The sequence below is a fragment of the Listeria floridensis FSL S10-1187 genome, from assembly GCF_000525875.1.
GTDB classification, from domain to species: domain Bacteria; phylum Bacillota; class Bacilli; order Lactobacillales; family Listeriaceae; genus Listeria; species Listeria floridensis.
The window spans coordinates 57,672-115,342 of sequence record NZ_AODF01000014.1; the positions used below are offsets into that span (position 1 = coordinate 57,672).

The 57,671-nt window shown below is 40.9% G+C and carries 43 protein-coding genes, 13 pseudogenes and 1 other annotated feature (2 of these 57 cut by a window edge); of the genes and pseudogenes, 51 read left to right on the forward strand and 5 right to left on the reverse strand.

The genetic code is table 11. The features are described 5' to 3' along the window. From MFLO_RS06705 to glmS, 10 genes and pseudogenes are all read left to right on the forward strand, one after another. Nucleotides 1-935, forward strand: partial view of a carbohydrate ABC transporter permease gene (locus tag MFLO_RS06705; RefSeq protein ID WP_036097208.1) — the 3' portion only. Its footprint begins 373 nt before the window's first position; 935 of the gene's 1,308 nt are visible here — the last part of the coding sequence; its start codon lies off the left edge, out of view; it ends in the stop codon at nucleotides 933-935. Beyond that, complete coding sequence (locus MFLO_RS06710; RefSeq protein WP_036097210.1) at nucleotides 935-1,786, forward strand: sugar ABC transporter permease; 852 nt, start codon at nucleotides 935-937, stop codon at nucleotides 1,784-1,786. Before MFLO_RS06705 ends, MFLO_RS06710 begins: the two co-directional genes overlap by 1 nt. Before the next feature lie 18 nt (nucleotides 1,787-1,804). Next, nucleotides 1,805-2,440: a hypothetical protein gene (locus MFLO_RS06715; protein ID WP_051993542.1), complete on the forward strand. Its 636-nt coding sequence runs from the start codon at nucleotides 1,805-1,807 to the stop codon at nucleotides 2,438-2,440. 13 nt (nucleotides 2,441-2,453) lie between these two features. Continuing rightward, the gene (locus MFLO_RS15565) at nucleotides 2,454-2,621 is read left to right on the forward strand and encodes a hypothetical protein (protein ID WP_162148144.1); all 168 of its coding nucleotides are present in this window, start codon (nucleotides 2,454-2,456) and stop codon (nucleotides 2,619-2,621) included. Between the two features lie 11 nt (nucleotides 2,622-2,632). Continuing rightward, nucleotides 2,633-4,893, forward strand: a pseudogene (locus tag MFLO_RS06720) (glycoside hydrolase family 65 protein). Nucleotides 4,894-5,066: 173 nt separating this feature from the next. After that, complete coding sequence (gene cdaA / locus MFLO_RS06725) at nucleotides 5,067-5,888, forward strand: diadenylate cyclase CdaA (protein ID WP_036097211.1); 822 nt, start codon at nucleotides 5,067-5,069, stop codon at nucleotides 5,886-5,888. Continuing rightward, a complete protein-coding gene (locus MFLO_RS06730) occupies nucleotides 5,885-7,249 on the forward strand; it encodes a CdaR family protein (RefSeq protein ID WP_036097212.1) in 1,365 nt (454 codons plus the stop codon). Before cdaA ends, MFLO_RS06730 begins: the two co-directional genes overlap by 4 nt. Before the next feature lie 187 nt (nucleotides 7,250-7,436). After that, complete coding sequence (gene glmM / locus MFLO_RS06735; protein ID WP_036097213.1) at nucleotides 7,437-8,789, forward strand: phosphoglucosamine mutase; 1,353 nt, start codon at nucleotides 7,437-7,439, stop codon at nucleotides 8,787-8,789. A gap of 63 nt (nucleotides 8,790-8,852) precedes the next feature. Beyond that, nucleotides 8,853-9,737 (forward strand): hypothetical protein, encoded by an 885-nt coding sequence (locus tag MFLO_RS06740; protein WP_036097214.1) that lies wholly within the window; start codon nucleotides 8,853-8,855, stop codon nucleotides 9,735-9,737. Nucleotides 9,738-10,122: 385 nt separating this feature from the next. Beyond that, a complete protein-coding gene (gene glmS / locus MFLO_RS06745) occupies nucleotides 10,123-11,931 on the forward strand; it encodes a glutamine--fructose-6-phosphate transaminase (isomerizing) (protein ID WP_036097215.1) in 1,809 nt (602 codons plus the stop codon). Nucleotides 11,932-11,976: 45 nt separating this feature from the next. Here glmS and MFLO_RS06750 read toward each other — a convergent pair whose 3' ends face one another. Next, nucleotides 11,977-12,177, reverse strand: a complete 201-nt coding sequence (locus MFLO_RS06750; RefSeq protein ID WP_036097216.1) for a DUF4305 domain-containing protein — start codon at nucleotides 12,175-12,177, stop codon at nucleotides 11,977-11,979. Between the two features lie 4 nt (nucleotides 12,178-12,181). Next, a complete protein-coding gene (locus MFLO_RS06755; protein ID WP_036097217.1) occupies nucleotides 12,182-12,865 on the reverse strand; it encodes a CPBP family intramembrane glutamic endopeptidase in 684 nt (227 codons plus the stop codon). Nucleotides 12,866-13,082: 217 nt separating this feature from the next. Between MFLO_RS06755 and groES the strand changes: the two genes are divergently transcribed. The 3 genes from groES (at nucleotide 13,083) to MFLO_RS06770 (ending at nucleotide 15,749) form a co-directional block, all read left to right on the forward strand. Further along, nucleotides 13,083-13,367 carry a co-chaperone GroES gene (gene groES, locus MFLO_RS06760; RefSeq protein WP_036097218.1) on the forward strand — a complete coding sequence of 95 codons (285 nt, stop codon included), beginning with the start codon at nucleotides 13,083-13,085 and terminating at the stop codon, nucleotides 13,365-13,367. A 45-nt stretch (nucleotides 13,368-13,412) separates the two neighbouring features. Then, a complete protein-coding gene (groL, locus tag MFLO_RS06765) occupies nucleotides 13,413-15,041 on the forward strand; it encodes a chaperonin GroEL (RefSeq protein WP_036097219.1) in 1,629 nt (542 codons plus the stop codon). Between the two features lie 261 nt (nucleotides 15,042-15,302). Then, nucleotides 15,303-15,749, forward strand: a complete 447-nt coding sequence (locus tag MFLO_RS06770) for a hypothetical protein (protein WP_036097220.1) — start codon at nucleotides 15,303-15,305, stop codon at nucleotides 15,747-15,749. 114 nt (nucleotides 15,750-15,863) lie between these two features. Here the strand turns inward: MFLO_RS06770 and MFLO_RS15570 are convergent, their stop codons facing one another. Then, on the reverse strand, nucleotides 15,864-16,022 hold the full coding sequence (locus MFLO_RS15570; protein ID WP_156065841.1) for a hypothetical protein: 159 nt from the start codon (nucleotides 16,020-16,022) through the stop codon (nucleotides 15,864-15,866). 148 nt (nucleotides 16,023-16,170) lie between these two features. Between MFLO_RS15570 and MFLO_RS06775 the strand changes: the two genes are divergently transcribed. The 4 genes and pseudogenes from MFLO_RS06775 (at nucleotide 16,171) to MFLO_RS06790 (ending at nucleotide 26,875) form a co-directional block, all read left to right on the forward strand. Then, nucleotides 16,171-16,737, forward strand: a complete 567-nt coding sequence (locus MFLO_RS06775) for a LemA family protein (RefSeq protein ID WP_036097221.1) — start codon at nucleotides 16,171-16,173, stop codon at nucleotides 16,735-16,737. A gap of 25 nt (nucleotides 16,738-16,762) precedes the next feature. Then, entirely contained in the window at nucleotides 16,763-17,578 is an 816-nt protein-coding gene (locus MFLO_RS06780; protein WP_036097222.1) for a TPM domain-containing protein, read from the forward strand. Nucleotides 17,579-17,657: 79 nt separating this feature from the next. Continuing rightward, nucleotides 17,658-18,300, forward strand: a pseudogene (locus MFLO_RS06785) (MOSC domain-containing protein). A 172-nt stretch (nucleotides 18,301-18,472) separates the two neighbouring features. Continuing rightward, entirely contained in the window at nucleotides 18,473-26,875 is an 8,403-nt protein-coding gene (locus tag MFLO_RS06790; RefSeq protein ID WP_036097223.1) for an Ig-like domain-containing protein, read from the forward strand. A gap of 107 nt (nucleotides 26,876-26,982) precedes the next feature. On the opposite strand, the gene MFLO_RS06795 is transcribed toward MFLO_RS06790, so the two are convergent. Continuing rightward, entirely contained in the window at nucleotides 26,983-27,900 is a 918-nt protein-coding gene (locus MFLO_RS06795) for a COX15/CtaA family protein (protein WP_036097224.1), read from the reverse strand. Between the two features lie 344 nt (nucleotides 27,901-28,244). On the opposite strand from MFLO_RS06795, the gene cyoE reads away from it, so the two are divergent. The 10 genes and pseudogenes from cyoE (at nucleotide 28,245) to MFLO_RS06840 (ending at nucleotide 36,438) form a co-directional block, all read left to right on the forward strand. Next, nucleotides 28,245-29,120 carry a heme o synthase gene (gene cyoE, locus MFLO_RS06800; RefSeq protein ID WP_420912519.1) on the forward strand — a complete coding sequence of 292 codons (876 nt, stop codon included), beginning with the start codon at nucleotides 28,245-28,247 and terminating at the stop codon, nucleotides 29,118-29,120. Nucleotides 29,121-29,282: 162 nt separating this feature from the next. After that, nucleotides 29,283-30,419 carry a tetratricopeptide repeat protein gene (locus tag MFLO_RS06805; protein WP_149022989.1) on the forward strand — a complete coding sequence of 379 codons (1,137 nt, stop codon included), beginning with the start codon at nucleotides 29,283-29,285 and terminating at the stop codon, nucleotides 30,417-30,419. Then, on the forward strand, nucleotides 30,346-30,723 hold the full coding sequence (locus MFLO_RS15365) for a hypothetical protein (RefSeq protein ID WP_149022990.1): 378 nt from the start codon (nucleotides 30,346-30,348) through the stop codon (nucleotides 30,721-30,723). Before MFLO_RS06805 ends, MFLO_RS15365 begins: the two co-directional genes overlap by 74 nt. Nucleotides 30,724-30,814: 91 nt before the next feature. Beyond that, nucleotides 30,815-31,874: pseudogene (locus tag MFLO_RS06810) on the forward strand (CAP domain-containing protein). Nucleotides 31,875-31,937: 63 nt separating this feature from the next. Beyond that, entirely contained in the window at nucleotides 31,938-32,384 is a 447-nt protein-coding gene (locus MFLO_RS06815) for a YlbF/YmcA family competence regulator (protein WP_036097226.1), read from the forward strand. A gap of 42 nt (nucleotides 32,385-32,426) precedes the next feature. After that, nucleotides 32,427-32,708 carry a YlbG family protein gene (locus tag MFLO_RS06820; RefSeq protein ID WP_036097227.1) on the forward strand — a complete coding sequence of 94 codons (282 nt, stop codon included), beginning with the start codon at nucleotides 32,427-32,429 and terminating at the stop codon, nucleotides 32,706-32,708. 63 nt (nucleotides 32,709-32,771) lie between these two features. Next, the gene (rsmD, locus tag MFLO_RS06825; RefSeq protein ID WP_036097228.1) at nucleotides 32,772-33,326 is read left to right on the forward strand and encodes a 16S rRNA (guanine(966)-N(2))-methyltransferase RsmD; all 555 of its coding nucleotides are present in this window, start codon (nucleotides 32,772-32,774) and stop codon (nucleotides 33,324-33,326) included. Between the two features lie 4 nt (nucleotides 33,327-33,330). Then, entirely contained in the window at nucleotides 33,331-33,819 is a 489-nt protein-coding gene (gene coaD, locus MFLO_RS06830; protein ID WP_036097229.1) for a pantetheine-phosphate adenylyltransferase, read from the forward strand. Between the two features lie 25 nt (nucleotides 33,820-33,844). After that, the gene (locus MFLO_RS06835; protein ID WP_036097230.1) at nucleotides 33,845-34,897 is read left to right on the forward strand and encodes a SepM family pheromone-processing serine protease; all 1,053 of its coding nucleotides are present in this window, start codon (nucleotides 33,845-33,847) and stop codon (nucleotides 34,895-34,897) included. Between the two features lie 83 nt (nucleotides 34,898-34,980). After that, on the forward strand, nucleotides 34,981-36,438 hold the full coding sequence (locus tag MFLO_RS06840; protein WP_241433569.1) for a glycosyl hydrolase family 28-related protein: 1,458 nt from the start codon (nucleotides 34,981-34,983) through the stop codon (nucleotides 36,436-36,438). Here the strand turns inward: MFLO_RS06840 and MFLO_RS06845 are convergent. Continuing rightward, nucleotides 36,415-37,572: a nucleotidyltransferase gene (locus tag MFLO_RS06845; RefSeq protein ID WP_036097231.1), complete on the reverse strand. Its 1,158-nt coding sequence runs from the start codon at nucleotides 37,570-37,572 to the stop codon at nucleotides 36,415-36,417. The two genes, MFLO_RS06840 and MFLO_RS06845, sit on opposite strands and share 24 nt — an antisense overlap. Before the next feature lie 138 nt (nucleotides 37,573-37,710). On the opposite strand from MFLO_RS06845, the pseudogene MFLO_RS06850 reads away from it, so the two are divergent. The 24 genes and pseudogenes from MFLO_RS06850 to ileS all read left to right on the forward strand — a co-directional run. Then, a pseudogene (locus MFLO_RS06850) lies at nucleotides 37,711-38,249 on the forward strand (YceD family protein). A gap of 77 nt (nucleotides 38,250-38,326) precedes the next feature. Beyond that, nucleotides 38,327-38,500, forward strand: a complete 174-nt coding sequence (gene rpmF, locus MFLO_RS06855; protein ID WP_036097232.1) for a 50S ribosomal protein L32 — start codon at nucleotides 38,327-38,329, stop codon at nucleotides 38,498-38,500. A gap of 163 nt (nucleotides 38,501-38,663) precedes the next feature. Further along, nucleotides 38,664-39,314 carry a 2-dehydropantoate 2-reductase N-terminal domain-containing protein gene (locus tag MFLO_RS06860; protein WP_051993545.1) on the forward strand — a complete coding sequence of 217 codons (651 nt, stop codon included), beginning with the start codon at nucleotides 38,664-38,666 and terminating at the stop codon, nucleotides 39,312-39,314. Continuing rightward, entirely contained in the window at nucleotides 39,295-39,546 is a 252-nt protein-coding gene (locus tag MFLO_RS16795) for a ketopantoate reductase C-terminal domain-containing protein (protein WP_051993546.1), read from the forward strand. Before MFLO_RS06860 ends, MFLO_RS16795 begins: the two co-directional genes overlap by 20 nt. Beyond that, nucleotides 39,539-40,003: a DUF3397 domain-containing protein gene (locus MFLO_RS06865; RefSeq protein ID WP_241433570.1), complete on the forward strand. Its 465-nt coding sequence runs from the start codon at nucleotides 39,539-39,541 to the stop codon at nucleotides 40,001-40,003. Before MFLO_RS16795 ends, MFLO_RS06865 begins: the two co-directional genes overlap by 8 nt. Nucleotides 40,004-40,143: 140 nt before the next feature. After that, nucleotides 40,144-40,575 (forward strand): division/cell wall cluster transcriptional repressor MraZ, encoded by a 432-nt coding sequence (mraZ, locus tag MFLO_RS06870; protein WP_036097233.1) that lies wholly within the window; start codon nucleotides 40,144-40,146, stop codon nucleotides 40,573-40,575. A gap of 13 nt (nucleotides 40,576-40,588) precedes the next feature. Next, nucleotides 40,589-41,519, forward strand: a pseudogene (gene rsmH / locus MFLO_RS06875) (16S rRNA (cytosine(1402)-N(4))-methyltransferase RsmH). A gap of 17 nt (nucleotides 41,520-41,536) precedes the next feature. Continuing rightward, nucleotides 41,537-41,903, forward strand: a pseudogene (ftsL, locus tag MFLO_RS06880) (cell division protein FtsL). Further along, nucleotides 41,900-44,162: pseudogene (locus MFLO_RS06885) on the forward strand (penicillin-binding protein). Before ftsL ends, MFLO_RS06885 begins: the two co-directional pseudogenes overlap by 4 nt. A gap of 185 nt (nucleotides 44,163-44,347) precedes the next feature. Continuing rightward, a complete protein-coding gene (locus MFLO_RS06890; protein ID WP_036097258.1) occupies nucleotides 44,348-45,820 on the forward strand; it encodes a UDP-N-acetylmuramoyl-L-alanyl-D-glutamate--2,6-diaminopimelate ligase in 1,473 nt (490 codons plus the stop codon). 54 nt (nucleotides 45,821-45,874) lie between these two features. Continuing rightward, a pseudogene (gene mraY, locus MFLO_RS06895) lies at nucleotides 45,875-46,851 on the forward strand (phospho-N-acetylmuramoyl-pentapeptide-transferase). Nucleotides 46,852-46,955: 104 nt separating this feature from the next. Further along, nucleotides 46,956-48,329, forward strand: a complete 1,374-nt coding sequence (murD, locus tag MFLO_RS06900; RefSeq protein WP_036097234.1) for a UDP-N-acetylmuramoyl-L-alanine--D-glutamate ligase — start codon at nucleotides 46,956-46,958, stop codon at nucleotides 48,327-48,329. Further along, nucleotides 48,326-49,420: an undecaprenyldiphospho-muramoylpentapeptide beta-N-acetylglucosaminyltransferase gene (gene murG, locus MFLO_RS06905; protein ID WP_036097235.1), complete on the forward strand. Its 1,095-nt coding sequence runs from the start codon at nucleotides 48,326-48,328 to the stop codon at nucleotides 49,418-49,420. Before murD ends, murG begins: the two co-directional genes overlap by 4 nt. A gap of 37 nt (nucleotides 49,421-49,457) precedes the next feature. Beyond that, nucleotides 49,458-50,243 (forward strand): cell division protein FtsQ/DivIB, encoded by a 786-nt coding sequence (locus MFLO_RS06910; protein WP_036097236.1) that lies wholly within the window; start codon nucleotides 49,458-49,460, stop codon nucleotides 50,241-50,243. A gap of 268 nt (nucleotides 50,244-50,511) precedes the next feature. Continuing rightward, a pseudogene (ftsA, locus tag MFLO_RS06915) lies at nucleotides 50,512-51,790 on the forward strand (cell division protein FtsA). A 51-nt stretch (nucleotides 51,791-51,841) separates the two neighbouring features. Continuing rightward, a pseudogene (gene ftsZ / locus MFLO_RS06920) lies at nucleotides 51,842-53,009 on the forward strand (cell division protein FtsZ). 54 nt (nucleotides 53,010-53,063) lie between these two features. Then, nucleotides 53,064-53,738: a YggS family pyridoxal phosphate-dependent enzyme gene (locus MFLO_RS06925; protein WP_036097237.1), complete on the forward strand. Its 675-nt coding sequence runs from the start codon at nucleotides 53,064-53,066 to the stop codon at nucleotides 53,736-53,738. Nucleotides 53,739-53,756: 18 nt separating this feature from the next. Continuing rightward, nucleotides 53,757-54,219, forward strand: a pseudogene (locus tag MFLO_RS06930) (cell division protein SepF). Between the two features lie 23 nt (nucleotides 54,220-54,242). Further along, entirely contained in the window at nucleotides 54,243-54,539 is a 297-nt protein-coding gene (locus MFLO_RS06935) for a YggT family protein (RefSeq protein WP_036097238.1), read from the forward strand. 117 nt (nucleotides 54,540-54,656) lie between these two features. After that, nucleotides 54,657-55,433, forward strand: coding sequence for a YlmH family RNA-binding protein (locus MFLO_RS06940; RefSeq protein ID WP_036097259.1), 777 nt, complete (start codon nucleotides 54,657-54,659; stop codon nucleotides 55,431-55,433). 124 nt (nucleotides 55,434-55,557) lie between these two features. Beyond that, nucleotides 55,558-56,070: a transcription repressor NadR gene (locus tag MFLO_RS06945; protein WP_036097260.1), complete on the forward strand. Its 513-nt coding sequence runs from the start codon at nucleotides 55,558-55,560 to the stop codon at nucleotides 56,068-56,070. Between the two features lie 150 nt (nucleotides 56,071-56,220). Then, nucleotides 56,221-56,752, forward strand: a pseudogene (locus tag MFLO_RS06950) (DivIVA domain-containing protein). Nucleotide 56,753: 1 nt separating this feature from the next. Continuing rightward, nucleotides 56,754-56,971 (forward strand) — a binding site (T-box leader). 102 nt (nucleotides 56,972-57,073) lie between these two features. Further along, nucleotides 57,074-57,599, forward strand: a pseudogene (locus tag MFLO_RS16800) (class I tRNA ligase family protein). After that, nucleotides 57,505-57,671 carry the 5' portion of an isoleucine--tRNA ligase gene (gene ileS / locus MFLO_RS06955; RefSeq protein ID WP_277619767.1) on the forward strand. The gene runs 2,125 nt beyond the window's last position, so 167 of the gene's 2,292 nt are visible here — the first part of the coding sequence; the start codon lies at nucleotides 57,505-57,507; its stop codon lies off the right edge, out of view. The pseudogene MFLO_RS16800 and the gene ileS overlap by 95 nt, the downstream one beginning before the upstream one ends.

Genomic DNA, 57,671 nt, shown 5'->3' on the forward strand with positions numbered 1-57,671 from the left:
ATAAGGGTTTTCCTTATTTATTCACGATGCCGGCTTATATTGTTATGACTTTTGTCATTATTTTCCCCGTTTTAGTCACGCTATTTATGGCATTCACAAACTATGATTTTTACCACATTCCGCCAGCCAACTTAATTGACTGGGCCGGCTTTAAAAACTTTTTCAATATCTTTTTCTTAAGCGCGTATCGCGATACCTTTATGAGTGTATTTTCGTGGACAATCATTTGGACGCTTTGTGCGACAACACTGCAAATTGTGGTTGGGATTTTTACAGCAATTGTTGCCAACCAAAGTTTCATCAAAGGAAAACGTCTTTTTGGAGTTATTTTTCTCCTTCCTTGGGCGGTTCCAGCATTCATTACAATTATGAGTTTTTCAAACATGTTTAATGACAGTATCGGTGCTATCAATTCGCAGGTGATTCCGCTGTTAAATCATTTGCCGTTTATAGATATCAGTGCAATTTCCTGGAAGACAGATCCATTTTGGACAAAAGTGGCTTTGATTTCAATTCAAGGTTGGCTTGGATTCCCGTATATTTATGTGATGGTTACAGGGGTTCTGCAAGCCATTCCGGGCGAACTTTATGAAGCAGCTCGGATTGATGGTGCGAATGCTTGGCAACGTTTCAGAAAAATTACGATGCCAATGATTTTGTTTGTAACCGCTCCGGTATTTATTACGCAATATACGTTTAACTTCAACAACTTCTCGATTATTTATCTATTTAACGAAGGCGGTCCGGGAAGTGTCGGCGGCGGGGCAGGTTCAACGGATATTTTAATCTCATGGATTTATAAGTTAACGACAGGTACTTCTCCGCAATATGCACTTGCGGCTGCAGTTACACTCGTGATTTCGATGATTGTTATTGCGGTTTCGATGATTGCCTTTAAGAAAACAAATGCTTTTGGAAATGAGGAGATGATGTGATGAAAGCCTTCTTTAGAGATCAGCGGACCAGCCGCTTTTTCAATCGATTCTTTACTTACTTATTCTTGATTGTGCTTTCGATCATTATTTTATATCCGATTTTGATCACGGCTTCTTCTGCTTTCAAGCCAGGGAATATTGCTGCTTTTACGCTTGAGTGGCCGAAAGAATGGACGCTTAATAATTTCACAAGATTATTCAATGAAACGCTTTATCTAGATTGGTATAAAAATACGTTGATCATTGCTGTATTTACGATGATTTTACAGGTTACGATTGTGACTTTTGCTGGCTATACGTATAGTCGCTATCGTTTTAAAGGAAGAAAGAACAGCTTGGTTTTCTTCTTGATTATTCAAATGGTTCCAACGATGGCTGCTCTTACAGCGTTTTATGTACTTGCGATGCTACTTGGAGCGCTTGATCAATACTGGTTCTTAACGCTGATTTACATCGGCGGAGGGATTCCGATGAATACATGGTTGATGAAAGGTTATTTTGATACGATTCCACGCGACTTGGATGAATCGGCAAAGCTCGACGGGGCAGGTCACTTCCGGATTTTTGGTCAAATTATCTTACCGCTCGTGAGACCAATGCTTGCAGTACAGGCACTTTGGGCGTTTATGGGGCCGTTCGGCGATTTCTTGCTTGCTAAATTTTTGTTACGTTCGCCAGAAAATTTGACGATTGCAGTTGGACTGCAAAGCTTTATTGCTAATCCACAGCAGCAAAAGGTTGCTTTGTTTGCGGCAGGTGCGATTCTTGCAGCGCTTCCAATCTGTATTTTATTCTTCTTCTTGCAGAAGAACTTTGTTTCTGGTCTTACGGCTGGAGGAACAAAAGGCTAATTAGAAAGGAAAGGTATTATGAAAAAGCAATCATTTCCAACGCTTTATTTTCCGAATTTGTTTAACCCTTATAAGATTTTTTCGGGTCGGAAAAACCTTTCCTGGCCGAAACTGATTTTCTGCTTTATTTTGCTAAATGCACTTCTCCTCATTCCGGTCACGCTGCATCAAGCGAAGCAAACGAGTTTTGATTTGAATCAAGTCTTTCCAGAAGCGGGAACATTGATCAATGACAAACTTGTTGGTGCGCTTTCTGGAAGCGAACTAAAAGACGGGGAACTTGTGCAAGCGAAGCAGCAGAGTTTTCAAGATCAGAATAATTTGAGCGGTGTTTTGGTTTCTGAACGTCAAATTGCAGAAACTCAAAATGTGATCGCTTTTAATCAAACTGAAATCGTTTTGCAAAATGAGCATTATCATTTTAATATTCGCTATCCGGCAGGTGTTGAAATGAAAGACTTGAGCTCGGTTGAAGCTGTGCAAGACTTTACTGCAGAGGCATTTTTTAAAGCGTATCAGCCGATTATTTTTCTCACAATGGTTTTGATCCTTGGCAGCTTGACGCTTGTTAGTACACTTTTGCTCACTGTTTTTAGTGCAGGTGTACTGCTACTCACGAAAAAAAAGCGCGTTTTCAAAGATCGGTACTTTTAAGGAATCTTGTAACTTGGTGCTGAATGCGCTAGGACTTCCAACGATTCTAGCGACATTTATCGGATTATTTTATTTTGATATTACGCTTCTTTTGGGAATTCAATCGCTCGGCATGGTGCTTATCATTGCATGGACGTTTTTAAAAACGCGTTTTTATAAAGAGGAAGCGCAGCTTGTTTAGGAGGAAGAAGCATGAGACAACGATTATTCGAAGTAGATGACTGGCATATAAAAACGTCAGAACTAAATAAAGAAGACCGCAGGCTTGCCGAAAGTCTAACATCGATCGGAAATGGCTACATGGGGATGCGCGGTAATTTTGAGGAAGGCTATTCGGGCGATTCGCATCAAGGTACGTATCTTGCAGGTGTTTGGTATCCGGATAAAACACGGGTTGGCTGGTGGAAAAACGGTTATCCGGATTATTTTGGTAAGGTGATTAATGCGCTAAATTTCATTGGGATTGGGATTGAAATTAACGGCAGTAAGCTGGATCTTTATACGGATGAGGTTCAAAGTTTTGAGCAAAATCTTGATATGAAGCACGGGATACTTTCGAGGCGTTTTACGGTAATCAAAGATAAGGCGCGTTACTTGGTTGAAACGGAGCGGCTGCTTAGTATTGCGGTTCCGGAGCTTGCTTTGATTCACTATGCGATTACACCGCTTGACGGGGATGCAGAAATATTATTTGTACCGTTTTTAGACGGGAATGTGCATAATGAAGATGCCAACTATGAGGAAATGTTTTGGGAAGCACGTGGTGAAGGAAGCAAGGCTGGGATGGAGTTTTTGACAACGGAGACGATTCCAAATGATTTCGGGATTGAGCGGTTTAGGGTTCATGCACTGCAGGCGACCGAAATGGTGGGGAATATTCTTGAAGTAAGTGAAAATCAGCACGCGCTTTATGCAGAAAAACGGTTGCTCGTTCAGGCCAAGCAAGCTGAAATGGTTTCGCTTGAAAAGCGGGTAGTGATTACGACTTCTAGAGACGGAGCGGATCTTGCCGAACGGGCCGAAGGATCATGGCGCGTGAAGGAGCGAAAGATTACGGAACAGTGCGGCAGGAACATACCGAAGCTTGGGAAGCTCGCTGGGAAAAAGCAGATGTTGTGATTACAGGAGACAGCGCGGCACAACAAGGGATACGTTATAATATTTTCCAATTATTTTCAACGTATTACGGGGAAGACAGCAGACTGAATGTTGGACCAAAAGGGTTTACAGGTGAAAAATACGGCGGAGCAACTTACTGGGATACGGAAGCATTTATTTTGCCGATGTACTTAGCTCTTACAAGCGAAGAGGTACCGCGAAACTTGCTTAAATATCGTTACAATCAATTAGCGGAAGCAAAGATGAATGCGCAAAAAATTGGCCTTCCGGGTGCACTTTATCCGATGGTGACGTTTACCGGAATTGAGTGCCATAATGAATGGGAAATCACGTTTGAAGAAATTCACCGAAACGGGACGATGGCTTATGCGATCTATAACTATGTGAATTATACGGGAGATACGAAGTACCTTGCTGAATACGGCCTAGAGGTTTTGATTGAAATTAGCCGCTTTTGGGCTGGACGGGTGCACTTGTCGGAACGACTCGATCGTTACATGATTCATGGTGTGACGGGGCCGAATGAATATGAAAATAATGTCAACAATAACTGGTTTACAAACTATTTGGCAGTTTGGACGCTTTCGTATACGCTCCAGCAGCTTGAGGATGAAGATTTTGCTCGGTTTGGGATTACGGAAGATGAGGTACGCGTTTGGCGTGATATTGTGAAGCGGATGTATTTCCCTTATGATGAAAAATGGCAGATCTTTGTGCAACATGATACGTTTCTTGATAAGGAATTGCGCCCGGCAGACACGCTTCGCGAAACAGATTTACCGCTTAATCAAAATTGGTCTTGGGATAAGATTCTTCGGTCTTGCTTTATTAAGCAAGCGGACGTTTTGCAAGGGATTTATTATTTCGGGGATAATTTTGATTTTGATACGAAACAGCGCAACTTTGAGTTTTATGAGCCACTTACGGTTCACGAATCAAGTCTTTCTCCTTCTGTTCATGCAGTTCTTGCATCAGAACTTGGCAAGGAAGAAAAAGCTGTTGAAATGTATGAACGAACGGCAAGGCTTGATCTTGATAACTATAATAATGATACGGATGACGGTCTGCATATTACTTCAATGGCTGGCAGCTGGCTCTCGATTGTGCAAGGGTTTGCTGGAATGCGTGTTCGAGCTGGCAAGCTTCATTTCGACCCGTTTTTACCAAAAGGCTGGACGGAGTATGCCTTTAAGATTAATTTCCGCAAATCATTGATTCAAGTTTCGGTGAAGGATGAGGAAACGGTATTAACACTGCTTGACGGAGCGCCGCTAGTTGTTAAAGTTTACGGAGAAGAAAGACAGCTTGATCAGGCTCAAGTTTTTTCAAAATAAGGTAGAAGACTTTTCTCAAAAAAAGGGAAAAGTCTTTCTTTTTTTTCTCATGAGATATTAATCGTTCGCACTTCGCTTTTGTGTTACAATGGAAAGAGTGAACTAATCGGCTGATTCAAGGCGGCTAGTTAAAATTACGGGCGGATTTGCCTGAGAAAGACGGAGGCGAAAAGATGAGCTTTTCAAACATTTCGATTTTGCATTATCTTGCAAACATCATTGATATTCTTGTTGTTTGGTTTGTGATCTATAAAGTGATTATGCTCATCCGCGGAACAAAAGCCGTACAGCTTTTAAAGGGAATCTTCATCATTATCGCGGTAAAAATCGTTAGCAGTTTTCTAGGTCTGCAAACGGTAGGCTGGATTACGGATCAAATGCTAACGTGGGGATTTCTTGCTATTATCATTATTTTTCAACCCGAATTGCGCCGAGCTCTTGAGACGCTTGGTCGCGGGAATATTTTCATGCGGATCGGATCGCGCATTGAAAAGGAACAGCATCATCTTGTAGATTCCATTATTGATTCAACTAAATATATGTCGAAACGGCGGATTGGAGCTCTTATTTCGGTGGCGAAAGATACCGGAATGGAAGATTATATTGAAACGGGGATTCCACTTCATGCGCATGTTTCTTCGCAGCTTTTGATTAATATTTTTATTCCGAATACACCGCTTCATGATGGAGCTGTGATTATTAAGGGAAATGAAATTGCTTCGGCGGCTAGCTACTTGCCGCTTTCAGATAGTCCTTATTTGTCAAAAGAGCTTGGTACAAGACACCGGGCAGCTCTTGGGATTAGTGAGGTAACGGATAGTGTCACAATCGTAGTTTCTGAAGAGACGGGCGGCATTTCTGTGACTAAAAGCGGCGAGCTTTTCCGCGATATTTCTGAGGAGCGTTTACGTGAGATTCTAGAAGCAGAATTAGTTCGACTTCCTGAGAAAAAAACATCCTTCTTTTCCAAATGGTTAGGAGGCGGTAAGAAATGATGGATCGAATTTTAAATAACAAATGGTCGATTCGGATTGTTGCATTAGTTCTTGCTGCTATTTTATTTACATCGGTCAGTACGGACAACAAAAATAGCGGCGGTTCTTTTCAAACCACTTCGCAAAATGACACGGAAGTGATTCAAAACATTCCGGTAGAAGTTTATTATGATAAGAAAAACCTTTATGTTTCCGGCTTGCCAGAAACGGTCACGGTGACAATCAGCGGTCCGCGGAGCATTGTTCAAAATACGCGTGCGCAACAAGATTTTGAAGTTTATGCAGATTTGCGAAATGCCTCTATTGGGGAACAAGAAGTGAAGCTGAAAATCAAAAATGTTTCAGCACGTCTGAAAGCGACGATTAGTCCTGAGAAGGTTCGTGTCAATGTTCAAGAAAAAGTAACGAAGAAGTTTTCAGTGGAAGCGGAGCTTGCGAACAGCGCAATTGCTGACGGTTATAAAGCTGGCACACCGACAGTTAGTCCAGGTCGTGTTTCTATTACTGGAGCGAAAGATACGATTTCTCAAATTGCCTATGTAAAAGCCAATGTCGACGAAAGTAAAAAACATAAAGATGATTTTGAAACGGAAGCACAAGTTGCGGCTTTTGATAAAAACTTGAACAAGCTAGATGTAGAAATCAGTCCGCAAAAAGTAAAAGTTTCTGTTCCTGTATCGAAGGTGGGAAAGTCAGTTCCGATTAAGCTTAGGGCATCTGGAAATCCTTCAGATGATATTACGATATCAAGTATGACTGCCGATCAAAGTGAAGTTGTGGTGGTTGGTGATGACGATGTGCTTGATCGGATAAATCAAATTACGATTCAAGTTCCGGTTTCAGGGATTACCGCGGATACAGTTCGAGAAATCAAGATTCCTGTGCCGAATGGAGCCAATTCAGTACAGCCGACAACGATTGAAGTAAGAATAAAAACGACGAAAAAATCATCTGCCAATTCTTCAAGCGGCAGTACAAATGGTTCCTCGAACGGAGATTCATCGAATAACACTAATCAAAACAATAATCAAGCGGAAGAAAACGAAAATCAAGAAACAACAAGTTCAAAAGTCTTTGCTAATAAAGAAATTACGCTCAGCAGTCTGCCAGATGATTTGACTGCAACAATGACTTCGCCAGCTAATGGTCGGGTTACTGTCACACTTCGAGGGCCTAAAAATTTACTTGACGGCTTGACTCAAGCAGATATAAGTGCTTTTGTTGATTTATCAAAAGCAACCGCAGGGAGCTACAGCAATAAGATTGAGATAGGAAATTTGCCGGCAGGCGTAAGTTATACGTTATCGGTTGGGACGGCAAGTTTTACGATTGAACAAAAATCAGGAAGTACTGAGGAATAGCTTTCTAGCAAGAATTTTTGAAGATTCAGGAAAGCGCTTTTCAGACTTTAGGTGAATTTTTTCGCTAAAACAGGTATAATGAAAGATGCAGTGAATTTTGGGTAGCTGATTCGATTTTGTGATTCCTGCTTGATTTATTGTGAAAATGACTTAAAATGTTTCTTTAAATAGAAGGAGAGAGTTAAGAATGGGAAAATATTTTGGAACAGATGGGGTTCGCGGAGTTGCTAATGAAGAATTATCACCAGAACTGGCATTCCGCCTAGGTAGAATGGGAGGCTATGTGCTTACAAGACATGTCGGGGAACATCCGCGCGTTCTCGTAGCACGCGATACTCGTATTTCGGGGGAAATGCTTGAATCGGCACTCATTGCAGGACTTGTCTCTGTCGGAATTGAAGTCATGCGTCTAGGGGTTATTTCGACTCCGGGAGTGGCTTATCTGACAACGGCTCAGGGAGCTGCAGCAAGTGTCATGATTTCTGCTTCGCATAATCCCGTACAAGATAACGGAATTAAATTTTTCGGATCAGACGGCTTTAAACTGTCTGATGATCAAGAACTTGAAATTGAAGCATTGCTCGATATGGAAAAAGATGAATTGCCTCGTCCAAGTGCTGATGGACTTGGGACGATAAGCGACTATTATGAAGGTAAACAGAAATATCTGCAATTCTTGAAACAAACTGTTGATCCTGATTTCGGTGAGTATCTTGTAGCGCTTGATTGTGCAAATGGCGCGACGTCAAGTCTTGCTACACATTTATTTGCTGATCTGGAAGCTGAAACAGTTTCGATGGGTACTTCGCCAAATGGTCTTAATATTAATGATGGTGTCGGTTCCACACACCCGGAAGCGCTTGCTGCATTTGTTAAAGAAAAAAATGCAGATGTCGGACTGGCTTTTGATGGTGACGGTGATCGTGTGATTGCAGTTGATGAGAACGGTGAAATTGTCGACGGCGATAAAATTATGTTTATTTGCGCAAAATACTTAAGCGAACAAGGACAATTGAAGCATAATACAGTAGTTTCGACGGTTATGAGTAATCTTGGCTTTTATAAGGGCTTGAAAGATTTGAATATCGGAGACGTACAAACTGCTGTGGGTGACCGTTATGTGGTAGAAGCAATGCGTAATGGCAACTATAACCTTGGTGGCGAGCAATCGGGACATATTATTTTCTTAGATCATAATACAACTGGTGATGGTCTACTTTCGGGGATTCAACTTGTGAATGTGATGAAGGCAACTGGGAAGAAATTGTCTGAGCTTGCCGCAGAAATGAAGACGTATCCGCAAAAACTTGTGAACATTCGTGTGACGGATAAAAATGCAGTGACGGATAATCCGAAAGTACATGCGGCGATTGAAGCGGTTGAACAAGAAATGGCCGGAAATGGTCGAGTTCTTGTGCGCCCATCTGGAACGGAACCTCTCGTTCGTGTTATGGTGGAGGCTGCTACAAAAGAAGATACAGAAGAATATTGCAGTCGGATTGCTGTAATTGTTCAAGATGAAATGGGCTTGGATAAATAATTTGATAATAAATCCCGTTATCAAAGTGATAACGGGATTTTTCATATGAGAAAGGATTTTTAGATGATGACTGGACGAACAGGAAAATGGATGGGGAGCCTACTTGTTATGCTTGCAGTTACACAATTTTACAGCTTTTTCAGTGCGATTTACGGCTATTTTATGAATACCACGGATTACGAGTTTATTTGGAATTTTTGGGTGATTGGAATTTTAGCTTGTCTGCTTTTGACAGCGGGATTACTCTTGATTCGAACAAATACTTTTAAGATACCGGCTTTGGTTATTTTGCCGCTTTTCATTCTTTACTTAGGATTTTCGGTATATATGTATCAGTGGAAACTCATGCAAGAATATGAAGGAATTCCATTTAATTTTACCAATACGATTCTGTTGATTCTTGCTGTCCTAGTTTTTGTGACATTGTTTTTTGTAAAAGGAGACAGTGAGGCTGATCTTTTGAACGTTTCAGATAAAAGAAAGAAAAAATGGAGGCTTAGCGCAATCTCTGCCGCACTAATCAGCGCTGGGCTAACGATTTGGGCAATCACTCTGCTTATAAACGAGTTTAGGCATCCGACAGAAGAATCTGAAACTGCTTTTCGCTTCAGTGCTGATTTTGATGCCGTCTTTGCTGGCTTCAGTGTGCTGATCTTTGCTCTTGTTATATTTGTATCCTTTCGAAAGGGCTCTTATCTGTTAGCTGGGATTACACTTGCGATCGGATTGTTGTTTGCAACGAATTACCTTTGGTTTGATCAGTGGATGCGTTATGCTGCTGAAAATAGCTTGCAGCTTGGTTCAGGCGAAAACCGCATCTTCGGTATTAATCTGTTGATTGCTTTTTTTTGCTTTTCTATCAGGTATTTGTCAATTAGTCGGGAAGAAAGCGTAAAAGCTTGTCCGACTTTTTTATTTTCTAGAATTTTTACACAATATTTTGTATAGACCAATTTGACAGATGTGGCACTAGATAATGCTTGACGGAGTATACATTTTGATGTAAACTTAATTATGTTTCCTTGAATAGCATAGAAAAGGAGGATCGCTAAAAACTAAATAGAAGCGCCAGAACTGATTGTGCTAGATGAATGAGCGGGTGAAAATCCGGCTTGATTTCGAAATCAGTTGACGAGGAGGAGATTAATCGAAAATTCGGCGGGAGTCTCCCGGTTGTGCATGCAATCGTTAAGTTTCAGCTACAAACCGTTTGGGTGACCAAGCGAACAGAATGCTGAAAAACATGTGAATACCACCTCCAAGGGAACGAAAAAACTCGTGATAGACAAAAATTGGTGAGGTCTGTCTGACTATTATTGGAGGCTTATTTATTATGTGTGGAATTGTAGGATATATTGGAACGGAAAATGCGAAAGAAATTTTATTGAACGGTCTTGAAAAGTTGGAATACCGCGGCTATGATTCAGCTGGGATTGCACTTTTAAATAAAGAAGAACTAACAGTTGTAAAAGAAAAAGGCCGCATTGCTGATTTGCGGAAAAAAGTTGCAACTGATGCTTCCGGCGAACTGGGAATCGGACATACGCGCTGGGCAACTCATGGTAAACCAAGTGAAGAAAATGCTCATCCGCATCAAAGTTTATCGGGTCGTTTTGTGATTGTGCATAACGGTGTCATTGAAAACTATTCGCTGCTTAAGGATGAATATTTGGAAAATGTCCCGCTTAAGAGTGATACAGACACTGAAGTCATTGTGCAATTGATTGAAAAGCTATCGAATGAGGGACTTGAGACGAAGGAAGCTATTCGAAAAACGCTTAAACTTTTGCATGGTTCTTATGCAATTTGTGTGATCGATCAAAAGGAACCAAATTTGCTTTATGCAGCAAAAAATAAGAGCCCACTTTTAATTGGAAAAGGTTCTAGCTTTAATATTATTGCAAGTGATGCAATGGCAGCTTTAAAAGAGACGGATCAATTTATCGAAATTGCGGATGAAGAGATGGTTATTCTGAGCCGTGATTCGATCCAAATTGAAACGCTTGACGGAGAAATGATTGAACGTGAACCATTCACTGCTGCGATTGACGCATCGGATATTGAAAAAGGCACTTATCCGCACTATATGCTGAAAGAAGTTGATGAACAGCCGGCTGTAATGCGTCGTATCATTCAGTCGTATCAAAATGAAGCGGGTGACCTTGCGGTTGATCATGCTGTGCTTGATGAAGTATTAAATTCAGATCGAATTTATATTATTGCTTGCGGAACGAGCAGTCATGCTGGGTATGTAGGTAAAGCAATGATCGAACGCTTTGCAAAAATTCCGGTAGAAGTGCATATTTCAAGTGAGTTTGGATATAATATTCCGTTGCTTTCGGAGAAACCGCTCTTTATGTTTATTACGCAAAGTGGAGAAACTGCCGATAGCCGTCAAGTGCTTGTGAAAGTGAAAGAAATGGGATATCGAACACTTACGCTTACAAATGTTCCTGGGTCGACGTTAGACCGGGAAGCAGATCAATCGATGTACCTCCATGCCGGACCAGAAATTGCAGTGGCATCAACGAAGGCTTATACAGCGCAAGTGGCTGTTTTAAGTATTTTGGCTGTTGCGGCGGGGCGTGCGAAAGGGGTCGAGCAAGCGTTTGAAATTGATTTGTCAGCTGAACTAGGCATTGCAGCAACTGCCATGGAAGCGATGGTTTCAAGTAAAGAACTGATTGAACACATTGCTGGTGAATTCCTCGCAACTTCGCGAAATGCCTTTTTCTTAGGTCGTAGCGTGGATTACTTTGTGGCGATGGAAGCTGCACTTAAACTGAAGGAAATTTCGTATATTCAAGCGGAGGGTTTTGCAAGCGGAGAATTGAAACATGGTACGATCGCTTTAATTGAAGACGAAACGCCTGTGTTTGCGATTGTGACGCAGGAAAACATTAACTGGAATATTCGTGGAAATGTGAATGAAGTGCTTGCGCGCGGTGCGAATGCTTGTGTCTTTGCGATGGAAGGTTTAGAACAACCGGGAGATCGCCTTGTTATTCCGCATGTGCATGAACTGCTAACACCACTTGTTAGTGTGATCCCTTGCCAGCTACTTGCTTATTATGCGGCGTTACACCGTGATTGTGACGTGGATAAACCTAGGAACTTGGCAAAAAGTGTAACGGTTGAATAGAAACAAAAAGAAAAGGCTTTTGGAGGGAAACTCCAAAAGCCTTTTTTATTCGCTTGGTGTTTGATTTTTGCGCAAGCCTTGATAGAACATTCGGAAGGCTGTTACGAAGTCGATTGCTGCCATGGCGATGATGATATATGCGAAGATTCCCCAGCCAGATCGGTTTACCTCTTGGATTGCAAAAAAGACAAACACAATGCCCAGTATGAAATACAGTAATCCTTGTGTTAGAAAGCGACGATTCATTTTGTTACCCCCCAGTGACAAAGCCAAGGATGAGAACGAAACAGTTCATCAGAATGTGCGCTCCCATTGGCACGATAATACGTTTTGTTTTCGTATATAAATAGCAAAGCACGAGCCCGATTACAAAATAAGCCAAGAGGTAGCTGATGTCGCCGTGAAGTAGTGCAAAGATGAATGAGCTGATGACAGCTGCTACATGGATGTTTGTCATGTTGGCAAGTCCGCCGTAGATCACTTTCCGAAAGACGAGTTCTTCGAGTATCGGACCGGTGATGCCGATGAAGAATAGGAAAATCGGTGCGCTTTTAGCATAATTTAATAGGCTTTCGGTGTTTTCAGAGCCGCTAGGCATACCGACAAACAGTGCGATGATGAAAAAAGACAGGTACTGGGCGGCTATCAAAATGACAAACCCGAGTACGGACCACAGTAAGCTCTTACCTAAACTGGTTTTTTCTCCAAAGACAATTTTGTTTTGTTCGGGCTGTTTACGAAGAACAAGCCAAATAATGAACAGCGTCAAAAGATTGGAGAAGATTGTCCAAATCACGACAGCAAGAGATCCGGCTGCTTCACTTGAATAATTTGTCAAAGCTTTTAAAATACTTTGTACGATAGGTGCGCCGATCGCTCCAGAAAAGAGCAAGATGAAATATGCGAAAATAATCGTCAGATAGCGTTTAGGCAAAAAATCGCTCCTTTCTATATTAAATGCGAAATTTTCTTTTCCATTGTACTCATAAATAGGCTACTTTTGCAAATAACTAAGAGTAAATTTTTTTTTGAAATTAAAGTTCTTTCTGCTTGCATTTTTAACCTTTTTTGACTAATATAAGAATTGTGTTAGCACTCGGTCTAAGAGAGTGCTAAAAGATGAAACACTTATTTAGAGGAGGTTATTTACATTGTTAAAACCATTAGGAGATCGCGTTGTTATTGAAGTACTTGAAGCAGAAGAAAAAACTGCCAGCGGAATTGTTCTGCCTGACTCGGCAAAGGAAAAACCACAAGAAGGTAAGGTTGTTGCTGTTGGAACAGGTCGTGTTCTTGATAACGGTACGAAAGAACCTCTTGAAGTGGCTGAAGGAGATCATATTATTTTCTCCAAGTATTCGGGAACGGAAGTCACTTTCGACGGACAAGATCTTTTGATCATTCGTGAAAATGATATTTTAGCAGTTGTTAAATAAAATAAGAAAATAGAAATGAATGGAATAAACGGAGGGAAATAAATTATGTCAAAAGATATTAAATTTAGTGAAGATGCACGTCGCGCAATGCTTCGTGGAGTTGACCAATTAGCTGATGCTGTAAAAGTAACGCTTGGTCCAAAAGGCCGTAATGTTGTTCTTGAAAAGAAATTCGGATCACCTCTGATTACAAATGATGGTGTAACGATTGCAAAAGAAATTGAGCTAGAAGACGCTTTTGAAAATATGGGGGCAAAACTTGTCTCAGAAGTTGCCTCGAAAACAAATGATATTGCTGGTGATGGAACAACAACAGCAACGGTATTAGCACAAGCAATGATTCAAGAAGGTTTGAAAAATGTGACAGCGGGTGCAAATCCTGTTGGAATTCGTCGAGGAATTGAAAAAGCGGTAGCTCAAGCAATTGAAGAACTGAAAGCTATTTCAAAACCAATCGAAGGAAAGGAATCAATTGCACAGGTAGCGGCGATTTCATCGGGGGATGAGGAAGTCGGCAAATTGATTGCGGAAGCAATGGAACGTGTTGGTAATGATGGTGTTATTACGATTGAAGAATCAAAAGGCTTCTCCACTGAGCTTGATGTTGTAGAAGGTATGCAATTCGACCGTGGCTATACAAGCCCGTACATGGTTACTGATTCAGATAAAATGGAAGCAGTTCTCGAAAAACCTTATATTTTAATTACTGATAAAAAAATCTCAAACATTCAAGAAATTTTGCCGCTTCTAGAACAAGTGGTTCAACAAGGTCGTCCGCTTCTTATTATTGCTGAAGATGTTGACGGTGAAGCGCAAGCGACTCTTGTACTAAACAAACTACGTGGTACGTTTAATGTTGTGGCTGTCAAAGCACCAGGATTTGGCGATCGTCGTAAAGCGATGCTTGAAGATATCAGTATTTTGACAGGGGCACAAGTGATTACGGAAGATCTTGGTCTTGATCTTAAAACGGCTACAATGGATCAATTAGGTACGGCTCAAAAGGTTGTTGTAACGAAAGATGATACAACGATTGTTGAAGGTGCTGGAGACTCTGATCAAATTGCTGCTCGTGTCAACCAAATTCGTGCGCAAATGGAAGAAACAACTTCTGAGTTTGATAAAGAGAAACTCCAAGAACGCTTGGCGAAACTTGCTGGCGGTGTAGCGGTTGTTAAAGTTGGGGCAGCTACTGAAACAGAACTGAAAGAACGCAAACTTCGGATTGAAGATGCACTTAACTCCACTCGTGCTGCTGTTGAAGAAGGAATCGTATCCGGCGGAGGTACAGCACTTGTGAATGTTTATAATAAAGTGGCTGAAATTGAAGCAACTGGTGATGAAGAAACTGGGATTAGAATTGTTCTTCGTTCGCTTGAAGCACCAGTTCGTCAAATTGCTCATAATGCAGGGCTTGAAGGTTCTGTGATTGTAGAACGTCTTAAAAATGAAGCGGTTGGTATTGGTTTCAATGCTGCGAACGGCGAATGGGTGAACATGATCGATGCAGGGATTGTTGATCCAACGAAAGTAACGCGTTCAGCTCTTCAAAATGCATCTTCTGTAGCGGCACTTCTTCTTACAACGGAAGCAGTTGTAGCTGATAAACCGGAAGAAAATGCGGCTCCTGCGCCTGATATGGGCGGTATGGGTGGAATGGGCGGCATGATGTAATAAATGTCCATTTACTGTTTTTTGATCTAGAAAGCGGATTTGATACACATATATGTAGTTTTAATATTAGTAAAAAAGATGTAGGAGAAAACAAATTCTCCTACATCTTTTTTGTTAGTGATTTGAAAGCAGGTATATTGTTAATATTACACAATGTTAGATATATTGTTCAGTATATTCGAAAATAATGAATGATTATGATATTTTATAATAAATGTGTTCACTCGGATTTTGGCAATACTAAACCTCAGGAGGATATCAATGGAAAATGAACTTAAAAGGGTTAGCGGAAGAGTTAAAGTTGAAATTGCGGATATAGAAATAGAGGTATTATTGATTGAAAACGGGAGGAGAGTAATTACAGAAACAAAAGTGTTTTCAATTCTTGGTAAAAATAGATGTAAGGCGAAAGTAGACGGTTGGCCAGCTTTTATATGTAAAAATCTGATTCCATTTATTAATAATGAATTAAAAAAAGATTTACTAATAACTACCCTATATTTATTTTTAGGGAAAAAGGTTAAAGCTTATGATGTGAAGATAATTCCTCAAGTTGCTAATTTATATATATCAGCTTATGAGTTGGGTTCTCTTCATAAAGGGCAAAGATCAGTTTTATCTCATTCCTTAAAACTCATACAGGAATTGGCGGAAAAAGGAATTATGTTTCATATAGATGAAGCGACAAGAAATCAATCTGATAACTAGTAAAAGGCAAAGACCTAATCGTTCAAAGATGAAAGAAAAGGTTATTCTTGTGTTGGATAATTTTGATGTGTTATACATATGAAGAAGCTGGAAAAGTTTAACTTTCCAGCTTCTTTAATCCTCATAAATTTCAATTTTGTCTCGCAGCGCTTGTTTGGTTAGTTGATTAGCTTTCATGTAGCGCAGTTTCTTCCGGGCATTGTAATGGTATTCAATCACAAGGAAGATTAGTCCGATCACAATGAGAATAGTTAATATCACGGCTTCTTGCATAAAATCATCCTTTCGGTTTTATTATGCGGCAAATGAGCTCATGTTGCAATATTTTTGTGAAAGCTTGGAAAATCCACCTGTAGATGTAGGAAAATGAATGGATTTCTTGCTATAATGAACACTATAACATTGAAAAAGGAGCAAGCTTATGAAGAATTCTTGGAAAGTCATTATTGGAATCGCGGTCGTTTTACTGATCATTGGGATTCCGTTTGTGTCAACGTATAATTCTTTAAACAAAAAGGAAAATGCGGTTGATGCGCAGTGGGCAAATGTCGAAAGTAAATTACAACGCCGATATGATCTCATTCCGAACTTAGTGAATGCAGTGAAAGGTGATATGAAACAAGAAAAAGAAGTGTTTGGCCAAATTGCGGATGCGCGTGCTGCGGTTTCTAAGGCAAGTTCGCAAAGTGAACAAATTAAAGCGGCTGGACAAATGGATCAAGCGGTAACTCGTTTGATTGCAACGGTTGAAAATTATCCAGACTTAAAATCAAGTGCAAATGTAACACGGCTTATGGATGAACTTTCGGGAACGGAAAACCGGATTTCAGTGGAACGTGATAAATATAATACGGAGGTTCAAGCCTATAATACGAAAGTAAAAAGTGCACCGACAAGTTTTGTAGCCGGCATGCTTGGGTTTGATACGAAACCTTATTTCAAAGCGGTTGAAGGCGCGGACAAAGCTCCTGAGGTTAACTTTGATTAATTCTAGGTAAATGAGGCGGTCAACTATGAAAAAAAGAACCCCTGTTTTTAGTTTTTTGATTTTATTTTTGTTAAGCTTCATCATGCTACCTAGTATCGCTCAGGCGGTCAGTTTGCCAAGTCCGACGAAGGAATTTTATGTGTCAGACGGTGCGGGGATACTTGATAAGCGGACAAAAGACATGGTGATTTCGGTGAACTATGCCTATCAAAAGCAAAAGGAAAAGCCGCAAATTGTACTTGCGACGGTGAAAAGCTTCGATGGGCTTTCAAAGGAAGACTATGCTAACCAGCTGTTTAATAAATGGAAAATCGGCTCAAAAAACGATAATAATGGAATCTTGATTCTGATGTCAACGAAAGAGCGCGAAATTCGGATTGAAGTTGGTTATGGCCTTGAAGGCGCGGTCACGGATGGAACGTCAGGCGAGATTTTAGATCACAATCTTTCTTATTTAAAGGATGATGATTTTAATCAAGGTCTGGCAAATATTTTTTCGGAAGTGGCGCTTAAGGTAAACAAGGAATATGAGTATCAAGATAAAACCATTTTCAAGAATTATACGGATGAAATGGAAGCCGCTCAGTCAAATAGCGGGGGTAGCGGTCTTGATACAAAAGGTATTGTTGGGATTGTGATCGCGGTAATTGTGCTTTCGATCTTTTTTGGCGGTAAAGGCGGAAATGGTCGAAATCGCGGAAGAGGTGGCGGAGGCGGTTTTGGACCGTTTATCGGCGGAGGTTTTGGCGGAGGTTCATCAGGTGGCTCGTCAGGCGGAGGTTTTTCGGGCTTCGGCGGAGGTGGATCATCTGGCGGAGGCGGAGCCGGACGCGGGTTCTAGAAATGAGGAGACTGGCAGGAGCTGGTCTCCTTTTTGGAATTTAGATAACGGAGCTAAGCGCGATGAGGAGGGGATCAAATTGGCAAAGGTGGAACATTTGGGGATAGGAAAACCTAAGGACCTAGAACTTTCCAATAATAAAAAAATGATGACAGGGATCGAAAAGCAAAGCGTGGTGGCGGCCAAACTGACTTTTGACGGCTTTTTGGGTGATGGTCCTTTTAATATGAAGTATCATGGTGGACCTGATCGTACGGTTTGTGTTTTTCCGGCGGAACATTATCTCTATTTTGAGGAAAAGTTTGGCGAGAAACTGCTTGAAAGTGCTTTTGGAGAAAATATTACAGCCTCAGGAATGCTAGAGCGAGATGTCGCTATTGGGGATATTTTTCAGATTGGAACTGCTGTAATTCAAATAACAGAAGCTCGTAATCCTTGTTCTACGATCGCAAAGTATAACAGAATGCCGGAACTGTATCAGGAAGTAAGGCGTACTGGCTATACAGGTTTTTTATGCCGAACGATTCGTGAAGGGGAGATCAAAACAGGGGATTCAATTGTTCTGCTTGAGAGTGAGCCGCATCACGTGACGGTGGAATATTGCCACATGATGGTACTTCACAAAAAAGGCGGAAATGCTGAATTTTCTAAAATTTTAAGAGGTGAAAGCACTCTCAAAAAGGTATCGAGATGAAGTGATGCAAAAGTCAGCTAGGCTCTAAGTTTAGCTGACTTTTTTTCCCAAATGATTATGTTCTTTTTTTTTGTCAAAAAATATCAATTTGAACTACCCCATGGGCTAGTTCGAGAGAAAATTTATCATGTACAATTTTAATGTAAGTGGAGAGCTGGCAATCTCTTACTTATGAATATAAAAAAAGGAGACAAACAACTATGGGAAGAAAACAGAAACGGCTTGCTAGCAAGATTCTTAAAATTGCAGCAGCAGCAGCGATCTTTTCTAGTACTGTGACCGGAACATTTCTCGGGAAGAATGTTGTTCCAGACAAAGAGTCGGAAGCAGCATCTTATATTGTTCCTCAAGGGGCAATGACACAGGCGCAAGCGAATATGTTCCAATCTGCTCAATCAGATGCATATTCACAGTACAACAGTAGCTTAAAAACTTTAGATTATACGGCTACTAAATCTATTGCTCGGTTTAATATTGGTTTTCCTCGTACTACAACTAATATTCAAGTTGGGAAAAAATATCGAGTAATGTATGTTGTTGATGCTAACGTATCAGCAAACTATGGCGTGCAGTGGATGCCGATGCCTGGTGGGTCAAGTGCTTCAGGTTTCTATTTCAATAATTTAGCTGGTCAAGCACAGACACAACCTGCACTAACACTAAATGAATACAATCCTTCGAAATGGAGTGCAACGGACATAGTGTCATTGAATACAAATAACATCATGAAATTTGATGTGAAAGTAAATAATCTTGTTGAAGGAATTAATCCACATGGATATATTATAGCTTTTAAAAAGGTTGAAGGAACAGCAATCCCTTCATGGTCAGTTCGCTTAAAAGCAGCGTATATCTTTGAATTGGATAACAACGGAGCCGTTGTTTTGCCAGATCCAACGATTAACAAGATTAGAGATACAGACACAGTAGCTACAGGTACTGCAATGGCTGGATCAACAGTTTACATCTATAATTCACAACAACAACAAATTGGATCGGGAACAGCAGATGCTAATGGTAACTACAGCATTGGAATTCCAAGACAACCAGCAGGATCTGTTGTCTATGCTGATTATGTGATCTCGGTTCCAAATGACTCCACTTACCATAGTAAGAGAGTAAATACTGTCGTTGTGGATGAAACGCCTCCAAATGCACCGACAATCAACGCTGTATGGGATACAGATACGATTGTAACAGGTACGGCAGAAGCTAACTCCTATGTTGAGCTTAAAGTAAATGGCTCAGTAATCGGAAGCGGCTATGCAAATAGTTCAGGTAGTTACTCAATTACTGTTCCAAGACAAACAATGGGTACAGTTATTTCTGCAACATCACGCGATGCTGCTGGAAATGTCAGCCAACCGGCTTCAACGGTGGTTCAAGGTGCGGCAATTAAGACTCCTACAATCAATCAACCAGTTTCTGATCAAGATACGATTGTAACGGGTGTTGCTGATCCTTATGCAACTGTTACACTGACAATTAACGGTGCTCAATATGTGGGTACGGCTAATTCAAGTGGAAATTACTCTATTACAATTCCAAAACAAGTAGCAGGAACGGTTATCACAGCGCAAGCTACTCTAAATGGAAAAACTAGTGGTACTTCATCAGCGGTTGTTGTTGATAAAACTGCACCAAATGCACCAACGATCAACTCGGTAACAGATCAAGATACAATTGTAACGGGTACGGCTGAACCAAATTCAACGGTTATTTTGAAAGTAAATGGTGTTGAAATTGGTCGTGGACCTGCTAACTCAAGCGGCAACTATAGTATTACAATTCCGAAACAGGTAGCGGGTACTCAAATCACTGCAACTGCTACTGATGCTGCAGGTAATGTCAGTGGACCAGCTAGCACAATTGTTACTGGAACAGCTCTTGGAACACCAACGATTAACACTGTAACAGACCAAGATACAATTGTGACTGGTAAAACAGAACCAAATGCGAGCGTAACGCTTCGTATCCCATCGACTGGTGCTACTTATACAGGCACAGCTGATTCAAATGGCAACTATTCAATTATTATTCCAAAACAAGTAGCAGGAACAGTAATTGAAGTATATGCACAAAAAGATGGTAAAACATCACCAACTGCAAATACAACGGTTGTTGGAACAGCTCTACCAACACCAACGATTAACACAGTAACGGATCAAGATACTCTAGTAACAGGTAAAACAGAGCCAAATGCGAGCGTAACACTACGTATTCCGCAAACAGACGGTTCGACTCTTACTTGGACTGGAACAGCAGATTCAAATGGCAACTATGCTATCTCCATTTCGAAACAAAAAGAAGGTACAGTAATTGAAGTGTATGCACAAAAAGATGGTAAAACATCACCAACTGCAAACACAACGGTTATTGGCACAACTTTACCAACACCAACGATCAATCAAGTAACGGATCAAGATACGGTTGTAACAGGTAAAACAGAACCAAATGCAAATGTAACGCTTCGTATCCCGCAAGCAGGCGGCGGTTACCTCAATTACACTGGAACAGCAGATTCAAATGGTAACTATTCGATTACGATTCCGAAACAAAAAGAAGGTCAAATCATTGAAGTGTCAGCAGCTAAAGATGGTAAAACATCGCCAACTGCAAACACAACAGTAATTGGCACAGCTTTACCAACACCAACGATTAACTCTGTAACGGATCAAGATACAGTCGTAACAGGTAAAACAGAACCTAATGCAAGCGTAACGCTTCGTATTCCGCAAACAGGCGGCGGTTACTTAACATTTAATGGAACTGCTGACTCAAACGGTAACTACAGCATTACGATTCCGAAACAAGCAGAAGGTACAGTAATTGAAGTGTATGCACAAAAAGATGGTAAAACATCACCAACTGCAAACACAACGGTTATTGGTACAACTTTACCAACACCAACGATTAACCAAGTAACAGATCAAGATACTCTTGTGACTGGTAAAACAGAACCAAATGCAAGCGTAACGCTTCGTATCCCGCAAACAAGCGGTGGATACTTAACTTACACAGGAACTGCTGATGCAAGCGGAAATTATGCAATTGCAATTCCAAAACAAAAAGAAGGCCAAATTATTGAAGTATCTGCAGCTAAAGATGGTAAAACATCGCCAACTGCAAACACAACAGTAATTGGAACAGCTCTTCCAACACCAACGATTAACCAAGTTACAGATCAAGATACCGTTGTAACAGGTAAAACAGAACCAAATGCGAACGTAACACTTCGTATTCCACAAACAGGCGGCGGTTACTTGACATTTGATGGAACTGCTGATTCTAATGGAAATTACAGCATTACGATTCCTAAACAGGTGGCAGGAACTGTGATCGAAGTATCTGCAGCAAAAGATGGTAAAACATCACCAACTGCAAATACAACGGTTATCCGTACAGCTCTTGATGCACCAACGATTAATCGAGTAACAGATCAAGATACAGTCGTAACAGGTAAAACAGAACCAAATGCAACTGTAACGCTTCGTATTCCACAAGCAGGCGGCGGTTATCTAACATATACTGGAACTGCTGATTCAAGTGGAAATTACAGCATTACAATTCCTAAACAAGCGGCTGGCACGGTTATTCAAGCTAGCGCAGCTCTAAACGGATTAACTTCACCAAATGCAAGCACAACGGTTGTCGATGTGACACCTCCAGATGCACCAACAATTAATCCGATCACAGATCAAGATACTACAATTAGTGGTCAAGCAGAACCACTTAGCACAGTTACAATTTATGCAAACGGCGTACGAGTTGGTCAAACAACAGCTGGGTCAAACGGAAGCTACTCTATGACAATTCCTAAACAAGTAGAAGGAACAATCATGAGTGCAACTGCGACTGATGCAGCTGGCAATACAAGTGAGAGAGGTTTCGCTACAGTTACTGGAACAGCTCTTCCAACACCAACGATCAATGAAGTAACGGATCAAGATACAGTTGTAACTGGTAAAACAGAACCAGGCGCAACGGTTATTATTACAATTCCACAAGCAGGCGGCGGTTCGCTAGTTTATAGCGGTGTTGCTGATGCAAACGGAAATTACTCGATTCCAATTGCTAAACAACCAGCAGGAACTGTTATCCAAGCTCAAGCAACTCTTGGAAACAAAACAAGTGGAACAGCTCAAACAACAGTTGTTGATAAAACTGCGCCAACTATTACTCTTGGTGCAATCAATGATGATCAAACTTCTGTAACTGGTCAAACAGAAGCAGGAGCTATTGTTAAAATTTATGCGAATGGGAATCAAATTGCACAAGGAACTGCAGGTGCAAATGGAGCCTATACAATTACAATTCCTAAACAAACTGCAGGTACTACTGTAACTGCAACTGCAACGGATGCAGCTGGTAACGTAAGTTCTCCAGCTATGCAAGTAGTTACATCGAATCCGCTTGCACCACCTACGATCAACACAGTTATGGATACAGATAACAAGGTAACTGGTACTGCTGTACCGAATGCAACAGTTACACTTCGCATTCCACAAGCAGATGGATCAGCTCTTGTTTATACTGGGACAGCAGATAGTTCAGGCAACTACTCAATTACAATTTCACCTCAAAAAGCCGGAACTACAATTGAAGCTACTGCATCATTAAATGGTAAAACTTCAACTTCTGTAAGCACAATTGTTCAAGCGTCTCCAGTGAAAGATTACAGCTTGACTGTACCTGCAAGCTATACGATCGGCACAAGTTCAATTGCAGGAACTTATGGTAAAGATGTTGCTTATGTTCGTCTTTCTGTAAATGGAACTGTTGTATCACAAGCAACATTAGATGGAAACGGCAACTATGTCTTCAATAACATCAGCAGCTTCATTACGAAGAATTCGGATGTTGTAGAAGTTCTTGCCCTTGATAGTAGCTTTGTGGAACAAAACAGAAAATCGATTCCTGTTACTGGTGAAGTTGTGAAAGATTACAGCTTGACAGCTCCAGCTAGTTATACAATTGGCAATGGAACAATCTCTGGAACATACGGAAAAGATATTTCGAAAGTACGTCTATGGGTAAATGGAACAGTTGTCGCACAAGCAACAACTGACGGAAATGGAAACTATACGTTCAACAACGTGAACAACTTCGTTACTAAAACAACTGATGTAGTACAAGTCGTTGGTGTAGATAGTCAATATGTAGAACGTAATCGCTTAACAGTACCAGTAGTTGGCCAAGATCTTAAAGATTATAGCCTAACAGCTCCTGCAAACTACACAATTGGCGGTAAAACTATTTCTGGAACATATGGAAAAGATATTTCGAAAGTACGTCTATGGGTAAATGGTGCGGTTGTCGCACAGGCAACAACAGATGGAAATGGAAACTACACATTTAATAATGTGGATAGTTTTATTACGAAAAAATCTGATGTTGTTGAAGTTGTAGGTGTAGATAGTCAATATGTAGAACGTAATCGTAAACCAGTGACTGTTATCGGTACTGACGTGATGGACTATAGCTTGACTGTTAACCAAAATCCTTATGTTATTGGAACATCAACAGCCTTAACTGGAACCTATGGAAAAGATTTATCTAAAGTACGTTTATTTGTAAATGGTGCGGTTGTTGCACAAGCAACAACTGATAGTAACGGTAACTATACATTCCCAAATGCAGCTCAGTTCATTACATCAAGTACAGATACTGTTAAAGTTGTAGGTGTAGACAGTCAATATATTCAACGCGCTGAAAAACCAGTTACGGTTCAAGGCGGTATTAATTATGACTATAGCTTGACAGCTGATCCTTACAAATTAAACCAAGCAAACTTGACAGGGACATACGGAAAAGACATTTACAAAGTACGTCTTGTTGTGAATGGTACAATCGTTCGTCAAGCAGAAACAGATGGCAATGGCAACTATACATTCCCTAACGTAGCATCATTCATCCAACCGGGTGATACAGTAGAAGTTGTGGGTGTAGATAGTCGTTATGCAGAAAAAGCTCGTATCCCAGTAAATGTGGAAGATGATTTGGATTACAAACTTACTGTAAACCAAAACCCATATATTATTGGCACATCAACTGCTTTAACAGGAACCTATGGAAAAGACTTATCTCGTGTACGTCTATTTGTCAATGGTACTGTTGTAGCACAAGCGCAAACTGATGGTGCTGGAAACTATACATTCCCAAATGCAGCACAGTATATTACTTCAAGCAGTGATGTAGTAAAAGTTGTAGGTGTAGATAGTACGTTTGCTCAACGTGCTGAAGCACCGGTAAATGTTCAAGGTGCCATTAACTATGATTATAGTTTAACTGCAGACCGTTACGAGTTAAACCAAGCTGATCTGACAGGAACATACGGAAAAGACATTTACAAAGTGCGTCTTGTTGTCAATGGAGCAATTGTTCGTCAGGCAGAAACAGATGGCAATGGCAACTACAAATTCCCTAATGTTGCATCGTATATCCAACCAGGGGATAAAGTAGAAGTTGTAGGTGTAGATAGTCGTTATCAAGAACAAGCTCGTATCCCAGTTACAGTTGAAGATAACCGTGATTATTCACTTACTGTGAATCAAAACCCTTATCTAATTGGCACATCAACTGCGTTAACCGGAACCTACGGTGATGACATTTCACGTGTACGCCTAATTGTTAATGGGGAAACTGTAGCACAAGCGCAAACTGACGGCGCTGGAAATTATACGTTCCCGAATGCAGCTAACTTCATTAAATCCAATACAGATGTAGTAAAAGTGGTCGGTGTGGATAGTGCATTTGCTCAACAAGCAGAAGTGCCTGTTAATGTTCAAGGAAGCATCAACTATGATTACAGCTTGACAGCTGATCCTTACAAATTAAATCAAGCAAACTTAACTGGGAATTACGGTAAAGACATTGCTTATGTGCGTTTAGTAGTTAATGATCAAATTGTTCGTCAAGCAGAGCTAGATGGCAATGGCAACTATACATTCCCTAACGTAGCATCATATATTAAAGCAGGGGATAAAGTTGAAGTTGTCGGAATAGATAGCAGCTTTGCAGAAAAAGCTCGTATTCCAGTAAATGTAAATGAAAACTTGGATTATTCGTTAACAGCTACTCCAAATCCATATACAATTGGAACTTCGACAACTATTTCTGGTAAATATGGTGAAGATTTAACTCAAGTACGTTTAGTTGTTAATGGTACAGTAGTAACGCAAGCCCAATTGGATGGTAATGGAAACTATACAATTCCAAATGCGGCTCAATATATCAAAGCGGATACTGATAAAGTTGAAGTAGTTGGTGTAGATAATCAATTTGTACAACAAGCAAGTCAAACAATTACAATTCAACGTCCGTATGACTACAGTCTGACTGCAGATTCTTATCGTTTGAATCAAGCTGACCTTACTGGGACATATGGTGCAGATATTGCCCGCGTTCGTATCTTCATCAACGGTGTAGTTGTAACGCAAGCTCAACTAGATGGAAACGGAAACTATACGTTCCCGAATATCGGTTCTAGAATCAAAGCTGGTGATTTAGTTGAAATCGTTGGTGTAGATGACAAGTTTGCCGAAAAAGCACGCATCCAAGTTACTGTGGATGAGCAACTAGATTATGCGTTAACAGTTAATGAAAATCCATATACAATTGGAAGTTCAACATCGCTATCTGGAACATATGGTGATGATATCACAAGAGTTCGTCTAGAAGTAAATGGTGTTGCAGTGACACAAGCTCAATTGGATGGTAATGGAAATTACTCAATTCCAAATGCTGCACAATACATCAAGGCAGATACTGATGTAGTTCGGGTTGTGGGTGTTGACCAACAATCTGCTGAACAAGCAAGCGTAACAGTTAATGTTGTAAGCATTCCAAAAGATTACAGCTTAACAGCTCCTGCTTCTTATGAGCTCGGAACTAAAACAATCACTGGAACATACGGTGCAGATATTGCCGGAGTTCGTCTAGTAGTGAATGGTGAAGAAAAAGCTCAAGCTCAATTGAACAACGGAACTTACACATTTCCGAATGCTGATACGTATATTACATCTGGATCAGATATTGTAAAAGTAGTCGGTGTGGACAGTAGTGCTCAAGAACAAGCTAGCAAAAATGTTACTGTTATTGTGCCAAAAGATTATTCTCTAACTGTAGATGAATATAAGATTGGTCAAGATGCTTTAACAGGAACATATGGCAAAGATATTACAGCCGTTCGCCTTTATAAAGATGGTGCTCTAGTCGTTAACCGTAATGTTGACGGTACTGGAAAATATACTTTCCCAGAGGCTTATGCACAAATTAAAGATGACGGTGCGCTTTATGAAGTAATTGGTGTTGATTCTACGAACACGATTCAAGTTCGTAAGACTGTTACACCTAATGGATCGCTTGACTTTGCAAGTACAGCAAATCCATATACATTTGGAGACTCAACAATTACAGGAACTTATGGTTCTGATGTAGCGCGTATTCAACTTGTTGTTAACGGAACTGTAAAACGTCTTGCTACTCTTTCTGGCGGTACTTTCTCTGCAAGTGCAGCAGGTATCTTATCGACAGATAAAGTTCAACTTTATATTCAGGATAGCCACTTTATTACTCGTCAAACTATTGATATTCAAAATTAAGAAGTGACATCTTAAAAAGACAAGTCAAGGTTGTTTAACCTTGGCTTGTTTTTATTTGGATATAAAAAAACCCTGCAACTAGTTGCAGGGTTGATATTGAACTGGAATTAACGAATCCGCAATCGATTTTTCTTGCTTCTTCCGCCGAGCATGCAGAGGTAGCAGAACAGCGCAAACAGAATCGTAATAATTAAACTGTGGAAAAGCGCAATATAGAGGTTGACTTCTGTATACACGGATAGAATCCCAGTCACTGCTTGGATGACAACAAGGATGATTGCTAAAACCATTCCGTATGTCAACACGCGGTAGTGCCTATAATCGCGGAAAACAAGCCAAGTGACATATAATATCCAGATGACGAGTATCACAGCTGCGAGCCTGTGAAAGTACTGGACGTAATCTTGAACATCGGTAGGCCAAATAAATTTGCCAGACTCAAACGGCCAGACAGGAACCGCTAGGCTTGCTTTTTCATGCCGTACAAGTGCTCCGGTATATACGGTTAGATAGGTGTATATTGTTAGAAAATAAATATTCAGCCGCAGTTTTGTTCCCATAACCAAATTTCTAGCATCAAACTTGCGATCGACTTCAAATATTAATAAGGCGAGTAAAACGATCGCTGAGTAGCAAATAATCGAGATGCCAAAATGAAGTGCCATAATGTATGGATTTTGTCCCCAAATTACGGCTGCGGCGCCCATGAAAGCTTGCAAGACTAAAAAGACAACTGAAATGATCGCAAGCGGTTTAGTTTCACGGCGATCTTTAATCTTAATCCACGCCAAAATAGCAAGTACAACGACAAAAATGGAAGCTAATCCGGTAGTCATCCGGTGAGCCACTTCAATCAGTTTTTCAGGTGTAACATCTGTTAGTCTCACGAGTTGTCCATTACAAAGTGGCCAGGAATTTCCGCAACCGTCAGCTGACCCGGTTTTTGTAACGAGAGCGCCTCCAAAAACAACAAAGGTCATGGCCAGAATTGTAAGTACGGACCAGACTTTTAAGAATTTATTCATGTTTCCCAATCTCTCCTTTAGATGAAAATCATTATCCTTTTTTGTTATGTAATCACATCATTTTAATTGTAGCGTGTTTTATATAAGAAGTAAAGAAGCGCGTTTTTATGCGGTTTTCACAATGTCATAAAGCACGAATGATAATAAATTCACAAACTATATTTATGGTGAATCAATATCTGGTCATTATTTACCCGAAATGTGTGAAGCCGATTGGTTGACAAATGATGCAACTTTTTCACATAATAGAGAAGAGAACAAGCAGGCAGCAAAAGTGATAGGCTGATTAAGGGGGAAATGTTTTGAGCAGACTCGAGGAGACTAGCGCATGGCAAAAAGGGGAAGTGGTCAGTAAGTTTACTGTAAAAGATTTTACAGAACTAATTAAAGTGGGAATTGTTAATTCAAATACGATTACGGCTTTCACAGGAATGTGGTTGGCTTTTCAATTAAATGGTATTTCATTTATGCAGAATTTAGATACGATTTTCTTTACTATTGCTGGTTCTGCACTGGTTGTTGGGGCATCTGGCGCATTTAACAATGTGATTGACCGCGATATTGATGGAAAAATGGAGCGGACGAAAAATCGACCAACAATGACTGGGAAGATTTCTGGCGGAAAGGCGCTTCTAGTAGCTGTAATTTTGCTTGCAATCGGAACAACAATGCTCTTTATGACAACATGGCAAGCAGGTGTTCTGGGTCTTTCTGGGGTGTTTTTATATGTAGTAATCTATTCCATGTATGCGAAGCGAAAACTTGTCAGCAACACTGTAATTGGTAGTTTCTCAGGGGCTGTACCACCGCTGATCGGTTGGTTTGCAGTAGATCCGACATTCAGCATTATGCCGTTGATGTTATTTTTAGTCATGTTTTGCTGGCAGCCGCCGCATTTTTATGCAATTGCGATTCGACGCGCAGGGGAATACGGTCGAGCTGGTATCCCGATGCTTCCAGTGATTAAAGGAGTGGCGCGCACGAAGATCAGCATGCTGATTTGGGTAGCACTGCTTACGATATTACCATTTTTCATGATGGAACTGGGGATTGTCTTCGTCGTTTTAGCGACAATTTTGAATTTAGGCTGGCTTGCGCTTAGTCTGTATGGTTTCAAGATGAAAGATGATTTAAAATGGGCAACATGGATGTTTATCTATTCCCTAAACTACATGACGATTCTTTTTGTAGCGATGATTGTCCTTTCGATTTTTATTTAATAACTGGAACGAGTCTCATATACGAGACTCGTTTTTTTCTTTAAAGAATCTTGAACTTTTCCTCACCGTTTTCTTTTTTTCAAATGCTATAGTGAAAATAGAGAAAATATATCGGAGTGGATGTTATGAAAGTAGCAAGCTTTGAAAGAATGAAACAATTGGTTGAAAGTAAAAAAAATAGCCGAAGCAAGACTGGAAAGCCGTAATATGGTGCTTGAAAATCCGTCTCACTTTGCCGGCTATCTTTGTTTAGCGTACATGGATTGGATTTGCCAAGACTTGGATGAAGCAAGTCGCAACATTGAACTGGCACTTTCCTATAATCAAAATATTTTAGAGAGTTATCAAGTGGGTATCGAAATTTATGTGGCAAGAGGCAATCATCGACGAGTGACCGAGCTAGCGCGAGCCGGGCTTTTGCTTGATTATACGGCAGCAGAATTCTACGCGGCTCTTGCGGAGCATCATGCGGGCAGCTACCGCGAGAAAGCGGCGCTCTATCAGGAAGCGCTTAAGTATGCACCTGAGCGGATTGATTATATGGGTAGGCTCGCTTTTTACTTATTTCAAATTGACCCGCGCGACAAGCAAATTTTAGCCTTACAAAACTTGGCGCTTGCGCGTGAGCCGATGTTTGAAGCAAACTTAGTTTATTTTGCCGATATCAGTTATGCACGCGGTGATTTTGAAGCTGCACGCGAATTTGCGAGAAAACTGTGTGTGATTGATCCGGAGAATCCAGATTATCAGGCGCTTGCTGCAAAAATGCAGCTCACGAAAAATCCGTTTTGGTCGATTTATGAACGAACTCGTCTTTTGACACATCGAATTCCGATTCCGGTTACGGCCGGATTTGTCATCTTGTATGCGGTTGTCTTTTTGGTTTTGCTTCGCTATATTGGATACACTTCAGTGCTGATGTTAGTTGTTCCGCTCGTGATTATCATTGCGGCAATTATTTCAAAAACGGATGAACCTGGGAAAATGGGGATTCAAGATCGGCAGAACCGCTATGTTAGACTGCCGATCGCAATTGTGCTTTTAATTGGGCTTTTGATTCCTGCTGGGGTCAGGGTTGCAGGAACGGTGCTTCAATATGCAAAAGAAGTGCGGCAAGAACAGCGGATAACGACGGTAAGACAGCAACAAGTCTCGAAGGCTACAATAGCAGGAGAAACAGCGTCCACTGAAGAATCGCGTCGCCGCGTACCGAGTGAATCGGATAATGCGCTTTTTTTTAAAGGAGTTTCAGCAAATCGAAGCGATACGAGCGCTTTACCAAACGGGGAGCCCAACTAGTAAACAGCTAGCGGGTTACATCGCACCTAATTACGTAAGTATTTTTCAAGAAAAAATGAAGGACACAGCTAACCGCGCTGATTTTATGAACATGCGCTTTTATCAAATGCTCACGCTCGAAAATGGCGAGCACGCTTATTTGACGCAGAAAAATCAGCAGTTTAGTTTAGTCATACTGATAAAAAATAATCAGGTTAGTCAAATTTATGGTGATAACTGGTCAGATGATCCAAAAGATAAGCTGACCATGGAAGGCATGCTTCCACATATTATTTCAGATGGCAAGTATACCGAAATTTACTAAAGGAAATGCGGTTTTGTGAGCAGACAGGGTGGCATTTCAACCCGAAAACCGCTACAATAGGAGGAAACCAACCAGCCAAGGAGGGCGCGGTGTGAAATTTGTATTTAGGGTATTGGTGCTGCTTGTGATTTGTCTATTCATCGGCTACAATACGGATTTATTTTTTGAAACTTCGGTTGAAAAAAATGAAGCGCAAGATAAAATTGAGCAGACGAATTTATCTTCGGAAGCAAAAAAAAACGAATGAAACAAGTGAAAAACTTCCGGCGAATGATGATCATTTAGGGACGTTTATCAATCAGGACATCAGCAAAGTGAAAGCAAAATTCGGTGATCCGATTCGGATCGATAAAACGCCTTATGGTTTTGAAAACTATGTGTATAACCAGCCGAATACAAGCTACATGCTCGTTGGCGTTCGAAAAAATAAAGTGGAAACGATTTATGCACTTGGTCAAGATCTCAACTTAAATCCGTATAAAATTGGAATGTCTGTAGAAAAAGTGTTTACGAATGCCAAACTTCAATCTGATATTGCGTTTAATTATCAAAACAACTTTTACCGATTTGAGCTTTCCGAAAATGATTTAAATGTGCGTCCGGTTGTGAGCCTTGGAAGCGGCGTCTATGCGCAGCTTAACTTCGATAAAATTGACGGTAAGCTTGTAAGTGTTCGCTATTTAAATAAACTATCGTTCATCAAAATGCACCCTTATGAACTGAATTATCAAGGCGAGATTTATGAAGAGAATGTGTCAGCTGATCTATGGCATGAGGTGGATAAGGCGAGCGATATCGAAGTGCTTGAAATCACGAATGTAATCCGTGAGCGTTACGATGCAGAGCCGGTTGCAAATGATGTTGACGTAGCAAAAGTGGCTTACGGTCATAGTGTGGATATGGCGAACAATCAATATTTTAGTCACGATTCGCCAACATACGGGTCGCTTAGCGATAGACTTTCACGTGCGAATGTAAAATATACAAAAGCTGGTGAAAATATCGCTTATAACTATATTGATGCCGGTGCAGCGGTCGAAGGATGGTTAAACTCGCCTGGACATCGAAAAAATTTACTTGAACAAAGCTATACGTATATGGGTGAAGGTACGTTTCAAAAGTATTACACGCAAAATTTTATTACAAAATAAAAGACGCTTGTTAGACTTCATGTTATAATGAATGGGTATTAAGAAAAGTTTGGAGGGATCAGTTTGTTTGCTACGATGGAAAGTTTAGCACTTCTTGACTTATCAGATGAACTGTCTGCCTTGATTTTGGAATCGGACGAAGCAAAGCGTTATTGCGCCAAGCGGAAAGCCTTGCAAAATTCAGAAACACAAGCGAGAATTCATGCTTTTACAAAGATAAAAGAAGCATTTGAAGAAGTGGAGCGTTTTGGCAGATACCATCCTGATTACAAAGAAGTAACACGAAAAACGCGTGCTCTTAAACGCGAATTAGATATGGATGAACACATTGCTGAATTTCGTCGTGCAGAAACTGACTTGCAGTCGTTGCTTGATGAAATCAGTATGTTGCTTGCTGGAGCCGTGTCGCCGAACATTAAAGTTCCTACGGGAAATCCGTTTTTTGAACAGAAATCGGGATGCTCAACAGGCGGATGCGGTAGCGGAGGAAGTTGTGGCTGTTCAGCTTAGAAATTAAGCAAGTGTTTCTTCCAGAATAAAGGAGAAAAAAAGATGGAAAATGATAGACAAGCTGTTGTGGTTTGGCTGAATCATTTGAAGCAAGTCAGATCGCTGAAGCGGTTTGGCAATGTGCATTACGTTTCGCGCAAGTTAAAATATGCCGTGCTTTATTGCGATATGTGCGACATTGATGAGATTTCTGCGAAACTATCGCGTTTTAATTATGTAAAGCGCGTTGAACCTTCTTTTCGACCATTTTTAAAAACAGAATATGAGTCGAAAAAAGAAATGATGTACGAACATAAAAATGAAGATGTTCAAATCAGTATTTAAAAATGGGGGCAGTGCTGTTTTATGCGGCGCTGCCTTCCGTTCATCTTGGGAGGAAAATAAATTATGAGAGTGATTGCTGGATCACGCAAGGGACATAGTTTAAAAGCTGTTCCTGGAAAAAATACTCGTCCGACAACTGACAAAATTAAAGAAGCACTATTTTCGATTATTGGACCTTACTTTGACGGCGAACGTGTACTCGACCTGTTTGCTGGAAGTGGAGGGCTTGGTATCGAAGCATTAAGCCGCGGCGCTAAGAGTGCTGTATTTATTGATCAAGCAGGTGCTGCGATTAAAACAGTTAATGAAAATATTCGGGCGACACATTTCGAAACTGAGGCACAGATTTTTAGAAATGAAGCTAAAAAGGCGTTAAAACTTTTACATAAAAATGAACATCAATTTGATCTTGTTTTTCTCGACCCGCCCTATAAAAAACAACAAATTGAACAGCTTATGACTGAACTAGCTGAACTTGAGCTTCTTTCCAGCGGGGCAGTTGTTGTTTGCGAACACGATAAGGAGGCAGAGATCGCCTCAGACATGTCGGGATATAAGCAGATCAAGCAAGCTGTTTATGGAATCACAGTGTTATCAATCTATCAGTATGGGGTGTGAAAAAATGAAAGATAAAATCGCAGTTTATCCGGGAACGTTTGATCCGATTACAAATGGACATCTGAATATTATCGAGCGAGCAGCTAAGACTTTTGATATTTTATATATTTCGGTGTTGAACAATTCCAGTAAAAAGCCGCTGTTTAGTCTAACTGAACGGATGGAGCTTATTAAAGAAGCAACAGACCATCTTCCGAATGTACTTGTTGAAAGCTCAGCAGGACTTCTGGTCGATTATGCAAAGGAAAAATCGGCTCATGCGGTCATTCGAGGATTGAGGGCGGTCAGTGATTTCGAATATGAACTGCAAATTGCAGCAATGAACCGGACGCTGGATCCGGAACTTGAAACCTTCTTCATGATGACCAGTCCTAATTATTCCTTTTTGAGTTCAAGTATCGTTCGAGAAGTGGCAAGTTATGGCGGCAATGTTACAGAACTTGTGCCTGCTGTAGTTGACCGGGCGCTGAAAGCAAAATATCACAAGGAATAAAAAACAGGGAGTTGTCGAGGTAGAGATGCAAAAGCAGAGACAGTGGAAAAAAATCATTGCGATTGTTCTATTAGTTTGTATCATTATTGGTTTTTTTATTCCGGTTCCTTATTATATTACTAAACCGGGATCGGCTGATGAATTAAGTTCACTTGTCCGTGTGAAAGGACACGAAAGCGAAGCACAAGGCTCATTCAGCCTCGTTACGATTGCTATGGCCAAAGCGAATATTTATACGTACGGATTGGCAAAATTTCTTCCTTATCATGAACTTGAAATGGAAAGCGATGTACGCTATGAAGATGAAAGCGATGAAGAGTATAATGTAAGACAGATGTATATGATGAACGAATCAAAAAATAATGCGATCCAAGTGGCCTACAAAGCGGCTGGACAAAAGGTGGAAGTGAAATATGACGGCATCTATGTAATGAGCGTGAAATCAAGTGTTCCGGCGGCGGAGTATTTGCACGCTGGGGACTTGATCACAGCGATTGATGAGAAAACGTTTCAATCGAGCAATGAGTTTATCGCCTACGTAAAAAGCAAGAAGCCTGGAGATATCGTCCGTGTAAACTATGTCCATGAGAAGAAAAAGCGTGAAGCAGATATTAAGCTGACGAAACTGGATAAAAAAGGGACGGCCGGGATCGGAATTACACTTGTTGATGATGAAAAGCTGACGGTGGAACCGAAAATTTCGATCGACTCTGAAAAAATCGGTGGCCCATCTGCTGGCTTGATGTTCAGCTTAGAAATTTATTCCCGCTTTTTAGAGACGGATTTGACAAATGGTGTCAAAATTGCTGGGACAGGCACAATTAGCGCAAGCGGTGAAGTTGGACGTATTGGTGGTATTGACCAAAAGGTAGTGGCTGCAGATAAAAGTGGGGCAAAAATCTTTTTTGCGCCAAATGATACGGTGACGGCTGAAATGAAGAAAGCAGATTCGAAAACGAAATCCAATTATGAAGAAGCGAAAGAAACTGCGAAAGCAATTGATACGAATATGAAAATTGTACCGGTTAAAACGTTTCAGGAAGCAGTATCTTATTTAGAGAAGCTGAAAACAAAATAACAGAGTAGAAACGGTCATCTGCCACGCATATGAAAAGCGAGATGACCGCTTTTGTTTGCTTAGTGAGTAAGCGGAGCTGCGAAATGCGGGCGAGCGAGATGGTGCAGAAAACGATGAGAGGAAATCGGGTGAAGAAAATGGGTTTAAAAGTGCGAAATCAAATGCTTATCAGTGCCTTTTTTCCAAAATATAAGGAAGCGGTTGGACTTGATGAAGGAATTGCGGAAACTGAACGGCGATTTCAAGAGTTAGAGTATCACCTGCCGGAACAGCGAAGTGCGAAAAAATGGGGGATTTTGACGAAGCGGAATGTTGCTGGAACTTTTAGTCGTGCAGCGGCGATTAAAAAACGGCCGCTATTAGAGGTAGACTGGCAGCCGCTGCTTTTTGCTGAACTCGGCTGGCTGAAAGATGAAACGGCAGCCGTTTCGGTGCTAGATTTTGGGGCTGTACCTGATGGAGTAACAGATGCAACTGGGGCGTTTGAACGGGCGATGGGAAATGGCGGCCGATCGGTCAGTATTCCTGAAGGCGAATTCTTAATTAGCGGCCTGCGGATACCATCCAACACAGAGCTGATTGGAGCAGGGACGGATAGGACATTTTTGAAGATGAAGGAGGATGCACCTAAATTTCGCCAAGGGATACGCAATCGTAATTTGTTTCGCGGTAATAAACGAATTCGGCTTGAAGGGTTTACGCTTGATTGGGATGCAGATCGGTTTCCGAAGCCCGAGCGGAGTGCTAGCGGCGGGATTGCTTCAAGCGGGATTACACTTGCTAATGTCAAATTCGCGCTTGTACGTGATGTAAGAGTACTTCGGCCGGGTCTTCACGGTATTGATGTGACGAGTGCTTATTATAGTTATAAAGGGGACGGAACAACATCAAGACTTCGAAGCCGCTATGTCTGGATTGACCGTGTGGAAACGTCAGGTTTTGGTGATGATGGTATCACGACGCACCATAGTGATTTTATTTATATCTCGCATTGTTACGCGCATCATCCAAGCGGACGCGCTCATGCAGATGGGTTTTCTAATTCAAATGGGATAGAGGTAGATGATGGTTCGCGGCATGTTGTTTTGCACAATAACGCCACCGAAGAATGCTTCGGTGGCGTGGAAGTTAAAGCGCATCAAACGAGTTCTGCGGCTTATGACACGCAAATTATCGGTCATTATTCGAAAGCGGATAACCGCGCTTATAATTTTAGGCATATTGGGCATCACCGCGAGGGGGACGAGTTTAGTGGAACGGCAATTGGAATTCGGGCGACGTTTCTAGTTGCTCTAAGCCCGAAGCCAACCCCACTTTATCAAAAAAGCGAACCACGAGCCTTGGTTGTTTCTGCGTATCAAAAGGTCAGTATCTCCTATTTTGCGGTTAGTGATGATCTTCATAGTCAAGTCTTGGCAGTGCAATATCGAGCGAGTCATGTTGTGATAGCCCATATTTTTTATTTGGGGAAAAAGCCTCGTATTGTGCTTGGTAAAGAAACAGAAGATGTTAGGGTCTCAGAAATAAAGCAATGGTCGTGAAGCAAATTCGCCGTCAAGATCGTTTTCAGCGTCGGCAAAAAGTCGATATAACCGTGAAGCTGCTACATCATATTGAATGAGCTTCGGGTCTGCTTTTGAAAGGGTTGAAACAAGCGGTAACTCGAGCTTTTTCTTAACAATGGAAAGATAAGCCTGTCCGCGTTTGTTTAAGCCGAGCAAACGGTGATAAGGCAGAGCAATATCTTCTTTTTTAAACTGGAGCAAAATTTGCATGGCTGTTCGGCGAATTCGTGAACTGCTGTAGCGTTTTGTTGTTGCCACTTTCAAAAAAGCGTCGGCATTATCTTTGTACGCAGCACGGATTAAACGATTTTCGATGCCTTCTGTCACGCTATTGATGGATTCTAGTGCGGAACCACTGTCACTTAAAAGGCGATAACGCAAATAAGGATAAATCGATTCAAATGAAAGAAGTTCAGCTGGATTATCAAGCAAGCTTTGATAGACGAAAGAAGGGACTAGTTTTTGAACGGCAAAAAAATCATCGTTAAGTAGCAGTTTGCGAATTGCTGTTGCACTTGCGATATTGGATTGCTCTGCTTCTTTTGCATGATAGTCACTTGTGCGTTTCAGCGAGAAAAGTTCTAGCTCTGCTCCTAGTTTTTGATTAGCCAAGGCATAATGAAAGCCTAATATATTATTCGGTTTTGTTACGTCAAGAGAGCTGATTTCGGAGGCTAAAGCATCTGTGTATGCTCGGCCGTAACTATGTTCTTTGTTTTGCAGATTGTCTTGAAGACGCGTCTCAAATTCCGGCCGGCTTGCGAATTCAGCGGCGCGGATAAAGTCATCTGCATTCCCGTTTTCACTGCCAAAGCAAAGCGCAGAAACATGCAAATCTTTCAAAATCCGTACCGCTTCTGTAGCGAAGATGTCAGCTTGCTGCATGACGTAGCGGACTGGTAGCTCGATAACAAGGTCACAGCCGGCTTCGAGTGCCCACCTTGTGCGTAAGGCTTTGGAGACGATAGCGGGTTCGCCACGCTGTACAAATGAGCCGCTCATAACCGCGATGAGGATGTCGGCTTTTGTCACTTTCTTCGTTTGCTCAATGTGATAAAGATGCCCGTTATGAAACGGATTATATTCTACAATAATTCCAGCAGCTCGCAAATTGAATCACCTAACTTCTTTTTATTTTTATTTTAGCACATTATTACTTGGAAATCCTTTTAAGAAAGCGGAAAAGGGCATTGACAAAAGCCTTTAGAAAAGCTATAATATTTTTTGTTGCGCTTGGAGTGATGAATGATGAAATGGTCATTAAGTCAATTAAAAAAATATCGTGACGAACCTTTTAAAATTGATGAATCAATTGATTTAACTGAGTTTTTAAAAGCAAATAATCAAGACGTACGAAATGCTTCGCCTGTCTCTGTAACAGGGAAACTCGAACTACAAGGCGATGAAGTGTTAGCACATTTAAAAAATAAGCGGTTTTTTTTGTTTTGCCATGTGCAAGAACGCTTGTTGATGTCACTTCGCCTTATGAAATTTTGACTACAGAAACTTTTGTGAAATCAGCGAGTCAAATCCAAGATGAATCCTTTCACTTAATTGAAAAGGATACGGTTGATTTGGTACCGGTTCTAGAAGAGTTATTACTAGTCGAAATCCCAATGCAGGTTTTTAGTGAAGAAGCGCTTGATGAAGCAGAACTTCCAAAAGGCGAAGATTGGGAAGTAAAAACAGAAGATGAGCTTCTTGAGGAACAAGCCTCGGAAGCGCCGAAAGTGGATCCTCGTCTTGCAGGACTAGCAGACTTTTTTAATGATAAAAAAGAAAACTAGTATCTGCCAAGCTGGAATATATTTGAGGGAAACCTTGAAAATTTGAGAGCTTTAAACTCTTAAGGAGGTGTAATGAAATGGCAGTACCTTTTAGAAGAACTTCTAAAACCAAAAAACGCAAACGCCGCACGCATTTCAAATTACAAGTTCCAGGTATGAATGAATGCCCGAACTGTGGGGAAATGAAGCTTTCTCACCGTGTGTGTCCTGAATGCGGACATTACGATGGAAAAGATGTAGCGAACAGCTAATATCAGTTGTAAAAACAAGTGATACGTACACTTGTAAGTTATAAAAGCACGACAAGATACCATGGATCTTGTCGTGCTTTTATTTATTTTGCGAAGACATCTTTTCGCCTAAAATAAAATAGTGTAAAATAGAAAGTAGACGGTTAAAAGGAACGGTGAAATAATGAAACCACAAATCGGCGTTATCGGCGGCGGAGCGATCGGGCTGTTATTCGCAGCCAATCTTTCTGAGTATGCAGAAGTCACAGTTTTTGTGAGACGTGAAGAACAAAAACGAGAACTACAAAAATCCGGATTAACTTACCAAGGGAGAAACATCATGGTGAGTGCAGCACTAACTCGGGAAATAGATCGCCTTAATCAGCAAAGTATATTGTTTATCACAGTAAAGAGTTATCAATTGAAAGTTTTACAAGCTGAACTTGCAAAAGTGATGCCGGATATTCCGCTTCTTTTTTTGCAAAATGGGCTGGGGCATCTTAAGTTGCTTGAAACTCTTCCAAACAAAAATATTGCGATCGGTGTAACCAGTCACGGGGCGTATAAGAGCGGAGATGCTGAGGTGGAGCTTCGTGGATTCGGTCAAACTGTATTTGGTTTCTTACGAGGGGGATTCGATTTTGCCAAGCTCGAGCTTTTTTCGGGTCAAGATCATTTTCCGTTTATCTTTACAACCACTATTTTGCAAGCGGTTTACCAGAAACTGATCGTAAATGTAGCCATCAATCCGTTGACCGCGATTCTTGGAGTGAAAAATGGCGAGCTGCTCGAAAATTCATATTTTAAAAAAAATTATGCTTCATGTAACTGCTGAAGCCAATCAAGCACTAAATGTGGCTGATGCGGAGGAGCGTGTTTTAACTGTTTGCCGAAAAACTGCAGAAAATTTGTCTTCGATGGCGGTAGATATCAGCACGCATCGACCAACAGAAATTGATGCGATTCTTTTGCCTGTGATTGAAATGCTGGAAGAGGCAAAATTGAAAAATGACAGCTTAGTGATACTTTATGAGCTAGTGAAAGGAATGGAGAAAAGGAATGTTTGATTGGATTACTGAATTTGCAGCTTGGTTGCTTATTTTGCCAGCTGTACTTTTCTTCATTATATATATCTTTTTTGCAAGTTTTCCCAAAACGCGGAATCGGGCACCTAAATGGGCAGCAGACGGTTCTACATTCTTTTTGATCTTGGCAGTTCATGTATGGATGCTTCTACTGTTTGGTCATTCTTTTTTGCTGTATCTGCTGCTTGTGCTTTTTATTTTGGGTATCGTTATTATTATAGCCTATGCACGCCGTGACGGAGAATTATATGTTTCACGTGTATTTCGAACGTATTGGAGGCTTTGCTTTTTTTGTTTTTGGTTTAGTATACTCATTGCTTTATGTGATTGGTCTTGTACTTGCACTTATTTATCTGCTTTTAAATTAATGAATGTGCTGTTTTGGGGCATAAAGTGGGGAATGGTTTTACCAGCCACTTGCCCCCACTTTATTTTTTAATTTAATAGATGGCTTTATATCAATGTTCTAATCTCTTCTCTGGAAACAGGGATGAGATTTTTTTTTCGCTTTTCTTAGTTATGAGTGGAGTAAAGTGGGGAGATGTGGTAAAGTGATATTTAGAAAGTGGGGGAAGTCTAATGTTCATGGGCGAATATCAACATAACATTGATATAAAGGGCCGATTAATTGTGCCAGCTAAGTTCCGTGAACTCCTCGGGGAGCAGTTTGTGATTACACGTGGACTGGATAAATGCTTATTTGCTTATCCAAATTCCGAGTGGGACAAATTGGAGGGAAAACTGCAGACCCTTCCACTTACAAAAAAAGATGCCCGTTCCTTTACTCGATTCTTTTTTTCAGGGGCTTCTGAATGCGAGCTTGATAAGCAGGGACGGATTAATATTCCGCAAAACCTGCTAAGCTATGCTGGACTTGAAAAGGAATCGGTAATTATCGGAGTTTCGAATCGGATTGAAATTTGGAGCAAGTTCGAATGGGAGGCTGCTTTTTCAGCAGCTGAAGAGTCCTTTGCGGATATTGCAGAAAATATGATCGGTTTCGATATTTAAGGAGGACGGCTGAATGTTTCAACATGAAACGGTGTTGCTACACGAAACAGTAGATATGCTTGAAGTGAAAAAAGATGGGGTTTATGTCGATTGTACGCTTGGCGGAGCGGGTCATACTGCTTATTTGCTGGGAAAAATTGGTCAAGATGGAAGGATATTTGCCTTTGACCAAGATGAAACAGCGATTCAAAACGCTAAAAAAAAAATTGGATGATCCGCGAGTAACGTTAATTAAAGCCAACTTTCGTACGATTAAAACCGAGCTTCTAAAACATGGAATCACTAAAGTAGACGGGATTCTATATGATTTAGGGGTTTCATCGCCGCAATTAGATGTGCGGGAACGAGGCTTCAGCTACCATAATGATGCGGCACTTGATATGCGAATGGATCAATCGCAAGAACTTTCTGCGCGCACAGTTATCAACGAGTGGAGTTATGAACAGCTTGTTAAGATTTTTTTTCGTTATGGCGAGGAAAAGTTTTCTAAACAAGTGGCTCGCGAGATTGAGCGTAGACGTGAAAATGCGCCAATTGAAACAACTGGGGAACTTGTTGATATTATCAAGACTGCTATTCCTGCTGCTGCAAGGCGCAAAGGAGGGCATCCAGCAAAACGAGTTTTTCAAGCCATTCGAATTGCTGTAAATGATGAGCTTTCAGCGGTGGAGGATTCGTTGCAAGATGCGCTCACGCTACTAAAAAAAGGTGGTAGAATCAGCGTGATTACGTTTCATTCACTTGAAGACCGGATTACGAAACAGCTTTTTCAAGAAGCAGCTAAAGGACCTGAGATTCCACGGGGGCTTCCGGTTCTTCCAGATGAGTTTCAGCCGGATTTTAAACTTGTAACAAGAAAGCCTATTCTTCCAAGTGAAGAAGAATTGACACATAATAATCGAGCACGCTCAGCAAAACTGCGTGTAATCGAGAAAATAAAATAATGTAGGAGTTGAGATATGTGAGTAATGTGGCCTACAAATCAAATTTGGAACCAAAGCGAGTACATAATGAAGAGATTGAAGAACAAAAACAACTGCTTGTCAAACGCAAGAAAATAACTACCGGGGAAAAAAATTATTATGGCCATTGCGGTAGTGGTTTTAGCAGTTGCGGCTTATCAAATCATTAGCGTGCAAACAAGTATTTATAGCATCAATCAAAATATTGAAACGACTCAAGCGAAACTTTCAGATCAGGAAAAAAATAATGATGATTTGAAAGTACAAGTGAATGACTTGGGGCGTTATGAGCGCATTTTGCAAAAAGCAAAAGAAAAAGGCTTGAAACTAGACGGAGACAACGTGAAAGTAGTCGACGGTAAATGAATCGGCGCAGAGGAAATATGAGGAGAGGCGCGTTAGCACTTTTTGTCTTTTTCGCTGCGCTTTTCCTCATTTTGACAGGTCGCTTTCTTTATTTACAAATTCGCGGTGAAGCAAACGGCGAACCGCTTGCAGCGAAAGCAGCACAACAGCACGCGAAGACAGAAGTAATTCAAGCGAAGCGCGGTTCGATACTTGATCAAAAGGGCGAAGTGCTTGCGGAAGATACGGCAACCTATACGCTTGCAGCTGTTGTTTCAGATAAGCTTTCTAAAACTGAAAAAAAATTCACTTTCCGTAACAAATAAGGAAAAAACGGCAGAAGCGCTTGCTAAATACATTCCAATGTCAAAAGCAGATATTTTGAAGCGACTTCAAAAGAAGAATGTTTATCAAGTTGAGTTTGGCAAAGCCGGCAAGAATATCTCGGTTGAGACAAAGAACAAAATTGAAAAAGAAAAGCTGGCTGGGCTTGTTTTTACGAGACAAGCAGAGCGTTTTTATCCAAACGGAACTTTTGCGACACAACTAATCGGATTTGCACAGCAATCTGATGAAAGTGGTGGTGAAAATACGCTGATCGGTAAAATGGGTATTGAGAAAAGCTATAATTCGGTTTTGACGGGTAAAAACGGTAAGCTGACGTACAGCACAGACAGGATGGGCTATATTTTGCCGAATGCAAAGAAGAATGTGACGGAAGCAGTGGACGGAAGTGACATTCAACTTACGATTGATAAAAAGATTCAGACGTTTCTTGAAGACACGATGACGACTGTAAATGCCAAGTATAAACCTAAAAATATGATGGCGGTTGTGATGAATCCAAAGACTGGTGAAATTCTTGCGATGAGTCAGCGTCCATCATTTAATCCTTCAACAAAGGCAGGCCTCAATGCAAATTCGGCGGGGGTTTGGCAAGATCTTCCAGTAGAGTATGCGTATGAACCAGGTTCTGTTATGAAAATCTTTTCGCTTGCCTCGGCAATTGATTCGGATGTATATAATCCAAATGCTTATTTTAAGTCAGGGATCTATAAAGTCGGTGACATTCCAATCCATGACCATAACGGCGGTGTTGGATGGGGATCTATTACTTATCGAGAAGGTGTTGAACGCTCGAGTAATGTAGCCTTTGCGACACTTCTTAATAAGATGGGGACGGATCGGTTTGAAGATTATTTGACAAAATTCGGGTTTGGTCAAAAAACTGGAATTCAACTTCCAAATGAAGCAAGCGGCAAAATCCTTTATCAATATCCAGTTGAAAAAGTGACAACGGTATTTGGTCAAGGGACGACCGTTTCGATGATGCAAATGCTGCAAGGTGCTTCGGCAATTGCGAGCGATGGCAAAATGAAGCTGCCCTACGTGGTGTCTTCCATTACGAATCCGAATACTGATGAAACGACAACAACAAAAATGAAAGTAACCGGAACACCGATTAGTGCTGAAACGGCAAAGAAAACGCGCGAAGAATTAACACAAGTTGTAAGCGGTGAGAATGGAACTGGGAAACTTTACGCAATTCCAGGTTATTCAGTTGCTGGTAAAACAGGAACCTCGCAAATTGCCAATGCTACAACTGGAAAATATATGACTGGGAAAAACAATTATATCTTTTCTTTCATGGGTATGGCACCAGCAGACGATCCGGAAATTATTATGTATGTTACGATGCAGCAACCGCAGCTTTCGGATACACAAACGGGCGGTGAAGCCGTGTCGGAAGTTTTTAATCCTGTTATGAAAAACAGCTTGCAATACTTGAATATTAAACCGGCTGAAGCAAAGAAATACGAGCAGGTTAAAGTGAAAAGTTATGCTGGAAAGACAAAAGAAGAAGCGCAAAAAGCTGTTACAGCACAAAAGCTAAGTCCGATCATTATCGGAAACGGAAAAAAAATTGTGCAGCAGCTTCCGCAAGAAGGCGAACTCATGATGGAAGGTCAAAAAGTGATTTTGCTAACGGACGGCGATATGACTGTTCCGGATATGACAAATTGGTCGCGTGAAGATGCGCTCAAGGTGTCAGAAATTACCGGTGTACCTTTTACTTTTAAGGGAACGGGCTATGTCACGAAGCAAAGTGCTGCTGCAGGAACGGTGCTCAATCAAGAGACCAACATGCAGATTGAACTCCTCGAACCGGAATCGGTAGACGCGTTCAATCAAAATAAAGACGAAACTGATCGAGAAAAAGTTAAAAAAGATACTAATATTCAGGAAAACCAAGGCGTAGGAGACCTGTTGAACGGCTGATCAAGCTTGTCAATTGATGCACCTAGCCTAAGCATCCTGGCTTCTTTCAAGAAAAGAAGTCAGGATGTATTTACAAGATGTCATATGGAAAAGCTTTTTACTTTTTGCTAAGATAGAGAAGGAGAATTTTCGCCTTGTTTCTTTTAGGAAAGAGCGAAAAGCAATGTCTGAAGGAGATGGAATTTGTGAAATTAAAAGAGCTTTTAAGCGTGTTGCCGCTTTATTACGGCACTGCAGAAGCTGATCTCGAGATTGAAAAAATCGAACAAGATAGCCGCAAAGTAGCCAAGGGAACACTGTTTATTTGTATTGACGGTGAAGTTGTAGATGGGCATCAATTTGCGAAAACCGCCGAGGAAAATGGTGCAAGTGTCATTTTGGCAGAACACGATGTCCCCGTTTCCATCCCAGTCATTCAAGTTGGTGATACAAAACGAGCAATGGCACTTTTGGCTGATCAGTTTTACGGCTCGCCTAGTCAGAAGATTCGTATGGTTGGCGTGACTGGAACAAACGGAAAGACGACCGTGACACATTTGATTGATCAGATTGTGCGCGATCAGGGTGAAAAGACCGGCTTAATTGGGACAATGTACATGCGAATTGGTGACGAACAAATTGAAACAAAAAATACGACCCCAGACAGCCTTACCTTGCAGAAAATCTTTGCCGAAATGAACGATAAAGGTATTACAACAGCGGCGATGGAAGTTTCGAGTCACGCACTTGTCCAAGGTCGTGTTTACGGAACGGATTACGATGTTGCGGTTTTCACCAATCTTTCACAAGATCATCTCGATTACCATAAAACGATGGAAGAATATGCACATGCGAAAAGCTTGCTCTTTGCGCAACTTGGAAATAAATATCAAAAAAATGCCCCGAAAATTGCGGTGCTTAATGCAGATGATCCGGCATCAGAAATCATGAGCCGAGCCTCTGCAGCGCCTGTGATTAGTTACGGAATCGATCAAGCAGCGGATTTTATGGCGAAAAATATTACCATTACAAGTAAAGGTTCAAGTTTTGAACTCGTTTCAAAAAGTGGTACGGTGAGAAATGTTCATATTCAAATGATCGGCAAATTCAGCATCTACAATGTACTTGCGGCTCTTTCAACAGCCTATGCACTTGGCATTTCAGAAGAGGATGCAATTGAAAGCCTCAGCCAAGTAAAAGGCGTAGCGGGTCGTTTTGAGCTCGTGCATGCGGGGCAAGATTTTCCTGTGATTGTGGACTATGCGCATACGCCGGACGGGCTTTTGAATGTTCTTGAGACAGTGGATGAATTTGCTAAGGGTCGTGTTTTCGTTGTTGTCGGCTGTGGAGGCGATCGTGATAAAGGGAAGCGTCCGAAAATGGCGCGGATTGCGGTTGACTATGCCACAGATCCGATTTTTACATCAGATAATCCTCGAACAGAAGATCCGCTTCTGATCATTAAAGATATGGAGGCAGGAGTTCCAGGAGAAAAATATATTGTAAAACCGAATCGTAAAGAAGCGATTGACTATGCCATTCAGCAAGCAGAGTCTGGTGATGTAATCTTAATTGCCGGGAAAGGTCATGAAGACTATCAAATTATCGGAACTGAGAAATTTGATTTCGATGATCGTGTCATGGCACGCGAAGCTATTGAAAAAAAGCTGAAACTTTAATACAATAAGTAACGGTTTAAAATTGTTTCATAAAAAGATTGGAGAGAAATCATTGTGTCATTTTATATGTTATTTACAGCGCTAGCGATCGCTTTCTTCCTTACAATTGCATTCGTGCCGGTGCTGATCCCATTTTTAGTTAAATTAAAATTTGGACAAAGCATTCGAGAAGAAGGACCTAAACAGCATGCCCAAAAATCAGGAACGCCTACAATGGGAGCCGTTGTGTTTCTGTCAGCAATCATGTTGAGTTATCTCATCATCAGTTTGATCACCAGTTCTTTCAACTTAACAACCGTATTGTTGTTCATCGCTATTCTGCTGTTTGGAACATTAGGATTTCTTGATGATTATATTAAAGTTGTGAAAAAACGTAACCTAGGCCTAACTTCAAAACAAAAAGTTTTTTAGGTCAATTGGCGATTGCGCTTCTCTTTTACCTGATCTATCATTTTGGGAAATTTGAAGAAACACTGCGAATTCCGTTCACTCAGACGGAAATCGACCTCGGCTGGTTCTTTTTGATCTTCGTACTTTTTTGGCTCGTTGGATTCTCGAATGCGGTCAATTTAACAGACGGACTTGATGGACTGGTTTCAGGACTTTCAAGTATCGCCTTTTTAGCATTCGGCGTGATTGCAATCTACCAAGATCAGTTTCAAGTGGCGCTGTTTTGCTTTGCTGTTGTTGGAGGAATGCTTGGATTTCTTCTTTTTAATAAAAATCCAGCGAAAATATTTATGGGTGACACGGGTTCGCTTGCGCTCGGCGGGGCGCTTGCAGCCGTTTCAATTTTGCTTAAGCAAGAATGGATGCTACTTTTAATCGGCATCGTTTTCGTTGTCGAAACCGCTTCAGTGATTTTGCAAGTATCTTATTTCAAAGCAACACATGGAAAACGGCTTTTCCGAATGACTCCGATCCATCACCATTTTGAACTTGGTGGCTGGAGCGAATGGCGCGTCGTGCTGACTTTTTGGAGCGTCGGGTTGCTTGCGGCTCTTATCTCCATTTGGATGGTCGTTCTATAAGAAACTGAACAGCGTCTCTAACAGGTTTTAAAACCTGATTTAGTTGGCGCTTTTAGTCGTTTCTTAAGGAGAAATAAAAAAGGGAATTAGCGGAGGATATCAAAATGAAAAATATCGAAATGTATTATCATAAAAAAGTACTCGTTTTAGGGCTAGCGAGAAGCGGCGTGAGTGCAGCGAGTCTCTTGCATCAGCTTGGCGCATTTGTCACAGTAAACGATCAAAAACCATTTAGCGAGAATCCAGAAGCACAAGGCTTGCTTGAGCAAGGAATCAAAGTGATTTGCGGAAGTCACCCGACAGAACTTCTTGATGAGGGTTTTGAACTTGTTGTAAAAAATCCAGGAATTCCATATAACAATCCAATGGTAGCTAAAGCTGAGCGATTGAACATTCCTGTTATTACAGAAGTGGAACTTGCGTATCAAATTTCTGAAGCACCAATCATCGGAATTACCGGAACAAATGGGAAAACGACGACTACGACGATCATTGATGCGATGCTAAATGAAACAATCGCAGGAAAATCTCTTCTTGCCGGAAATATTGGGTTTCCTGCTTCAACAGTTGCAGAGGACGCAACGAGCGATCAGTGGATCACGATGGAGCTTTCTTCGTTCCAACTAATGGGTATCAAAACCTTCAAACCGAAAATTGCAGTAATCACAAATATTTATGAAGCCCATCTGGATTATCATAAAACACGCGAAGAATATGTCGCAGCCAAGTGGAACATCCAAAAAAATCAAACAGCGGATGATGTGCTTATCATTAATTGGGATCAAGAAGAACTTCAAGGCTTGACGAAGAAAACAGCAGCACGTGTTATACCGTTTTCAACAACTCAGCGCCTTCAAGAAGGAGCTTATGTTCAAAATGGCCAATTGATGTTCGGTGAAGAAGCAATTGGTGAACGTGATGATATCTTACTTCCGGGGGATCATAACTTGGAAAATATACTTGCTGCAATAGCTGTCGTAAAAACAATCGGTGTTTCAAACGAAGCGATCATGACCGTTCTGCGGACTTTCAAAGGCGTGCCGCACCGGACACAGTTTGTGACTGAATATAAAGGACGCAAATTTTATAATGATTCCAAAGCAACTAATATATTAGCAACACAAAGTGCGTTGAAAGGCTTCAAACAGCCTGTAGTTCTCCTTGCAGGTGGATTAGATCGCGGCAATGAATTTGATGAACTGAAACCATTCCTAAAAAACGTAAAAGATGTTGTCGTTTTTGGCGAAACCGCTGATAAAATTGCACGAGTTGCAAAAGAATCTGATATAGAGGTTCATTTCGTAAAAGACGTTGAAGATGCAGTCCCCGTTGCATATAAAGTATCAGAGCCAGGCGATGTCATCCTGCTTTCACCAGCGTGTGCGAGCTGGGATCAATACCGTACTTTTGAAGTGCGCGGCAATGCTTACATGCGTGCCATTCGCACACTTACAGACACAGATGAGGTGGAAAAATGAAGATCGTATTAACTGGCGGAGGGACAGGTGGACACGTTTATCCCGCGCTCGCATTTATGCGTGAATGCAAAAAAGAGTATCCAGACGCTGAATTTCTTTATATTGGAACAGGGAAGGGGCTTGAAGCGGATATCGTGCCGCGAGCAGGCTTGGAATTTGAAGCAGTTGACGTAACCGGATTTAAACGCTCGCTTTCTCTCGAAAACGTGAAGACGATCGCGCGCTTTTTAAAGGGAGTTACGCGGAGTAAAAAGATTCTACGCGATTTTAAGCCGGATTGTGTTATTGGAACAGGCGGATATGTTTGCGGGCCAGTTGTTTATGCCGCGCACAAGCTTAAGATTCCAACGATCATTCACGAACAAAACAGCGTGGCAGGTCTGACCAACAAATTTTTAAGCCGATATGTGGATAAAGTAGCGATCTGCTTTGAAGAGGTCAGCGAATCCTTTCCTTCCGAAAAAATTGTCTTTACAGGGAACCCACGTGCATCTGAAGTCGTCGGAATTAAATCGGAGAACGCGCTCGCTGAATATCATCTTGACGATAGCAAAAAAACGGTACTTGCGTTCGGTGGAAGCCGCGGTGCGAGAGCTATCAACGAAGCGATTTGGAAAATCTTGCCAGAATGGAATAAAAAAGACTATCAGCTGCTTTATGTGACCGGCGATGTACACTATGAAAAAATCAAAGACGAACTTGAAAGTCTGCACTTGAATCAGACGATCAGTGTAGTGCCATTTATATACAACATGCCGGAAGTGTTGAATGAAGTTGATCTCGTTATTTCACGAGCTGGCGCAACAACGCTGTCAGAACTCACATCGCTTGGTTTGCCGAGTATTTTAATTCCTAGTCCATACGTGACGGCAAATCACCAAGAAAACAATGCGCGTTCGCTTGAGCGAAATGGAGCAAGTATTGTGATCACAGAAAAAGAGCTTGGCGAAACAGATTTGATGCAAAAAGTGGATGGGATCATGAGCGATGAAATGGCATTAAATGAAATGGCTTTTCATGCAAAAGAAATTGGTGTTCCAGATGCAGCCAAGCGCTTAGTTGATGTTGCTGTTAACCTTATGAAGCCGTGAGCAGAAACATTTGAAGAGAGGAGGTCCGATTTGAAACATGGCGAAAAATAAAAAGGTGGTTTCCATTGAAAACCGCATCCCTGAATTAAAAAAATACCGCAAGAAAAAATTAGTTCGCCAACTCGTGCTTCTAATCGGTTTCTTCACCCTCCTAATCCTTATAACACTTTATTTTTTGTCGCCGCTCAGCAAAGTCGGAACCATCTATGTGACCGGCAATCGAGAATTGACTGAACAAGAAGTCAGAACAGCGAGCGGTATTGAAAAAGGTGATTATGTCATTGCAATTAATAACCGCAATACGGTAAGCGAAATTAAAAAGAATCCATTGATAAAAAAAGCTACTGTCACAAAACGAGGCTTTAACGAAATTGAAATTAGCATCACAGAATACAAGACAATCGGTTATGAGCCAAAAAACGGATTTTATTATGACATTCTTGAAAACGGAAAACTTTTAACCGATAGTTCGCGGAAGTTTCCGATTGGCAATCGTGTTTTATTTGTCAGATTCAAAAATGGAGAACTTTTAACAAAAATGGTGAAAGAGTGGCAAAAGCTTCCAAGCGAAGTTCAAAGTGCCGTATCTGAGATTCACCTAGAACCGAAAAAAAGTGACCCTGAACATCTTCTACTCTATATGAATGATGGTAATCAAGTATCAGCGACGATTGAAAGCTTCTCTGAAAAAATGATTTACTATCCCTCGATTGCAGCACAGCTCAATCCTGGTCAAAAAGGTGTGATTGATCTCGAAGTCGGAGCTTACTTTGAGAGTTATTACAAGCAAAATCAATCTGAAAAAGCAAACAAGAAAAAATAAGGCGTTCGCGAATGAAAACACGAATATAAGATCGTTTGTTCGCCTTTTGAGCATATAAATTGAAAAAACCGAAAAAAAAAGCTAGAAAATTGTTCTTTGTGCTTTAATTCAGCGGTTTGTTAGTGTAGACTGTAAATAAGTGAATTCAACTTATCCTTTGAAAATGAAGAAGAGAGTTAAAATGAGAAGGTATAAGCATCTAAATGAATCAATTCGATTTTTAAAGTAGACTATGCGAGCTTGACAAAATAGAAGGAGGTGCCGATAAGTGGGAGAAAGTGAAATATATGTGAGCCTTGATATTGGCTCTTCGAAAATCAAAGTGATCATCGCAGAGATGGCGAATGATCGCTTAAACATCATTGGTGTAGGGGATGTTGCATCAGAGGGTATAAAAAAAAGGCATCGTGATAGATATTGATAAAACGGTGGAATCAATCAAGAAAGCGATTCGAAAAGCAGAGCGAATGGTAGGCGTTGAAATTTCGCAAGTCATCGTCGGCATTGTATCGAATCAAATTACCCTTGAAAATTGCCACGGCGTTGTGGCTATTAACAGCGATACTTCGGATATCTCGGATCAAGATGTGTGGAATGTTTTAGATGCAGCACAAGTTGCTCCATTACAGCCTGAACGTGAGATAATCAGTTTGATTCCGCATCAGTTTGTAGTTGACGGATTTAGCGGAATTACTGATCCACGTGGTATGAGCGGCATAAAGCTCGAAGTGGAAGGATCACTTGTCACGGGTTCAAAAACAATATTACATAATACGCTTCGTTGTGTTGAGCGAGCAGGGCTTGATATTGCTGAAATCGTCCTGCAACCATTAGCTGAAGCTTCTGTGACCATGACAGAAGATGATAAAGAATTCGGTACTGCACTGATTAATGTTGGTGCCGGAACTACTACGGTCAGTGTTTTTGATCAAGGCAAGCTTCTTGCTACATGCTCCATTCCTGTTGGAGGAGAGAATATCACAAAAGATTTATCACTTGGACTTAATACCTCAACAGCAAACGCTGAAAAAGTGAAGCTTGAACACGGCTATGCTTTTTATGAAGACGCATCACAGGACGAGGTCTTTTCTGTCGATGTTATCGGAAGCGATAAGCAGCAGCATTTTAACCAGCTTGAAATTGCCGATATTATTGAAGCGCGTCTTGAAGAAATTTTTGTTTTAGCACAAGACGAGCTTAAACGAATCGGCATTAAAAACTTGCCCGGCGGTTTTATTTTAACGGGCGGAACAATGGCAATGCCGGGGGCAATTGACTTGGCTGCTCAAGTTTTAGGTGAACATGTTCGTCTCGCAATGCCAGATTATATTGGCGTTAGAGATCCGGCTTATACGACGGCTGTCGGTTTAATTCAATACGCGTACAACCTGCAAGAATTAGAAGGTTCGAGCTTTGAAGACGAGTCGTATGACTATGAAGAAGAGGTGCAGCCTGTGAAGAAGGCTAAGCCTTCTAAACCGAAAAAATCGGATGAAGAAAAAGTAACGACAAAAATGAAAAACTTCTTTGGCGCTTTTTTTGAATAATGAACAGCGGTTTCAAAAGAAAACCAAGAAAGTAAAGTAGGAGGAAATAGAATGTTAGAGTTTGATACTAATTCTGAGAGCTTGGCAACGATTAAAGTTATCGGCGTCGGCGGCGGCGGCAATAACGCTGTAAACCGAATGATCGATCACGGTGTTCAGGGTGTAGAATTTATTTCCGTTAATACGGATGCTCAAGCACTGAATCTTTCCAAGTCAGAAGTGAAACTGCAAATCGGCTCGAAATTGACTCGTGGACTTGGAGCCGGTGCCGTTCCTGAAATCGGAAAAAAAAGCTGCTGAAGAAAGCCGCGAATTGATTGAAGAAGCTTTGAAAGGTGCGGATATGGTATTTGTCACTGCCGGAATGGGAGGCGGAACTGGTACAGGTGCTGCCCCTGTGATTGCACAAATTGCAAAAGAAATGGGTGCACTGACAGTAGGCGTAATCACACGTCCATTTGGCTTTGAAGGACCAAAACGTTCCAAGCAAGCGCTTGCTGGAACAGAAGCAATGAAAGAAGCTGTTGACACACTGATTGTTATTCCAAATGATCGGTTGCTTCAAATTGTGGATAAGAATACACCAATGCTTGAAGCATTCCGCGAAGCCGATAACGTGCTTCGTCAAGGGGTTCAAGGGATTTCTGATTTGATTGCTGTACCGGGTCTAATCAACCTTGACTTCGCCGATGTGAAAACGATCATGACAAACCGTGGTTCTGCTCTTATGGGAATCGGGATTGCAACAGGAGAAAATCGTGCAGCCGATGCGGCTAAAAAAGCAATTTCTTCTCCGCTGCTTGAAACATCAATCGACGGTGCAAAAGGTGTCTTGATGAATATTACAGGAGGATCAAACCTCAGCTTGTATGAAGTACAAGAAGCTGCTGAGATTGTTTCAAGTGCATCTGATCCGGAAGTGAATATGATTTTTGGTTCCGTGATTAACGATGACTTGAAAGATGAACTTGTTGTAACTGTGATCGCAACAGGGTTTGACGAATCAAAACAGCAAGCGAACAATCAAATTCGCCGTCAAGTTAGCCAAAAAATTGAAGTTAATCGTCCAAACTATGCGAAGCCGGAAGAAACTCGCCGTCCGGTTGAAACTGAACCGCAGCAGCGTGAGGCTAATAATCCGGAAGAAACATCAAATGCAGATTATGGTGATGTAGACGTACCGGCATTTATTCGCAACCGCAACAGACGTAAACAGTAAGAATGTTTAAAGCGCATAAAATCGGGAAATCACATGAACAAAAGGTGAGGCACAATGTCTAAAAAGGACAACTTAATTGAAATTGAAGCAAAAATTGATGAAGCTTGTCGCAAGGCTGGCCGAAACAGAAATGAAGTTCACTTGGTTGCAGTTACAAAAACCATTGATGTAGAAGGGATTAAAGAGCTATATGATCTCGGAATCCGCGACTTTGGAGAAAACAGAGTGGATGTATTTCTTGAAAAGTATGAAGCTCTAAAGGACTATTCAGATATCCGCTGGCACTTTATCGGGTCGCTTCAGACTCGCAAAGTAAAAGAAATTCTTACAAAGGTGGATTACATTCATTCGCTTGATCGTGAAAGTCTTGCGAAAGAAATTGAAAAACGGGCAGAACAACCTGTACGCTGTTTTTTGCAACTGAACATTTCAGGTGAAGAAAGCAAACATGGCTTTACAAAAGAATCAGCAACTGAATTTTTAAAACGTGCTGATTTTAAGCAGATTGAAATTGTTGGGTTAATGACTATGGCTCCAATTACCGAAGATGAAACCTATCTTCATCACATTTTTCACGATTTAAAAGAGGCTCAGGAGGAACTTGCAGCGCTTCGTCTAAATCGAGTAACGGCAAATGAACTATCCATGGGAATGACAAACGATTACATGATTGCAGTAGAAGAAGGCGCCACATTTATACGCGTGGGCAGAGCTTTAGTGAATGACTAATTATGGAGGTGCAAGATCATGGGACTATCAAACAAATTTAAATCATTCTTCTTCCTTGATGAAGAAGATTACTACGAAGAAGAAGTAAACCAAAAAAAAAGCACAGGAGCCTGAACCGATGATACAGAAAAAAACTGAGAAACCCGCTAAAAATCGTTTTCGTGCAGTAGAAGAGGAATCCAATGTTGTCAGCATGCAAGGCGCACAATTCTCAAGCGAAGTAATGCTTTCGGAACCGCGTGTCTATGCAGAAGCACAAGAACTTGCTGACTATCTAAAAGAATATAAAACGCTTGTTGTTAACTTACAGCGCATCAGCCACGACCAGGCTATTCGGATTGTTGACTTTTTGAGCGGAACTGTTTATGCTTTAGGTGGAGACATTCAACGTATCGGCAATAACATTTTCTTGTGTACACCTGAAAATGTAAATGTTGACGGTTCGATCTCTGAGATGCTTGAAGAGCAAGACTACATGTAAGCAAAGAGGGGTGGCACATAAGTTTGCAAACTTTTTTAATTCAAGTGGTTGATGTTATTTTGTTTATCATTCGTTACTTGCCAACCTTAATGTTTGTCTATTTCTTGATGAGCTGGTTTCCGGGTGCGCGTGAATCAAAAATCGGCCGCTTTCTAGGCAAAATTTTCGAACCCATTTTAGAGCCGTTTAGGAGAATCATTCCGCCAATTGGTATGTTTGATATCTCGTCACTCGTTGCATTTATTGCATTCCAGTTTGCAATGACAGTGCTCACAAATTTGATTTATCAATACGTCGTACCGCTTTTATATGGGATTTAATGGTCATGTCTTTCCGGCATGACTTTTTTTGTAGCAAGGTGATGAATTTAGGCAAGGAGAGTTTGGTTGAAAGAAGTCGAATGCGGCAGTCTTTCAGCAAAAAAGGAGGTGGTAAATTTGGAAGGGATTTATCAGCATTTTCGAAAAGAAGAATATGCGTTTATTGACCAAATACTGGATATAACCGTTCAAGTTGAAAATGAATATACACCGCGTCTGACAGATTTTCTTGACCCGAGACAGCGTTTTATTACAGAGACGGTGATCGGAAGCTACGAAACTATTCGCGTTGAATTTTTCGGTGGTTCAGAGCATTCAGAACGAAAGCGGGCGCTTATTTATCCAGATTATTATGAACCACAAGAAGCCGATTTTAAAATTGCACTTTTTCATATACGATATCCGGTGAAATTTACGGCACTTTCGCATCAAAAAATTCTTGGAACACTCATGTCCCTTGGCGTTAAGCGTGAAGTTTTCGGTGATATATTGAATGAAGGCGAAGAATGGCAATTTTTCCTTGATGAAGAAATGGCGGATTATGTTTCGGGACAGCTTGAAAAAATCGGCAAAGTGAATGTGATGCTCGAAAAGATTCCGCTTGATGATGCGCTTATCAGTGTGGAAGAATGGGAAGAGCAGATGATTACAACAGCAAGCTTGCGTCTCGATGCAGTACTTGGAAGTGCGCTGAATTTATCTCGGCAAAAAGCGAAACAAATGGTTGTATCTGGTCTTGTAAAAGTAAACTGGAAAACAATTGAAAATCCAGATTTTGAATGCGAAGAACAAGATGTACTTTCGGCACGCGGTTATGGCAGATTAAAGCTGATGCTAATTCATGGACGTACCAAGAAAAATAAAATTCGTCTGGATATCGGTTTTTTGAAATGACCCTTCAGCGGCTTTCTTTTTTCAACTAGCAGGTTTTACCGAAATCTGTACCACTTGAAAACGGCTGTGCTATAATGGATTCAAGGAATATTCTTTGGAAGAAGGTGTGAATACGTTGAAGAAAATGCTTGGTGAAGACCGACGTGAGGCTATCCTCAGCTGGTTAGAAAATTCGTCTGAGCCGATATCTGGTGCGGAACTCGCAAAACGGACGAAGGTAAGCCGGCAAGTGATTGTCCAAGATATTTCACTTCTCCGCGCAATGAATGAAACGATTATTTCGACACCACAAGGTTATCTGATGGTGAAGGAAGGTTCGAAAAGGCCGCGTCGCGTCATCGCGTGCAAACATACGAAGGAACAGGCAGAACTTGAACTGATTACGCTTGTCGATTTTGGTGTTTCGGTGATCGATGTGATTGTGGAACATCCGATTTACGGAGAACTTACCGGCAGTCTTCATTTAAACAGTCGTTTTGATGTTGAGAAATTTGTACAAAAACTTAAAACGACAGATGCACGGATGCTTTCGGGTTTAACGAATGGACTTCATCTGCATACGATTGAAGCAGATACAACCGAACAATTGACAAAAGCCGCAGAAGCGTTAGAAAAACTTGGGATACTTGTCAGCTAAAAATAGATTGCACTAGGAAAAATGAGTTTGTTATGGTAAAATAAGCTTTATATTAGGCTTGTTTTAGAAAAAAATAGAAACCTATCCGAACTGACGATTCTGAAGTCTTTCAGATGTGTCACTTCGATAATTCGTACGGAGGTGTCGACTATGCCATTATCACCACTGGATATACATAACAAAGAATTTACCCGTGGTTTTAGAGGTTATGATGAAGATGAAGTGAATGATTTTCTCGATCAAATTATTAAAGATTATGAACAAGTATTGAAAGAGAAAAAACGACTTGAAGATTCGCTGAACAATAATGAAGAGCGTTTAGGTCACTTCACAAATATTGAAGAGACTTTAAATAAGTCGCTGATCGTTGCTCAAACTGCGGCTGAAGAAGTAAAACAGTCAGCGGATAAAGAAGCGAAGCTGATCATTCGCGAAGCTGAAAAAAAATGCAGATCGAATTTTGGCAGACTCGCTCTCCAAAGCACGAAAAATTGCGATTGAAATTGAAGATTTAAAACGTCAATCGAAGGTGTTCCGCGAACGCCTCAGAATGCTAGTTGAAGCTCAAATGGATTTGATTAAGAGCGATGATTGGCAGCAAATGATGGAATATGATGTTGATGCAACGGAACTGAAGTCGATTAAAGAAGTTCAAGAAGATGCAGAGAATGAACACGAATAAATAAAAAACGATGATTTGAGACAAGTATGTTTTTATAGACCGGCTTAAAGCGATCTGGTGGCGGTGTGAGACCAGAAGCGGTGAAAAACAGAAATCACTCAAGGAGTTTCAGTCCTGAATGAAGTAAGGACTGGCGCGGCCAGGCGTTAATGGAACGAGTGGATAGAAAGCGTGTCTTTTTATCAACAAGGGTGGTAACGCGATAATCTCGTCCCTTTTTTGAGGGAGGAGATTTTTATTTTTGCTAAAAGAAATTAAAAAGGAGCGAACTAATTTATGGATTATAAAGATACTTTACTAATGCCAAAAACGGCTTTTCCAATGCGAGGCAACTTGCCAAACAAGGAACCGATCTGGCAAGAAAAATGGGAAAAAGAAGACCTTTATCATAAGATTCAGGAAAAAAATGCTGGACGTCCGACTTATATTTTACATGACGGACCTCCATATGCGAATGGCGAGCTTCATATGGGACACGCGATGAATAAAACGATCAAAGACATTATTGTTCGCTTTAAATCAATGTCGGGTTTTAGATCACCTTACGTTCCGGGCTGGGATACACACGGTCTTCCAATTGAACAAGCGCTTACGAAAAAAAGGCGTCAAAAGAAAAGAAATGACAGTGGCTGAATTCCGTAAGTTATGTGAAGAATATGCCTACAAACAAATTGATTTACAACGTAATGGCTTCAAGCGACTTGGTGTAAATGGCGATTGGAATGATCCTTATATCACCTTAAAACCGGAATATGAAGCAGAACAAATTAAAGTATTCGGCGAAATGGCGAAAAAAGGCTATATCTATAAAGGGAAAAAAACCGGTTTACTGGTCTCCATCAAGTGAATCAGCGCTTGCAGAAGCAGAAATTGAATATCAAGATAAAACTTCTGCATCAATTTATGTCGCTTTCGATGT

What these genes read in the sequence shown, in the direction of transcription:
- MFLO_RS06840 (WP_241433569.1), top strand. Translation starts at nt 34,981, where the DNA reads ATGCGGGCGAGCGAGATGGTGCAGAAAACGATGAGAGGAAATCGGGTG.
- MFLO_RS06710 (WP_036097210.1), top strand. Translation starts at nt 935, where the DNA reads ATGAAAGCCTTCTTTAGAGATCAGCGGACCAGCCGCTTTTTCAATCGA.
- cdaA (WP_036097211.1), top strand. Translation starts at nt 5,067, where the DNA reads ATGAGCTTTTCAAACATTTCGATTTTGCATTATCTTGCAAACATCATT.
- mraZ (WP_036097233.1), top strand. Translation starts at nt 40,144, where the DNA reads ATGTTCATGGGCGAATATCAACATAACATTGATATAAAGGGCCGATTA.
- MFLO_RS06780 (WP_036097222.1), top strand. Translation starts at nt 16,763, where the DNA reads ATGAAAAAAAGAACCCCTGTTTTTAGTTTTTTGATTTTATTTTTGTTA.
- glmS (WP_036097215.1), top strand. Translation starts at nt 10,123, where the DNA reads ATGTGTGGAATTGTAGGATATATTGGAACGGAAAATGCGAAAGAAATT.
- MFLO_RS06795 (WP_036097224.1), bottom strand. Translation starts at nt 27,900, where the DNA reads ATGAATAAATTCTTAAAAGTCTGGTCCGTACTTACAATTCTGGCCATG.
- MFLO_RS06715 (WP_051993542.1), top strand. Translation starts at nt 1,805, where the DNA reads ATGAAAAAGCAATCATTTCCAACGCTTTATTTTCCGAATTTGTTTAAC.
- coaD (WP_036097229.1), top strand. Translation starts at nt 33,331, where the DNA reads ATGAAAGATAAAATCGCAGTTTATCCGGGAACGTTTGATCCGATTACA.
- murG (WP_036097235.1), top strand. Translation starts at nt 48,326, where the DNA reads ATGAAGATCGTATTAACTGGCGGAGGGACAGGTGGACACGTTTATCCC.
- MFLO_RS16795 (WP_051993546.1), top strand. Translation starts at nt 39,295, where the DNA reads ATGCTTCATGTAACTGCTGAAGCCAATCAAGCACTAAATGTGGCTGAT.
- rpmF (WP_036097232.1), top strand. Translation starts at nt 38,327, where the DNA reads ATGGCAGTACCTTTTAGAAGAACTTCTAAAACCAAAAAACGCAAACGC.
- MFLO_RS06835 (WP_036097230.1), top strand. Translation starts at nt 33,845, where the DNA reads ATGCAAAAGCAGAGACAGTGGAAAAAAATCATTGCGATTGTTCTATTA.
- MFLO_RS06775 (WP_036097221.1), top strand. Translation starts at nt 16,171, where the DNA reads ATGAAGAATTCTTGGAAAGTCATTATTGGAATCGCGGTCGTTTTACTG.
- MFLO_RS06770 (WP_036097220.1), top strand. Translation starts at nt 15,303, where the DNA reads ATGGAAAATGAACTTAAAAGGGTTAGCGGAAGAGTTAAAGTTGAAATT.
- MFLO_RS06820 (WP_036097227.1), top strand. Translation starts at nt 32,427, where the DNA reads ATGGAAAATGATAGACAAGCTGTTGTGGTTTGGCTGAATCATTTGAAG.
- MFLO_RS06790 (WP_036097223.1), top strand. Translation starts at nt 18,473, where the DNA reads ATGGGAAGAAAACAGAAACGGCTTGCTAGCAAGATTCTTAAAATTGCA.
- glmM (WP_036097213.1), top strand. Translation starts at nt 7,437, where the DNA reads ATGGGAAAATATTTTGGAACAGATGGGGTTCGCGGAGTTGCTAATGAA.
- MFLO_RS06860 (WP_051993545.1), top strand. Translation starts at nt 38,664, where the DNA reads ATGAAACCACAAATCGGCGTTATCGGCGGCGGAGCGATCGGGCTGTTA.
- MFLO_RS06740 (WP_036097214.1), top strand. Translation starts at nt 8,853, where the DNA reads ATGATGACTGGACGAACAGGAAAATGGATGGGGAGCCTACTTGTTATG.
- MFLO_RS06750 (WP_036097216.1), bottom strand. Translation starts at nt 12,177, where the DNA reads ATGAATCGTCGCTTTCTAACACAAGGATTACTGTATTTCATACTGGGC.
- MFLO_RS15365 (WP_149022990.1), top strand. Translation starts at nt 30,346, where the DNA reads ATGCGCTTTTTTTTAAAGGAGTTTCAGCAAATCGAAGCGATACGAGCG.
- MFLO_RS06865 (WP_241433570.1), top strand. Translation starts at nt 39,539, where the DNA reads ATGTTTGATTGGATTACTGAATTTGCAGCTTGGTTGCTTATTTTGCCA.
- rsmD (WP_036097228.1), top strand. Translation starts at nt 32,772, where the DNA reads ATGAGAGTGATTGCTGGATCACGCAAGGGACATAGTTTAAAAGCTGTT.
- MFLO_RS15570 (WP_156065841.1), bottom strand. Translation starts at nt 16,022, where the DNA reads ATGCAAGAAGCCGTGATATTAACTATTCTCATTGTGATCGGACTAATC.
- MFLO_RS06925 (WP_036097237.1), top strand. Translation starts at nt 53,064, where the DNA reads ATGTCTAAAAAGGACAACTTAATTGAAATTGAAGCAAAAATTGATGAA.
- murD (WP_036097234.1), top strand. Translation starts at nt 46,956, where the DNA reads ATGAAAAATATCGAAATGTATTATCATAAAAAAGTACTCGTTTTAGGG.
- MFLO_RS06910 (WP_036097236.1), top strand. Translation starts at nt 49,458, where the DNA reads ATGGCGAAAAATAAAAAGGTGGTTTCCATTGAAAACCGCATCCCTGAA.
- groL (WP_036097219.1), top strand. Translation starts at nt 13,413, where the DNA reads ATGTCAAAAGATATTAAATTTAGTGAAGATGCACGTCGCGCAATGCTT.
- MFLO_RS06730 (WP_036097212.1), top strand. Translation starts at nt 5,885, where the DNA reads ATGATGGATCGAATTTTAAATAACAAATGGTCGATTCGGATTGTTGCA.
- MFLO_RS06945 (WP_036097260.1), top strand. Translation starts at nt 55,558, where the DNA reads ATGCTTGGTGAAGACCGACGTGAGGCTATCCTCAGCTGGTTAGAAAAT.